This window comes from Exiguobacterium aestuarii, assembly GCF_020171655.1.
In the GTDB taxonomy this organism is placed as follows: Bacteria; Bacillota; Bacilli; order Exiguobacteriales; family Exiguobacteriaceae; genus Exiguobacterium; species Exiguobacterium aestuarii_A.
Genome location: NZ_JAIVAC010000001.1, coordinates 2,015,877 through 2,069,590 on the forward strand (window position 1 = coordinate 2,015,877; position 53,714 = coordinate 2,069,590).

The window sequence follows — 53,714 nt, forward strand, 5'->3', positions numbered from 1 at the left end:
CCGAGCTAGCTGTGGAAAGAACGGGTTTGTTATGTCTGGCATGATGAGTCCAATCAAGTTCGACGATTTTTTATAAAGCGAACGAGCGACTCGGTTCGGCGCGTAATTCAGTTCTGCAATCGCCTTTTCGACCGCTTCTTTCGCCTCTTCGCTCACATATCCGCTCTTATTCATGACGCGTGATACGGTCGCCACTGAGACGTTCGCATGTTTTGCCACTTGTTTGATGGTCGCCATTTGACATCCTCCGTTCTGGAAACGCTTACAAAACCATCTTAATGTGTAACCGGTTACATATCAAGGGGTTTTTATGATTTCATGAAAAAACACATTGAAACAGCGCTTCAATGTGTAGAGAATGTCGGATTGAGTTGGACATAGACGAGACATTCTACCGTCCGTCCATCGAGTCGGGTCAATTCTTGCGTCTTCGTGAACGCATAGGTGAACCCACATTTCTCAACGACGCGTCGGGATTGGTCATTGAAGCTGAAATAGCCGCACCAAATCCGCTCCAGCCCTAATGCTTCGAATCCAAATCGAATCATCGCCTGAACGGCTTCCGGCACATAGCCGTTCCCCCAATAATCGGGGCTGAGCACATAACCGATTTCACGTTGAGCCTCATGTTGAATCGTAGGGTCTGGTCTTCGGTCGTGTAATCCGATGCTGCCAATCACTTGCCCGGTTTCTTTCAACGCGATCGCCCACACGTCTTTTTCCTCAACAAACAGTCGAATGACATCTTTCGTCTCTTCAACGGATTCATGTGGCGCCCAACCTGCCATCGGTCCGACACGTTCGTCTTTGGCGTAACGATACATATCCTCTGCGTCTTCTAGCGTAAATGCTCTTAAGATCAATCGTTCTGTCTCCATCTTGATCATACAAACCCATCCTTTTCCTTCAAGTTGTTTCTTTCCCCGACCTAATGGGAAAACGTTAGGCGAGGAGGAATGAACATGCCATTTGACTATGATTTAAATTTTGATGAAATCGACTTCCGAAAACAACCCGAACTGTACCGAGTCGGGCGTGGTGAACAAGGGGTACTACTCGTCGAACCGTATAAAAGTGAGATTTTGCCCCATTGGCGATTTAAAACGCCAGAGATCGCCAAGCAATCCGCTGAAGAAATCATGGAATTGTTTGAAGCGTATCGCGCAAACGATGATTTCGTCGGAATGGACATGGCCCGAAAGTTCATCCAAATGGGCTACACGCGAGCCCGACGCTACGCCAATTATAAAGGTGGTCGTAAATATAAAGAAGACGGTGACATCCACGAGCGCGAAATCGACGAAGAAAAAGCAGAGTCTGCCCGCATCTTCAAAACGTATTGGGATCAACTCCGTGCCGATGAGGATTATTTGCGACGTAAAAAGGCACATCAGAAACAATATGGTTAATCGCGCACCATCACTTGAAACGGAACCTCATTCCGCTCAAACGATGTGATGGTATGAAATCCAAGCGTTTCATATAGGTGAATCGCACGCTCGTTGAAAGAGGCGACCGTTAGACGGAGCGGTTTCCCTCGTTCCGCCGCTCTCTTTATGACGTATTCCACAAACGATTGTCCGCGTCCTTTACCCGTCAAGTCAGGTCTCATCCCAAATCCAATGTCCGTGAAGTCTGACGAATACGGATATGTCGGATTGGGCACTTGAGCCGGTGAACCGATGCAATAAAATCCAATCAGCTCATGATCCTCTAACATCGCCTGATATGTCATCAACTCGTCAATCCCCTCTTCAGAAGGCGACTGATTATAAAAGTCATAAGGAGCTCCGTATGTCCATTCTTGAATTTGACTTGCCCATTCACGCGTCATCGGTCGGTGATGCATTCGTCTCCCCTCCGTACTCTTTTCACGATTACTATGTAAAAAAGATGAGGTCGCCCCCATCTTTATTTTCGAGTCCATTCTGCCGTCATCGCCACGTCTGCTGCATGCATCAGATTATGAATCGGACAGCGTGCTTCGACAGCCTTCCTTAATGCTTCGATTCGCTCATCCGATTCGGTCGTGTCCAATACAACTTTCATATGAGTCGACTCGAAATAAGTTCGGACACCTTCCATCCCTTGGAATCCTCGTGGATCGAGCGTTCCTTCTGTTACGAACTCGACCCCTTCGTAATCAAAGTTTAAGTCCTGTGCGGCATACGCAATCATGATGGTCGTACAGGACGACTGGGCACCGAGAAGATACTCAAGCGGGTTCGGTCCTTTGTTCGTTCCACCGAGTCGTTCCGGCTCATCTACGATAAATGGGGTGTGCTCACCTACACGTACAGTCGTCTTGACGCCTCCGGCTTCTCCCTCGGCGCGCATCGTCACTAACGGTCTTTCTGACATGTTCCATCCTCCTCTCCATAATCAAACACCTCTATGTTCCCTTTATTTCGGGCCATGTAACGCCTCGTCATAAATCGCATAATCATTTTTTCCGTCCTGCTTGATTTGGTACATCGCTTGGTCCGCTTTATGAATCAGCGTATCCAAGTCCGTCCCTTGGTCCGGCGCATGACTGACCCCAATACTTGCCCGGATTGGTATCGTCACATCCGACGTTCTGTATGGATTCCGATTCAACGTCATCTGAAGTTCGTGAATAAATGCGAGTACTTCAGATTCCGTCAGATTGACTAAGTAGATATAAAACTCATCGCCTCCGACACGAGAAGCCAAGCCGACGTCTCGCGTTGATGCTTCTAACAATCCACCTAAATGCGTTAAGAAATGATCGCCCTCTTGGTGACCATACGTATCGTTGACCGCTTTGAAACCGTCCAAATCAATAATCAATAAAGATAATCTTGAGGAACTTAGTAACGCATGGTCTGCCTGTTCATAAAACGCACGTCGATTGGTCAACTTCGTCAGTGGGTCATGATAGGCAAAGAAACGGATTGTTTGCTCGGCTTCTTTGAACGAATGAACGTCTCGAATGATAATCATCCCATGGATTGTTCGATCGATATCAACAAAGTCCCCATCAATGACGACATATCGCTCTTGCCCGGATTTCGTCATAATCTTCGTCTCGAACTCTAAAAACTTTTTGCGAGTCTGGAAATGTTGATGATAATGTTCCATCCACTCTGCCTTTTTCTTTTCCGGTAATAAATCGACAAAGCGTTCATTTACGACACGGACTGTATGAAATAGCGTTCGTGCGGCCGGATTCGCACTTTCCACTTTTCCATCGGGATCAATCAACAAGATGGCAGATGGATTCAAGTTATACAGTGTCCCGTATCGCTTCACGTAAGAGGTCAAGAAATCCAAACGATTCATTGCGATGACGAGCGCCACTGCCCATACGAGCCCTCCATACATATAAGAGTACGGCGGAATGAACCCACGGAATTGAAAATAACCGAAGACAACATCCCATAACAATACGACATTCGCCGTCCAAAAAAGCATGCGCAACACGCGTTGGTGTTCTCTTCGTTCCGCACGTTTGAGAGCATAAAAAATGAGACCGATGATCAATATGTGAAAGATGTTCCCGACGGTCAGCGTAATCAAATAAGAAGCGTTGAACTCGGGATAAATCCAAATCCCCACTTGCTCAAACTGTTGACTGTTGATGATGTTCTCTCGCCGGATATACGTCAACATGACGGGAATCAGCGGCAAATAGACGACCCAAGGATACAGCCACTTCGGTGCCTTTGCTCCGACGCCTGTGATACTTAATATGAAATGAACAGAAAAGATAAAGATGAAGATGCCGGCATTCCCAAACCAATACGCAATGAGTGCCGGACTGTATTCAATCGGAGAAAGATGGCGGACAAATTCAGCCAAGAAGAGCATCGAATAACCGAACACAAACAGGCTCAGCAAACGATGCTCTACTTTATTCGGATTTCGTTGAAAGACATCTAGTGCTAAAAAGCCGAGCAAAAATGACGGTAACAAATAGACCGCCAGATAAATAAACATCTCGGTCATGCGGGACCTCCTCACCTGTTCGTATTCTTCTATTTCGTTATTCTGCGTTCTTTTCCCTCTTTAACGCGACAAAAAACGGGATGGTTCACATCCCGTTCTTGATGTCACATACTTATAGCGTTTCTTCGATCGGGGTATCCCCTTTGATCAAATCGATTGCTTTGTTCTGTGCGTTTGAATGGTTATGAAGGACGTGCACCAAGAATGATGCCACGTCTTCGCGTGGAATCTCTCCACTTCCTTCGAATTGCGTGTTCACTTTGCCCGTTCCCGCATCATCTGTCAACGCGCCCGGACGAACAATCGTGTATGTGAGTCCACTCTGTTCGAGTAAGCGATCGGCATGATGCTTCGCTACGTAGTACGGCTTCATCGAATCTGGCCAAGCTGAGCGATCCTCTGCTTTCAAGGCGCTGACCATGACGAAGTGTTTGATGTTCCCGTTCGCTTGTGCTGCTTCGATACTCTTCGCTGCACCATCTAGGTCAATTAAAAGGGTCTTGTCTGCTCCAGTGCTTCCACCAGAACCGGCTGCGAACACGATGACATCCATCCCGTCGATTGCCTTTTCCAAGTCCGCCACTGAACCTTCGAGGTCACCGAGTACGGCGTTGTATCCTTTTGACTTGAAGTCATTGAGTTGCTCTTCTTTACGCACCATCGCTGTGACGTGATGCTTCCCTTCATTGTGTAACTTTTCCACCAATTGATGGCCAATCTGGCCGTTTGCACCGATTACAAATACGTTCATCTGTCTTCCTCCTCAAGAATTAAATTCAGAGACAAGCGAAACGCCGGGTAGCCGTTGCTACGTCCGGTGCAGAAGCAATGGCAGAGATGACGGCAACGCCGTCTGCCCCGTCATGAATGATGGAAGGAACATGCTCCGGAAGAATACCTCCGATCCCCACAATCGGAAGCTGTGGGTATTGTTCACGGACTTGTTGAATCAGTTCAGTGCCGCGCACATGTCCCGCATCCAATTTGCTTTTCGTCGCGTGAATCGGGCCAATCCCGACATAATCTGCAAACGGAAGAGCCGCACTTACTTCCTCCATCGTATGGACCGACACCCCTAACCATTTGTCAGGGCCTAACTTTGCACGGACCCATTCGGCAGGCAAGTCGTCTTGTCCGACATGCACACCGTCTGCATCAATCGAGATTGCCAAGTTCACATCGTCATTGATGATGAATGGAACATTCGCTTGTCGACATACCTGTTGGAGCGTCCTTGCCATTGCTTCTTTTTCATCTCCATACAATGCATCTTTACCTTTTTCGCGAAATTGAAAACATGTCACACCACATCGAAGTGCCGTTTCGAGTGTCCCCACCAAATCAGATGTATCCGTCGTCCCACACACAAAATAAAGACGAAGTTGCTTAGCGAGCGCTTGTTTCGTACATGACGTCAACGGTAACCACCTCTTCTTTCGCTAAACGATGTCCCCAATGATTTGTCGGTCCATGTCCCTGTCCAATCGATAATCCGTGCGTGATTGCCTGATGGATAAATTGCTTCGCGTCCGCGACAGCTTGACGAAGTGTCTTTCCGTATGCCAGCTCAGCCGTCAAAGCTGCAGAGAACGTACATCCCGTACCATGTGTGTCTTTCGTCCGAACGCGGGGTGCGCTCACTTGAAACACTTCAGATTCGGACACAATCAAATCGACGGCCTTCACACCTTCCATATGTCCACCTTTGATGATGACGACATCGACACCGAGTGCCCGAATCAATTGAGCGGCCTTCATCTGATCTGCCTCCGTTCGAATCTCGATTCCGGCCAATACCTCTGCCTCAGGGATATTTGGCGTCACGACCGTCGCATATGGCAACAGCTTCGTCCGAAGTGCCTCGATCGCACTAACTTGTAACAGAGAAGCGCCCCCTTTCGCCACCATGACAGGATCGACGACGACGTGTTGGAAACGATGACGTTCAAGTGCTGCGGCTACCGCTTCAATTCGCTCCGCATCTACCAACATACCTGTCTTACATGCTGTAATCTGAAAGTCATTGGCCACTGCATCGATTTGCCGAGTGATCATTTCCGGGGAAATCGCTTCAATCCCGTGCACACCAAGTGTGTTTTGAGCCGTAACCGCGGTCAACACACTCGTCCCGAACGCACCGAGCTCTTGAAATGTTTTTAAATCGGCCTGAATACCAGCTCCGCCCCCTGAATCAGATCCTGCAATCGTCAAGACTTGTGGTCTCATGAGGTCGACACCTCGATTCGATTCGTCGGGATTGTATATTGCGTCAATTGATGGAGGGCATTTAAAAAGTGAATCGGAAAATCTCCTGGTCCTTCTGCCCGTTCACTCGCCAACTCCCCGCAATAGGCATATCCTGATACAGCTGTCACCGTCGCCTTGAGGGCATTCTTTTCGACCGCTAGACATGCTCCGACGACCGCACTGAGTAAGCATCCCGTACCGGTCGTATCGGTCATCCGCTTTGTCCCCCCATGAACTTCTATGACGACACTTCCATCGCTGACCATATCCTCTTTTCCGGTCACGGCGACGACACATCCATATCGTTTCGCCGCTTCGAGTGCCAATTGACTTGGTTCATACGCCCCGTCACCCGCATCCACACCTCGTGCCGTCCAATCAACGCCAATCAATGTCGCGATTTCTCCTGCATTCCCACGAATGACCGATACACGGACGTGGCGAAGGATCCGCTCGACGACATCTCGACGAAACGACGTCGCCCCGACACCGACCGGATCGAGTACAATCGGACATCCCGCTTCATTCGCCGCCTGTCCCGCACGAATCATCGTCGCTTCAGTCATCGTGCCGAGTGTCCCGATGTTTAACACGAGCGCATCGCTCACAAACGTCATCTCTGCCACTTCTTCAATCGCATCTGCCATGACGGGAGAGGCACCGATGGCGAGCAGTCCATTCGCCGAAAAGTTGGCGACGACCGTGTTTGTGATGTTGTGGATCAACGGTTCCTGCTTTCGAATCTCACTCCAAATCTCATGTCTCATTGGTTGACCTCCTGTGACAACGTCCAAGATTCAAGCGTCCATGCCATTTCCCAGAAGGCGACTTCGTAATAGCAACTCTTCAAGAAGAGTTTTGTGTAACGAAGCCGTTCTTCTTCTGTCGCTTGTCCAGCCAATTCATCCAACCGATCAATCTGTTCTTCCACCAACTCACGGAACCACTCCGAACCGTACGTCGCAATCCAAGCTGAATAAATCGGATGTTCGGGTCGTTTGTCTTTTAAGCGTTCACCGATTTCGTAATACACCCAATAACACGGAAGGATTGACGCCAATACGTCACCGAGTGTCGGTCCTGCCTGTTGCATATGAAGCGCATACGCGTAAGCGGTCGGTGCCGGCTCGAATGTCGCCAGTTCAACATCCGTCACATTGAGCATCGTAAAGAACTCACGATGAAGTGAGAGTTCCGCCTCGATTGTGTGTAAGGCATGTGTTAAAAAGCGACTCGATAGTTCCATTGTCGGTGCGAGCGTCGCCCCTTTGGCCTGCACTTTTGAGAATTGATTCAAGTAATACGAATCTTGCATGACGTAATGTCTAAACTTTTTCTCATCGAGTGTTCCTTCTCCGAGTGAACGAACGAACGGATGATGAAAGCTTGCTTCAAACAATCCATCCGCTTCCTGACGTAAGTGATCTGTAAATTTCATAATAACTCCCCCTTATAACAGATAAAAAGACGCCGCCTCCCATAACGGAAGCGGCGTCTCGAACAGTCATATCTAGGTGAAGCCATATGAGTCGTCTCGCCCACTTCCCTACGCTAGCGTGAACTAGATCAGGTTCGAAGGGTCTGGACCTTGTCCATCTCAGCCGCGTGACGCGACTCCCCTAGTGGCAAACATTATGAAATTCAGTCGTCTTCGACCACATTCTATCAATCTTTTGATCAATTGCAAACCTTTTCCTACTCGGTCGGTCAAGACACGAAGATTTTCCTAGCGTCCCGTGATCAGTAAGAACATATTAAATGCGACGAGACCGAGTGGTAGCATCGCGACCAAAATAATCGGCCATTTTTTTAAGCGAATGCCGACAAAGAGGACAAGACTTCCGACTAAAAGGGCAATAAATGTCGTATATGGATTCATGAAAAAACGCTCCTTTCTCTATAAGGAGCGTTTCCCGGCTCACGGCCTCATTAATCGTTCGAATGTCGAAGTGTTGCACATGCGGCACGGACGCGTCTGGCTTCTTCTTCCCGGAACACGAACTCACCTTGTTCCGCGACACGTTGTGCACAAAAGAAGAAGAGTGATTGCAGGCGATCATGCGTGTCTTCGATCGCGCTCAGCTCAGCTGAGGCATATGTCGCCCCGAGCATTTCCCACAGCTCTTCAGGCAAGTGGTCGCGCATCCCGTCACCCGATTTCCCAAGATTCACAGAAAAGTTCGTCGCATAGCCAATATTCCATTCCATCATCTGACGGAGCATATTTCGCATGATGTCGAGGTGATCGAGCGCGTATAACACCTGGTGTCGCTTGATTCCTTTGACGACATAGAGTGACACCCACCAAAACTCATTCCAACAAGCCGCATACTCATCAGCAGACGGGCGTGTCACACGGTATGTGTTATCTGAAGGTGTCACACTCGGATGATGATCTCGGTCGAACACAATCTGACTGAGCGAATCAGCTTCGAGCATCTCATCAAGTTGCTCTATGCTTCGAATTGTCAAATCAATACGGTGTCCGTCTACATATTGCACCAAAAACGTTACATGTCGTTCGGAATCAAACGTTTCAGGTGTCTGCATGATCAAGACTTCTCCAAACATGTCGATCCATGAGCGATCGGTCGCAATCGCTCTCACATTTTCTACGTAAAAAACAAGGTCAACATCCTGGTATGGGTCTGGGCGGATGTTCGGATTGACGAGCGAGCCGTTCAAGACAACCGTTCGGATGTGTTCACGTTCTTTCGCGAACGCAATCAACTGTTCAATAATTTGTTCCGGTTTCATTCTATAATCGCCCCCAATGAGCGCGCGACTTGGATTGCCTGCATCGCGTCTAGTTTTGTTTGTTGTAAGGTCACGTTCGAAAAATCAACCCCGTCGACAAATGCTCCTCTGAAGTCGGCACCACGGCACACCGCATGTTGAAGTGTCGCCCGTGACAAGTCCGCCTGATGCCAAACCGTCTCGGTCAAATCAGCACCGTATAGGTCCGCCTCAACCAAACGAACGTGGGACCAATCCATTTTCTTAAGAGACACGTGACGAAGGTTGACGAATGACCAGTCCCCTTCTGTGACATGGACGCCCTCGAACTGGCTCTCCTCAAAGGAAGACCCCGTCATTTTACATTGCTCAAACTCACTCGTGAACAAATTGGCACCATGGAACTGACAGTTCAAAAATGAGCTGCCGACATGATGGGACGCATTCCATTTCGAATCGGTAAAATCACAGTTGATGAACTGACAGCGTTCCGTTTGTAGTTCCGTCGCATCGACGTATGTGAAGCGACAGTTCTCGAACGTGACGTGTGACAGCTCTTCGTCACGGAGTGTCACGTCGCGGAAATCTTCGTCTCGATATTGCGTATGTGGTTGAAACATAATATCCCTCCTTCAGGTATACTAGAACATATGACAAAGATTGGAAGTGATATAGATGGACCTCGTATTCCCGACTGAACAAGGCGTCTTCAATTACCGCGTCGCCGGTATTTTCGTGAAAGACGGACACGTATTGATTCACCGAAATATCCGGGATGACTTTTGGGCACTGCCTGGTGGTCGCGTGACGCTCGGTGAAGAAGCCGCAACCGCCCTCGCACGCGAGCTACATGAAGAATTGGATATGCGCGTGACCGATACCACGTTCGCCTTCGTCCACGAGAACTTGTTTACCTACAACGACCAACCGTTTCATGAGATTGGGCTGTACTTTTATGTAGATGGTGACCTCCCGCTCCAAGAAGGAGACTTTTATGGACCTGAAGGAGACCACCTCATCTATCGTTGGCAAAAACTTGACCGTCTTCGAGAGGTCACGCTCTATCCAGAAGTACTCGCACAACTACCGAATCGTTTGCCGTCTCATTCACTAAATCCGACTTGAACTTAGAGAAGCGATTTCAACTCGTTTAAATGTCGAATCTCGTACGTCGACTCCATCGTCGCAGCCACTTCATTCGGATTGAACCAACATGTATCTAGGCCGTACATCCGCCCACCGGCGATGTCTGCCGTGACTGAGTCGCCAATGATTAAGCCCTTCTCTGGCTTTACGTTCGGGATTCGATCAAAGACGTAGTCAAAGAACGGCTTCATCGGTTTTTGCGAGCCGGTCGCATCCGATACGAAGACGTCTTGGAAGTACGGCAATAGTCCCGATGACTCTAACCGTTTGAATTGCGTCTCCGTCACACCGTTTGTGACGATATAGAGCGGATAGTCCGCGCTCAGCGTTTGGACAATCTCTAACGCGCCGTCGACCATGTGTACGCCTGCATGTAAGTAGTCCCGATACTGCTGTTCGACCTGCGGACCGTCGACCGTGAGTCCGAGCGAATCGAACAATTTCGTGTGACGACCGACGAGCACTTCTTCCCGGTCTACTTCGCCGCGCTCAAATGCGCGCCATAGGCCGCTGTTAATGTCGACATACCGCGCCTTCACTTCATCCGTCATCCGGACATTGTAGGAGGCGAGTAATTGTTCTAAGGCAACGTGCTCACTTTGTTTAAAATCTAATAGCGTGTCATCAATATCAAACAAAATCACTTCATATCGTTTCATGTTTCTTTCTAACCCCTCTCTTCGTCTAACTGTACAGGAAGTAGAAACGAACATCAAAAAAGGGAGATGAACGCAATCTCCCTTCATCTCTTCTTAACGATGAACCGAATGGACAACATATCAAACTTAATCTTCTTTATTCTTCTTGGCCCAGACAAGAAAGAAAATCGCCATTCCAATGAATAAAATCAACATCGAAAAAATCGATTGTTGCTCAAATGGTAAACTTGTGCGGGAAAATGCATATTGAGGTACGTACAAAAGAATCGGGATGATTAAATTAATCCATGTCTTTGTCCATACAGAGGTTATAAGTAATATGATCACAGCAACTATGAATAATACAAGTTGACCGTTCGAACCGAATGTAACCGTTGGCGTTTCAATGAAAATATCAAGCACCATCAAGCCGAGAAAAGATAACATTGGTAATGTAGCAAGTAAGCTATAAGTCAGTATATTTCTAAATTTGCTTTCTTTTGTGCGAATCGACATCGCTCGGAATGCTTGTGAGGCAGCCAACAAGAAGAGTAAGGCCACTAGTGGAAACCCAACCATTTGAATCGTCGAGAACGTCATCTCACCTTGAATGAAGTTCCCAATGATGATATAAGCAAATAAGTTGAGAATGATCATTGCGATGATTTTCATAAACCCCTTCTTATCGAATGCCATCTCGCGACCAATATATTGCATATAGGATTTCGGACTTTGTCCAATGACATCGTCCACATCCTTCCCTGCTTGCTCCGCTTCTAGCAAATGATCCTCTAATTCAAAGACAATATCTTTCACCTCAGTCTCAGATTTCCCGCTTGATATCAGATATACCGACAAATCATCTAAAAAATCACGACTTTTCTTTGAAAGTTCCATGCTTATTCATCCTCCTCGAGTACACGGTTCACACCATTCGATACTTCAGCCCATCGCTGTTTAAAGGCGAGTAATTCCTGTTGTCCGGATTCTGTCAGAATATAGTACTTCCGCTTTGGACCTCCTGACGGTAAAGTCTTTTGAATCGTTTCGACCCACCCATCTTTTTTCATACGCAATAATACCGGGTATATACTTCCTTCGCTCACCATTGTGAAACCATAATTCTGTAGTTTCTCAGACATTTCATATCCATATGTCTCACCTTTACTAATAATGGCTAACAAACATCCTTCAAGCAGACCTTTTAACATTTGACTCATTGCCATGGTGTGACCCCACTTTCAACCAACTATCTTGTTATACACAATAGTAATGGAAACCAATCCCATTTACAACTACTTTGTAAAACAAGCTAGTTACATTTTCAGATGTTTATTTTTATAAAATAAGTGAATACTTCCTATGGTGAAGAAAAACAAAGGAGTGTTCTACATGCATACAGATTTTACGAAAATGTACATCAATGGTGAGTGGGTAAACGGATCAAGTGAGAAGTCGATCGACAACGTCAATCCGTTTTCGAACGAGACACTGTTCTCGATTCAATCAGCGGATGAAGATGATTTGAATCGTGCCTATGAAGCTGCGAAAGCGTCTCAGACGGACTGGGCTGACATGGTTCCGCAAGCACGACGCGAATTGATTGAAAAGTTTGCCCAGGTAACGATGGACAACAAGGAACTCATCGTCGATTGGCTCGTGAAAGAGTCTGGCAGTACACGCATCAAGGCAGAAGGCGAATTTGCCGCATCGATGGCCATCATCAAGGAAGCCGCGACATTCCCATTCCGTATGGACGGACTCATCAAACCTTCGATCGTGCCGAACAAAGAGAACCGGGTTTATCGTAAACCACTCGGGATCATCGGAATCATCAGTCCTTGGAATTTCCCGTTCCATTTGGCTGTTCGTTCAATCGTGACAGCTCTCGCGACCGGGAATGCGGTCGTCGTCAAACCGGCTACCGCGACACCGGTCACAGGTGGCCTTCTGTTCGCATCGCTCTTTGAAGAAGCAGGACTTCCAAAAGGCGTACTCAATGTCGTCGTCGGACGAGGGTCTGAAATCGGCGATGCGATTGTCGAACATCCGATTCCGCGTCTCATCTCGTTCACAGGTTCAACCGAGGTCGGTCAAGGAATCGCAGAGAAAGCGGGTCGCCTCTTGAAAAAGACGGCTCTTGAACTCGGTGGGAACAACGTGTTTGTCGTACTCGACGATGCCGACCTCGACCGTGCCGTCGAATCAGCGGTATACAGCAAGTTCTACCATCAAGGGCAAATTTGTATGTCGACGAACCGGATTCTCGTCGCCGAATCGATTCATGATGAATTCGTGGAACGTTACGTCGATCGCGTTAAACAATTGAAAGCGGGTGACCCGAACGAAAAAGACACGCAAGTCGGTCCGCTCATCGACCACGATCAAATCGATCGTATCTTAGAGCAAATCGAGAAAACCGTCGATGCAGGTGCGACCGTTCATACTGGCGGAACAGCTGACGGTAACGTTCTCGAACCGACCGTCCTCAGTGGTGTCACGAATGACATGCCACTCGCAAAAAACGAAATCTTTGGACCGGTTGCGGTCATCCTTTCGTTTAAAGATGACGAAGAGGCACTCCGTCTCTCGAATGAATTGCCGTATGGATTGAGCGGCGCCGTCCACGGTTCGGTTTACCGTGCGACCAATTTCGCACGAAAAGTCGAAACCGGCATGATTCACGTCAACGACCAATCGGTCAATGACGAACCACATATGCCGTTCGGAGGCGAGAAAAACTCCGGTCTCGGACGTTTCAACGGCGAATGGGTACTCGAAGAGTTCACGACGCTCCAATGGGTATCGGTCATGCATGAACGTCGCGAGTATAAACCATTCTTCTCATAAGACGGTCCATACAAAAAACCAGGCTGATCAGCCTGGTTTTTTGTATGGATTCTATATTCCACGATTTCACGAAGTCGATTTTGGCTTCTCAATGACGACTTTTCCATGTTCATCTAGAAGAGGCGTCATTCCACTCAATCCTAAGCCGCTAGTCATCAAGTAGTGAACGCCTGTATAGCTATCCACCACAATTTTAATGATTCCACCACTCATATGCTGTTTTGACTTCAATACAAATCGTTGTCCCACGAAATGTCTTCCTCCTCTTTTTTGATTTAGAATGCCTTCATCATCATCTCATATCTACATAAGGCACATACTATTTTTTACCATTTGAATCATTCTAAGAGTTCATTTACATCCTTGATGTGTTCTTCATCAACTTTAAAATATTCGCGACTTTCTATTCCTTTTGAAAAAATGAACTCGTTGTTGTCATTTTTCCAAAAGTTCACCATCAATTCCATCGTAGATTCAGCTGGGTTATTGATGGTCACTACATATTGAGGAAGCCCTTTTGGACGTTCGTTCGTGATTGAACTTGCTTCAATCATCGTTTTGAAGTCATCAATCTTTTCTTTATCTGTCACCGTATTTTCAGAGTACACAATTGTTTGTTCATCAGTATAATTGCCAACAACGAGCTCTCGTTCTTGTTGACCACATCCCATTAATATAGATAACGAAATCACACTGAGGAAGGTAATCATTTTCTTCAATAACATGTTCTCCCTCCTTTACATTTTGAATACGCTTACATATTATCATAAACCATAATTTACAAAAAAGACGAACCAAGGCGCATTTCACGCCCCAATTCGTCGACAGTCTGACGTTATGTTAGATTTTCTTCACAAACTCCGACTTCAGTTTCATCGCACCTAGACCATCGATTTTGCAATCGATGTCATGGTCACCGTCCACAAGTCGAATCCCTTTTACTTTCGTCCCTTGTTTGACGACAAGCGATGTGCCTTTCACTTTCAAATCCTTGATGACAGTGACAGTATCTCCATCTTGAAGCGGATTTCCGTTCACGTCTTTGATTTGAGACGCTGCTTCCGCTTCGGCTGCCTCGCTCGGTGACCACTCATAGGCGCACTCCGGGCAGACGAGAAGTGGACCGTCCTCATATACATAAGACGATTGACATTTTGGACAATTCGGGTACTCGTTCATACGTTTTCCTCCATTCGATTCACTCGTTTCAGTATATCTCATGGAGAGGCATCCTTTCTAGACGGTTCACCCTTCCGTAGGTGACGCAGGACCTTCTAAATCGAGTTGATAAAACGATAAATCGAGCCATTTCCCGAATTTATACCCGGCATTTCGAATCGTTCCTGAATGTACGAATCCAACTTTTTCGTGGGCACGGATGCTCGTCACGTTCGACGTATCAATCCCACCAATCACAGTCTTCATCCCTCTTGCTCCTGCGATACGGATGATTTCCTTTAGTAGTTTGTTGCCAATTCCTTTCCCGCGATAGCCAGGGTGTACGTACACGGAATGCTCGACCGTGTAGTGGTATGCCGGCCACGAGCGGAATGGCCCAAACGTCGCAAATCCCATGACGACATCATCTTCGACCCACACGATGATCGGACAGTCTTGTTCTTTCTTCTCTTCATACCAGGCGACCCTGTTCTCGAGCGTCACCGGTTCATAATGATAGACGGCGGTGCTATTCACGATTGCGTCATTATAAATATGTAAAATCATTTGAAGATCGTCTCGCCGACAGTTGCGAATCATACCAACACCTACTTCTCGTTTTTTTCATTATACGAATCCCCTCTTCAAAAGACACGAAAAAAGTGACCGGTCCCATCGACCAGTCACTCAGACTATGCTGCTAGGCGGTCACACATCGAAGCACATTCTGTACAGACGCGCGCACATTCCTGACAATGCGCGTGTTTATGTTTCCCACACTCTTGTGCACAGGCTTTACAGATGATCGCACACGCTCGAGCAAGTTCTGGGACAAATGCCGAATCACGCGTCATCGCCTCAGCGAGAAACGCACAGGCCGCGGCACACTCACGGTCGAGTCGGATACAATCGACCATCATTTTTACGTCTTTTTCCTCTAGACAGGATTCCAAGCAATCATTACACGTCTCCACGCATTCGTGGAGTGCTTCGAGTTCATTCGCATAGATTCGATGAGCCATTCGTCATTCCCCTTTCGCTTTTCCTTTGGATTTGAACACGTTACCCTTGTTCCCTAATCGACAAAAGAAAAACGACCTAGATTAAGAATCCGGATCGTTCACGAATTTACGGTACAAATAAGCGATTCGATTAAGTAAGGCCTCATTATACTGTTTCGGCATGAAACGATAACGATAGAGACGATACATTCGCTTCAAGTCTTCCCACTGATGGTCGATTTGTTGTCCTTGTCTAAAGCGTGCCAAATCAATCAAGAAAATCTGTCCGTTCGGTGTCAAAATGATATTACGCAAGTGGACATCCGATGGCGTTAGTCCTAATAACCGTGCTTGTCGAAGCGCTTCATCCACTACCTCGATGTAAGAAGGGTCAATCCAGACACCTTCCGTCAGACACTCAAACAGCGTCTTCCCTTCGATGTAATCCATGACTAAATAAGAGTCACCCGCTTCATAACAAGTCGGAAAATAAGGAAGCCCTTTTAGCTTGTCATAGATGGCTGCCTCTTCAATCGCGATCCGTTCGTATCCCGGAAAGAACACTTTAATGACGCGGTCCCTATCTTTTAAACGAAACACGGCTGCACTACGTCCAATCCCGTGTAACTGAAGCTCGGGGTGCATCTCCATTACCTGAAACGAGTCGCCCACCCGCTCGAAGGTGACGTCCGCATATGGTTTATAGTCACTCATCTGTCACGCCTCTTTCCTGTTTCTCTTCTTTATCATCATAGCGCATACAAGCTCATTTGACGCTAAAACTGCTCGAGGGGGTGACAAGTGACGCGCTTTCTTTGAAGACGTATAATGAAAAGCGACTGACAACCAAGGAGGAGTTATTATGCAACGCATTGCTTTAACAGAAGAATTATCATTCTCACGCGTCATCCACGGAATGTGGCGACTCGCTGATTGGGACATGACCCCACAGGAACGTCTCACGTTCATCGAACAATGTCTCGAACTCGGCATCACGACGTTCGACCATGCAGATATTTATGGTGGTTATACATGTGAAGGATTATTTGGGGAAGCGTTAAAACTAAAACCTGAGCTCCGTGACCAAATGGAGATCGTCACAAAAACGGGTATCAAATTGACAGGATCATTCAATCCGGGTCAAACGCTCAACTATTATGACACGACAAAAGAACATATCATCGCGCAAGCGGAGCGTTCACTAAAAGAACTCGCCATCGATTATATTGATACATTATTGATTCACCGCCCAGACCCGCTCATGAACCCGGATGAAGTGGCCGAGGCCTTCATTACGTTGCGTGATAGCGGGAAAGTACGTGAATTCGGTGTATCCAACCACGTACCGTCTACACAGAACTTGCTTCAATCACGTCTCCCGTTCCAACTCGTGACGAACCAACTTGAACTCTCTCCAATGCAATTGAAGCATTTCGAAGATGGATCGGTTGACCTTTGTCACGAAAAACGGATGCCACTCATGGCTTGGAGCCCACTCGCAGGAGGGCAGCTTTTCAAAGACGAACAGTACGCACCTCTTCGTGAAAAACTCGAGGAGATTCGCGCGCGTCACAATGCGAGCGGAATCGATTCGATTGTGTATGCATGGCTCATCAAACACCCTGCGAACATCATGCCAATTATCGGATCAGGAAAAATCGAGCGCGTGCAAACAGGTGTCGACGCACTTCAAATCGATCTCACGCGTGAAGAATGGTTCGAAATTTTGAAGGCAGCACGCGGTCGAGATGTTGATTGAAGGGAACTTCATCAAATAAATTCCATCGGATTCTAATCTGATCATTTAGACGAAAAATTGTTATTTTTCGAATCTGCTTTAAATCAACGTTTTTTCGTCAAAAATCGACACGGCAAAAAAGGTTAAAAGTAAAAATAAAACATAAATGGTTTTATCCCCCGTTCAGTTCAAGTTGGACGGGTTTTTTCATTTTTTTTTAAAATAACACATTAATTTTCCTAAGACTAAAGTCACAAAAAAATGGTGCTAGAATGGTGAAAGTGATTCATCGAAGGAGAGTACCGATGTGAAAAAGTACCTGATTTTCAGTACCCTCGTCATCCTATTTTTCTTATTCGGGTGCGAGGAAGAACGCGCACTCCGACTCCAACCTGCCCCAGAATATTATCAAGGACGTGCCTTGTTACCGAATGGACAACAAATCGAAATGCCAGAATCCGATCGCGCATTGATCATCGAATTGTGTCAACCAGACAATGCAGTTTCGACAATTCCGAGCGGCGAGAGACATTGGCTTGGAACGGTCACGCTGACACAGCCCTTAACAGATGTCGCCACGTCATCCGCGTTCCCGACGGCCACATTGTTTACAGTCAATAATGAATCGTACGTACAATGTCAGCTAGACTCGATTACGTATGTCACCAAAACAAACAATCTTCCTGAAAGCTTACATGATGTCCAATATACAGCAGACTCTTATCCAGATATCGCAAAGATTCGCTCTGCCGAACCACATGAATATGATCACTTTGCTGAAGAGATGAAAAAGCCGATAGGTAATGAGCCCTATCCAGAACGAACCGGAATCGAACATACCCTCTTCCATATCACGATGCCGTTTAACGGAGAATTTGAACTGACATTGACATCGTCAGAAGGAGAAGAGCGTCTGATGATTCCGATTGATGCATCGCGTCATCCTTATCTGTCAGTAGGTCTCGGGACAGAGCAATCGGATGATACGTTACAATATGCGATTTACACCAGTTCAGATCAAAACGATTATCAAACGGTCTTACGACCGAAAGATGGTCATATGTCACAGGTATTCGGTGCGAAGGCAGCATCTCAATTGCCATCTGTTCTTATACCCGGACACAGCTATCCACTGTATAGTTTTACGTACATGAAAGACGGAACGGCGCACCGTCAGCTCGTCTCCATCACGTATCATCAACCAGAATTAATGTATGGAGAGAAATTGAACGAACAAATTCACGAAACGTTAAGCAGTGAGCGACATGCCCTGTTTCATGAGTTAGCGCTTCTTGGTACAGAGTCAAAAGACGCCTCGTTTTTACAGCATGTCGGAACAGAAGAAGTAGACTTTCTCTTCCGTGCGATTGAACAGGCGAATGCGACATCTCACGCAGGAACACCTGCACCTGTTCCTTACTTAACACTGTTTCAAGGTGTATGTGCCCAAACGTTTGACGTGAGTTATGACGGGAACGATGTCTACGTAACGAATGCGGAGACGGGGGCCCACTTTAAACTGTTACGTGAGGACGCCATCAAGTGGCATAACCTATTTAAAGACAATAGTTGATTCGGCAGATGCCAAGTGCATCTGCCTTTTTTGCATATCCATGAGGCAAATTAGACCCTAACGAAAACGTTTTTTGGGAAGATAAAAAGAGAAAGGAGTGAAGTGTTGTGACCAATTCATTTGTTAGAGATGTCGACAAGCATTGGCGCGTCAGTTATCGCCAAAACGGATATCCGCACGTTCAACAAGGTTGGGTATTACCACCTGAACAAAAAGAGACGTTTGACCCCTTCATTTTGATGGCCGAAGACTGGTTCAAACGAGGAACGTTTTCCGATCATCCACATCGTGGGTTCCAGACGATCACATACGTCATCGACGGGCGTCTCGAACACATTGACAATCATGGAGGACATTCGATTTTAGATGCTGGTGATGTCCAATATATGAATGCCGGATGGGCGGCTCGCCACGCTGAGGAAGCCGTCGATGATGACCTTATCCATACCCTTCAATTGTGGTTGAATTTGCCGAAGTCACTAAAAACAACGACGACCTCTTATCAAAATGTGTATGTCGAAGACGCGCCGGTTGTTCTGATTGACGGTGGGCAGCTTCGTGTCTACTCTGGCGAAATCGCTGGTGTAAAAGGACCGATGGAGAGTCTCGTTCCAATCACGATGACCGAGGTCTTGCTGAAAGAAGGGAGTGCGTACGAACATGTCCTTCCCGCGAACCATAACAGCTTCCTGTATGTTCTAGCAGGATCTGTTGAAGTCGGGACGTCCAGTATCCCGCTCGATAAGACGGATGTGGCGACACTGACGTTTGATGAAACATCCGATGCGATGAGTACCCTTCACCTCCAAGCGACAAGCCGCACACGCGTCCTCATCTATTCGGGAAAACCGATTCGGGAAGAGTATATCGCGCACGGTCCTTTCGTGATGAATACGGAAGAAGAGATTCGCCAAGCCTTCCGCGACTATCATAGCGGCGACTTCGGCCCTCCAGCCGTCAAATAAACAAAGGGAGCATCTCATTCGCGAGAGCTTCCTTTCGTTCATTTTTCCGGTTGTAATACGGTTTGTTGTGTCGGAACGTGACCGATTGGTACAGTACGCTCCACGAGGACGTAACGTTTGCCTTCGACTTCGAACTTGCGGTCCCCAAGGTAGTGGGCAGCCTTGCCGTCTTCATATAGCTTCGCCAAAATGGCAGGCACGTATTCTTCTAACTTCGTGTAATGCTCATCGAGGGTCATCACGATATTCCCCCCTTTATATCCGAGCCAATAACAATAAAAGAACCAACCCAATGAAAGTACCCCGAGAATTCCTAATCCAATTGTGAACCATTCCATTTGCTCATTCCCCCAATGTTTTCATGACAATCTGACGTTTCGGAGCGAATCCGACCTCGTCGTAAAAAGAGGCCGCTTCGCTGTTGATCATCCAATAGTCCAACTCAATCGACTTGAATTGGTGATCAAGTGCCCATTGCTCAATCCACTCCATCATGCGTCGTCCGTATCCTTTGCGCTGATAGATTGTATCGATGCTGATGTGATGTACATATACCGTTCGAACGGCTTGGCGAAACGCGGTCGCCTCACTCACTTTCTCCTCGAACCATATGTAGCCGACAGGGGTTGCTTCTACTTCCATCACCATGAAATGATGATTCAGTCTCCCCATCAGCGTCAAAAAGGCTTCATACATCTTCTCTTCCTCATACTCCGCAAAAAAGGTCGGATTCATACGGACGTGATGCTCATGGATCGACCGATTCAGCCGTGCGATGAGCCGGGCATCCGTTGTCGAGACGAACACGCTGTCCATCAACCGCTAAATCCTGTGTGATTCCGATCTTCTACTACACCATGTGGTTTTTCAGTCCCATGCAACGTATGCTCTTTCGAAGTAGAAGTCCCTTTCCCTGCTAGGCGACGTTGAAGCGGACGGGCCAAGAAGTAACCCATAAGAAGCGAAATCGGCAACACAAGAAAAAATGAACCGAGTACCGTTAACATATACCCTTTATCTGTATCTCCGGCGATCATTCGGAGGACGAAGAACAACCCGACGAATACGAGTGCAGCCAAGGAGTATTCCACGCATTTTCCAAGAAACCATTTCATATGAGATCTCCCCCTTCAAGGTTTGATGTATTATACGACGATTCCCACAAAGAGGTTTCACACGTCATGATTTTCTTTATACCACTTCGTTGCCAGTCGTTCCGTTTCGATGATCCACTCATGTTTTCCTTGGATGTAGCCTTCCATATCTTCCGGATGTTGCACTGCGAGTTGCAATTTCAACTCTCCATACGCATCGCGCACCTCAGGGAATGTACGCAAGTAATCCCGGAAGGCGAGGTGTCTCAAGACATCTGGATTCCCTTCTTCAAACACATGTACGTGAACCGTCCGCTCCTCTTCACCCTTTCGGAAATAGCGACGCTTTGGAATCCCGTATTCACCGAGCCCTCGATACCCGAGTGCTTCCATCCGTTCCGTATACGCATCAACTCGTTCGATGTCCCGTACGACAGGCATCATATCGATGATTGGCTTCGCCGCGAGTCCTTCGACCGAGGTGCTCCCGATATGATGAATCGCGACGAGTTCTCCTTCAAATAATCGGCTCAACTTCCCTGCCTCTTCTTCAAATCGGTGCTTCCATTCCGGATGATATGCGACCACTTCGACTTTTCGCATGATTCTTTCCTCCTCACTAAAATCCATATGCTCTATTGTCATCATACCCTTTTCCCCTCTCGACATGATGGATTCCACTTCAAAAGGTTTGTGCGCATATAAAATGGGAAACCTTATATTAATGACTTGAGAACTGGAGAGTGAATCAATATGTTGACTGCAGAACAAATCGAAACGTTTAAAAAACGTCTGTTGAAAGAAAAAGCAAAAACAGAAGGTTACATGGATAGCCGAGAAGAGACGTATGATGAAGGCGAGCTCTCTCATTACGATAATCACCCGGCCGATTCCGGTGAAGAACTCTTTTTACGGGAACGCGATCAAGCGCTCAACGAGCTCGACGAAGAGTTTTTAAGCGATGTCGATAAAGCACTACTCGCCATCCAGAATGGTACGTATGGCAAATGTGAAGTGTGCGGGAAAGACATTGAACTGGACCGGCTTGAAGTCATCCCGGAAGCCACGTTATGTATCGAGCACGCTCGTGCCCAGGAAGTGGAAGAGCACGAACATGAACTCGATCGACCGGTCGAAGAAGACGTGTTGAACCCGAATGAGACGGCCCGTCGCAAAGAACTGGACGGAACGGATGAACCCGGTCAAAAGACGGATGCCTTTTCACAAGTTGAAGATTACGGCAGTTCGGATACGATTGCCGATAGTGAAGGCAACCACGACCCGACACGCGAACAATGAAAAATGCCCTGACCTCGTTTACGAGGCTCAGGGCATCTGTCTGATTAAAACGTTGCTTTCACTGGAGAAGCACCACCAAGGCGCTCTGCCACTTTCATCGGGTTGACGGCATTTCCAGCTGAACTAGCTGAGAAATTGTAGTTCCCTTTATGAATTTCAAAGTGTAAGTGTGGACCTGACGAGTTGCCCGTGTTTCCGATTTGACCAATCGGTTCACCTTGACGCACCGTCTGACCTTTTTTCACATCGACCTTATGCATATGGGCATAGACCGTCGTCCATTTCTGGCCATCTACGTTATGCTCAATTTGAATATGATTTCCATAAGGTCCACTTGAGCTAACTTTTGTGACTTTTCCAGCTTCTGCGGCGTAAATCGGTGTACCTGTTTTAGCGGCAATATCCAAACCGTTGTGGAACGTGTATCCAAACTGTCCGCTTGCTGCACCGAACCCTTGTGAGAGACGTCCTTCTGCAGGCATCAAGAACCGATCAGGCGCCATCGCTTCGTACTGTTTCTTCAAATCACTTAACTGGTTCGTTTGTTTCTTATATTGTTTCGATTTCTCGTCATATGCCGTCTTCACGTCTTGACGTGTCGCTTCAATCTGTTGTTGCTCTTCTTTTAGTTGCTTCAGTGTCTCGTTCGCTTGTTCTTTCTTCTCAACGAGTGCTTGATGCGTTTCCTCGGCCTCAGCAGCCTCCGCTTTCGCACTCGGTAGAACAGAAGATACGACTTTCGCAAAGAGTGACTGTTCAGTCGGAACGAGTTCCGCTTCGAGCGATTCTAGTTCTTCAGAAGTGCCTTCAATCTTGTCACGCAATACTTCCGCGTTGCGATTGACTTCATCCAACTTTGACTGGATTTTTTGAATGGCTTGTTTCGTTTCTTTAACTTGTTTCGTAGTTTGTTGGACAGATTTTTCTGTTTGAACGAGGTCTTGCGGGGTCATTTCGTTAGCGGATGCGGTTTGTCCTTGGAACAAGAGTACGCCGACACCTGCTGTCATGATCAGTTGTTTCCACATATATATAATAAACCCTCCAAATTGATACATTCATGAACTTCAAAAAAGCTACATATGCGAATATACCACTGGGGGTTAAACATTTCAATAAATGAAGTTTTTCATTTTCATGTCATACATGACATGACGATGTGATATGTTCAAGCCTTACTTCACAAGGATTTCACTTGCGTTTTCTCGTATAATATCCGGCAAGGACGATGCCGATGACTGACAGGATGGTCAGTCCAACCCCACCTGTTAGCAACAGATTCACCGTTCCTGGCGAGAGATTCGTCGTCAACGCGATGATCGTCGCTGTATTTCCTAACATCAATCCGATGATACAGACAAGTAACAATCGCTTCATCGCTCTTCCTTCACCATTTCAAACTGCGAAATGTCATCTTGTACAAATCCTAATCGTCGTGCTGCGTCAATCCATTCAGGACGGTCCGACGTCAAAGTGAGGTGAAGCGGAGATCGACTCGCAGCCGCGCGCAATAGCCATTCTGCATCTTCAGCGTGACCAAAAACATCGAGCAGTACATGATCGCGGTATAACAAAAATCCTTCTTGTTTATTTTCTACCACTTTCACAAATTCTGCCTCCTGTTGGGTCACGCGTACATCGCGTTGCCAAATCGGAACATGCTGAGCTGTCGGATACAGTTGATCGAACAGCGTTTGAATCGGTTCCGAAGTCATGTGAGCAGTCGTTTCAAGTGGTACCGCCTGAAAGTAATAGATTTCACGTGTCGTCTTATATCCAAGTTGATGATAAAGCGACAACGCTGCATCGTTCCCTTGAATCACTTCGAGCAAACGAGTTCCTTTGGCGTCCTCTTCAAATCGTTGCATCAACTCGGTCGCAACGCCTAATTTTCGAGCGTGCGGGGCGACAGCAAGTCCGCCGCAACGTGTCTGCCATCCCGAATCGAGATATGCAATCCCACTCAATACGACGCCGACCGGCTCTTCCCCGTCATAAGCGACGATTGAACGAGACGGCTGATTTTGGTCTCGTACGAGAAAGACGTCTTCAAACGTCTGCTCATCGAATTGGAACGGAATGATATAATCAGAAAAACCAGTCATAAACGCCCGATATAGATCTCGCACAGGCGGGTTTTGACGATATGTAAGTTGTGTAGCCATCTAATTCCCCTTTTCTGAATGAAATCAATAAAGCCAGAAGGAGACGCCTTATGAACATCTCATTAGAATATCGAAATGATACGCATCGACCGATTCTCGATACGTTCACCTTGCCGACGGACCAAGAAAAGTATACAACCCTTCCAAAAGACATGGACGACCCACTTCCTGAAGGCGTTCATCCGATTATTGTCGTCGAGCAGAAGCCAGTCGGCATGTTTTTACTACATGACAACGAACGAGTCGCTTCTTATACGGATGAACCACATGCGCTGCTCTTCTCGGCTTTTGCCATCAATGAGGCAGATCAAGGCAAGGGGTACGCAAAAGCGGCACTCCAAGAACTTCCGAAGTTCGTGCGTCAACATTTCCCTCATATCCGTGAAATCGTATTATCCGTCAACCTGAAAAATGATGTGGCGTTTACACTTTATACGACAAACGGATGGGTCGATACCGGACGTCGAATCGGTGGACCGATCGGCGAGCAGAGAATTCTCGCTTTATCGATTTGACGCATCGATTCGTGCCAACCCCTCACATATATGTTGCCAATACGTCAGACGATGCGGAACTAAATCGGCTTGTGTGATTTGAACGAGATGATTCGTCATGATGGAGTTTCCTTCAATCGTACGCAATCGTCCTTCCGTGAGCGCCAGCAACTTGTCCCTGTGAACCGCCACCACGTCCATCACTTCCTGGTCGTCAAAGCGGAGCGGTTCGTCTTGATAAGCGTAGCTATACGTATGTGCAAACTCGCGATCGAGGAAACCGTCCAGTTCAATCACGTCTTCAAATATTCCAAGAGCTGTGAGCTGTTCGAACGTCAATGACAGTCCGAGCTCTTCTTCAATTTCACGAATACCATCAATGAACGTCTCGTTTGAAGCGAGATGTCCCGCTGCGGTGATGTCATATTTCCCGGGAAAATCCTGTTTCTCCATACTTCTGCGCTGTAGATAGATAAATTGGTCTTTCCAGAACCAGCAGTGGAACGTCTCATGCCAATCTCCGTCTACATGAACCTGTCTTCGCTCTTTCCCTCCTATTTTTTGATGATTTTCGTCAAATATCGTGAGGTGTTCTTTCATGCTGACACCCCATCTTCTAAAAATCGGATGGTTCCATTCGTCGCATCCAATTCGACCTGAATACCGATTGGGAAGACGTGTGACGGGAACGTATGACCAATATCGACATTCGTCAAAATAGGGATGTCCGTGTCCCCGATGACTTCAAGCAACAAGTCGTTGAACGAGAACGGAGCTGATTGATCTTGGAAATGTTCGTGCTTGCCGATGACCAGACCCGAAATCTCATCAAATACACCAGACAATTTCAACATACTGAGCAAGCGCTCTTCTTCAGCCATCGTTTTGAACGAGTCTTCTAAGAAAAGAATCGCCCCCTTCAAATCGGGATAATAGTCCGACTTGAAGAATCCTGACATCGTGTTCAAATTCCCGCCAATCAACGTTCCTTGCGCCTTTCCATCTCTTAATGAGATCCACCCTTCATTCGGTTGGAAGGTTTTGACGCGTTGCTGCGTCGACCAATCGAGCATCTCTTCGGTCCACTCTTTCGGCACGTCCAAATCGAACGGGGCAGTCTTCTCCAAACTGAGGATATCTCGTACGTACTGGGCCCCTTTCTCGAACATCCCTCCATACTCGCCGAATGACGGCACGACAGCCGGTCCGTAAAACGTGACGATCCCCGTTTTGGCGTAACACGCCATCAAGATTGCCGTCACATCACTATAGCCCATGATGATTTTGGGATGGTGTCGCAATTGCTCATAATCGATATATGGGAGTAACGAGTTCGAATTCGTTCCTCCAATCGTACTGATGATTGCTTTCACTTCGGGGTCATGCAAAAACGCATTCAGTTCGTCCACTCGATTCTGAATGGAGGATGACCGATACCCTTCTGATTCATATGTACATATGCCCTCTTTCACCTTGAACCCCATACGTTTAAGCTGATCAATCCCTCGTTGATAGCGCTCCTCAAACTGCACGGGTGCTGGAAAAGAAGGCGTGATGATACCAATTGTATCTCCGTTCTTCAACTGTGGTGGTGCAATCATACGTTTCACTCCATTTCCTACGATGTCTTTATGAGGCATTATACCGTAGGATTAGTGAATCAACCTTTAAAATAAATCAGGGTCTTCTGATAACGTTCTTACTTTTCGAACTTTCGTCGGTCGTCCCGTCCAGCCGAGCGCCACGAAGAAAAAGGCACCCGCTAGTAAACCAAATAAGACGGTCAGTCCTATTTGAACCCCGATAAATCCGTATTGTTCTCCTAGCTTCACAAGGAAGAGTGGCGCAAACAGACAGGTCATACTTAGCGAAAAGAGTCCTCCACGTACTCGTCGCCCCGCATTGCCGATTGTAAACCATCCAAACGCGATCCATACACAAGCAACAAATCCTAGCGCCGCAATCATCATCCACATTCGCCCGCACCTCACCTTTTCGTTTTTCTTTCTATTCCCCATTTTTCTTGAGATTCCTACTATTTTTTCAAGGATTGAGAGAATTTCCGGGTAAAGGTAAATTAGACAAGATGCGATGCCGGACAATGAAGGAGTGGGTTGCGCATGAGTGCAAGGTTAACCTTTGCCCTAGTCTTTCTCGGTCTTTTTTTAATCGTCATGTATTGGATGAGTACATGGAATGACAATGTGGTCGAGGGCCAAATTGAACGAGTCGACATTCCTCAGCTATTGATTGAATCCACTGAATCCTCAGAAGAGGTCACGTTGCGCGTCATCTTAATTAACGACCAAACCGAAGTGACGGGCATCATCAATAGCGTACAAGGATTACAAAGCGGTCAGCTCGTCACCATCGAGGTCATCCCCACGGAGTCCAACTTGAACATCGCACGGACGATTGAAGTCACATCACCATGATTTTCTGAAATGAAGCGTAACTTTTCCAGAACTGTGGAATATGAGAAAGAGTCATGATAAAGGAGTGATCGGATTGATTTCAAATAAATTACTATCTGGAAAAGTAGCGTTCGTCACCGGAGCGGCATCTGGTATCGGACGTGCCGCAGTTATCCGTTTCATCCAAGCGGGTGCGAAAGTCGCCATTCTCGACTTGAATGAAGAGGATGCGATGCGTCTCGCCAGTCTCGTCGGAGAGGAACGGGCCATCGGAATCAGCGCGGATGTTGCAGATGAAGCCGCGATGAAAGAAGCGTATGCACGGACGATTGAACGATTCGGACAAATCGATATCGTCTTCGCCAACGCCGGACGAAACGGGACCATCACACCGATTGAACACTTGTCCATTGAAGACTGGAATGGTGTCGTGGAGACGAATCTGACGGGAACGTTTTTGACCGTCAAACATGCCATTCCTCATTTGAAAGAGAATGGTGGCAGCATCATCATCACTTCGTCAATCAATGGCAATCGCTACTTTAAAAACTTTGGTTTCAGTGGCTATGCGACGACGAAAGCAGGTCAGACCGGATTTGCGAAAATGGCAGCTGCGGAGCTCGCGCAATTCGGAATACGCGTGAATTCCATTTGCCCAGGGGCCATCGATACGAATATCGACGATTCAACCAATAGAGACGATGCATTACTCGAAGAAATCGTCATCCCTATCGAGTATCCGCTCGGCAACCAACCGCTTGCCGGAAAGTCCGGTGCCGCGAAACAAGTTGCTGACGTCGTCTTATTCTTTGCGAGCAACATGTCGAGCCATGTCACCGGTTCTGAAGTGTATGTCGACGGTGCTGAATCCCTCTTGTAATCAAAAAGCAGACCATTTCATACAAAATGGTCTGCTTTTATTTGAGAATCGGACTTTTCATGACCGCTTTTTGGTAAAACGGTTGAAACCCGAGGCGTTCCATATTTCGCCCTGAAGCCGAATCGACCTTCGTCGTTACAGTGAGAACGTCACAGCCAAGCGCTTTCGCTTCGGCTATTCGCTCTAAGATGAGTTGGGTTTGGTAGCCTTTTTGCCGGTAAGACGGCACGGTACTCGTCAGAAACAGTTCCCCGATTCCGTCTTGCGTGGCGAGGATCCCACCTGCTACGACAGTGTCCGATTCTCGTACGAGATAAGCGTGATTACTCGGCAGCGCATAAAATCCTTTCGCCGTATCGACCGTCTCTTGAAGAATCGTTCCAGATTCGGCAAATCCAGCCGCAATCGCGTGAGCCCATTCATGGAGCGTCTCATCTTTTACCTTTTCCACTTGATTCGAAGCAGGCGGTCCGTCATATTGCGTCACATCTAACGTCCATACGTCTAAAAAGTGATCGAGCGTATAGTTACGTTCTTGCAGTAAGCGTAGTAAGGAATCGTCCGCTAACGGACAAACTTCGATATGTAGTCGGGACACATTTTTTCCACGCACCCACTTTTCCATCTGGTGCAGGTCGTAAAAACTTGTCGGTCGATTGAGTCCAAACCCGACTGCAAAGCTCATATTCCCCATTTTGAACACGTGCCCCTTACCTTCTACGTGTAATTCCGCACCTTCATAGGGAGGGGTTTGTTTGCGGTGTCGAATATACGCAGACGTTCCCTCTGCTTTAATGCTTTCGATGCGTCGTGCCAATTCTAAACGTTTCACTTTGTTCCCTCCCTTGCTTTTCATGTTGAGTGTAGCATATCACGTTCGAATCAAGTGACCGTACTGGATTAACCGTTCTTTGACAGTAGGCACGAGTTCAACAGAATCGAGCACCGTGTCCCACTCCTCTAATCTCACATCGACCACTTCATCGATTTGTAAGGAAAGTTGATTTACATCAATCGGCTGCTCGCTCGTGTAGACATACACATCTAAGAAGTACGTCCCGCGCTTGATTGTCGTCACGAAACGCAACTGTTCGGGGTCGACGGTTAGTCCTAATTCTTCTTGGAGTTCACGGACCGCACCTTGCCGACTCGTTTCGCCCGTTAAAATCGAGCCGCCTGTCCCTTCCCAAAGAAGAGGATACTTCTTATCAGGATGACGCTTCGAGAGTAACAATTTGCCATCCGGATCAAATGTGAATACTTCGATGACTGTGTGAAACGTATTCGGATCCAGTTCATCCCCACGAAAATGCGTTCGACCGAGCGGTTGCCGATTTTCGTCTAGTAAATCCCACACTTCCCGGCTCATGGACGAATCTCATCAATCGTGAAAGAAGATGAACCTTGAATCTCTTCGATGAAATGTGATCCAAACAACATGGCCGGTGTGAAACTGCCTGCAAGCATCCGACCGGAACCGAGCAATCGATTGACGACGGCGAGTGCACCGTATACGGTGAAAGCATACGTGCTCGCCGTTTGGATGCGAACGACGATTTTGCGCCCCTCCTCATTTGTCGCCTCTCCCCATACATACGTCGATGATTGTTTACGTTCTGCTTCATTCGGTCCCGATACGTTCTCATCAACATAACGCAGCAATCGCTGCTGCACAGCAACTTTCCCAAGAATGGGACTGAACCAAGACAAGACGCGTGCCACATAGGCTGCAGTTGTCGGCACTGGCACCCACGTCGTAATATTCGGGATGTCCGTCGTATAGTAGGCGGTCGAAACGTCTCCCCACGGAATCGCAATCGCGGTGCGGCTTCCTCGTCCAAAATCAATCGTTCTGCGCTTTGCCCCGATTGGGAACGGTGCTAACTTTCCGTTCACACGCTCCACACTACTCGACCCAAGTCCACGAACAGCTGTCTTCATCGTTCCTGGTGAGATGCCTCCTGCCGCCGAAAATCCGAGAGCGAGTGATGTCGCATCGGGTAAGAGTTCCTTTAATTTTCGTGCGACACAGTCGGTCGGGATGACGTCAAATCCAACGCCAGAACATAGAATGACACCACGTGCCTTCGCCTGAGCCGCCCGTTGTTTAGAATGAACATATTCGAACACATCGATTTCCCCGGTAATATCCAAGTAATGCGTACCCGTTTCCAGACATGCCTCGATCATCACTTGACTCGTATCCGTGAACGGACCCGCACAGTGAAGAACTAAATCCACATCGCGAAGCGCCTTGATTGCCGCCTCACGACTTAAGGCGAAAATCGATGTCTCGCAGTCGAGCTCGTCTCCGAGTCGATGAATCTCCCGACCAGTTCGCCCCGCAAGAATCGGACGCAATCCGTCACTGACGGCCTGACGGGCAATCAGTTCCCCTGTATATCCATTCGCACCGTATATCATCCATCTCATTGTTACCCCTCCTTATGTAAGTTTGTCCTTGTTCGTTTCCCTAAATCGAGTTGAATCGAACGAAAAAGTCTTGAACAATCCCAATCAGATACACACTCCCCATCATGACAAGCAAACACCCAATCGGGACGAAAAGCTTTTTGATGGCAGCTCGTTTTGTCACGTCCCCTCGATTCATCAATCGACGATCAATCAGGAAGAACAAGATGGCTGCGAGAAGACTCAACCATGATAAGACGAGCCCAAATAAAATATGTAAAACGAGCGAAGTGAACAACTGTATGTGCTCCGAACTGAATCGCTTTGCGACCCAATCGCTAAACCACGATGTCACGACACCATATGTCAAAATGATAGGGAAACTATACGCCATGTAAATCGTACACAATAAAAGAAATCCAGATACGCTCTCTAAAAATAAAGTTTCCACAAGGGTTTGTTGTGAAAATTCAACAATGCTTAAAAGAAGCGCATAGAGTGGTACGGTCCAGGAAGCCGTGATGATTTTTCGTGTCATCATCGAATCCATCCTTTCTTTTCATTCTTCTCCACTTTAGCGCAATCAACTTGAAAACGCACAAAAACCAGCCTGAATTCAGGCTGGCTTCGCGATTTGTTAATTGTTTGCAACTTCTCCGGCTTTCGTACGGACTGACTGCATCGCTTCCGTCCACGGAAGGAGTTGGTCGAGCATGTCGTTGACCGATTGTGCTTGCACATCTTTCGGTGCGAAATGTGTTCCGTTCTCGAAGTCCGTGAAGAGTGAGAGTGCAGGATGGACACGTACGTGAGCGATTGACAATTCACTCAAGATGCCACGTAAATGTTCCGTTGCACGTGCTCCACCGACAGAACCGTATGACACGATTCCGGCTGCTTTATTGTTCCATTCGACGCGTAAGTAGTCGAGTGCGTTTTTAAGAGATGCTGAGATGGAATGATTGTATTCTTGGACGATGAAGATGAATCCGTCCATTTGCGCAATTTTCTCCGACCAAGCTGCTGCGCCTGATGCGTCTTGGCCAGCTTCACCGAGAAGCGGCAAGTTGTAGTCTGCGATGTCGATGACTTCATAGTTGGCATCGCCACGTTTGTCGGCGAGTTCTTTCACCCATTCCCCGACTTGTGGACTGACGCGACCTTCACGAGTTGATCCGAGTACGATTCCGATGTTTAACATAGTAGTTCCTCCTTGGTTATGTTGTGATTCATCTGATTTTCCAAACAAACGATTTAAGAAACTCATTTCATGCCCTCATATTCTTTCTCAAATGTTTTCGTGCTTCTGACTGTATCGATTGGTCGCACCATCGCCTCGATTTGCGAACGTTTCGCTTCGAGGAACGGCGGGAGTGACAACTTTTCACCGACCGTCTCATACGGCTCGTCTCCCATGAATCCAGGTCCGTCCGTCGCCCACTCAAACAAGATTTGCGGCGCGACACGCGCATAAGATGATTCAAAGAAGAAGCGATCGACATAGCCAGAAGTCGGCAAACCGAACTGTTGGAGACGTGCTGTCCATTCATCGAGGACGCTCCGGTCTTCGACACGGAATGCGACGTGATGCACGGTACCGAACCCTTGACGCGCTTGTGGAGATGTCTCGTCATGAATGACGATCACTTGCGCTCCGTTTCCACCTTCACCTCCTTCAAAGAGATAAACATCACCTTCTCGCCCGATCTCTTTAAATAGCATCACTTGCTCCATCACTTGTTTGAAATACGTGATGTCGGCAATTCGAATAAAGATGGGACCGAGCCCTGTGATGGCGTACTCAAGCGGGATTGGCCCATTCTTCCACGGTTCGCCCGATGCAATCCCTTCGTTGAACTCATCTGAGATGAGTTGATACGCCTGTTCGTCAAAATCGATGAACGAGAGCGTCTTCTTCCCGAACTGTTCTTGAATCCCTTCATGTTCGACACCGAGACGGTCGAAGCGACGGACCCAATACGTCAACGCTTCATCTGTCGGCACGCGGAACGACGTCTTCGCGATTTCATTTGTTCCGTGCTTACCTTTCGGGATACCCGGGAAGTCGAAGAACGTCATGTCTGTACCGGCATTCCCTTTATCGTCTGCAAAAAATAAGTGATACGTTTGAATGTCGTCCTGGTTGACCGTTTTCTTCACCAAGCGCATTCCTAAAACATGGGTGAAGAAGTCATAGTTTTTTTCGGCGCTACTCGTGATTGCCGTGACGTGGTGAATTCCTTTTACGTGGTTCATCATTCTCTCTCCTTTTATATCTTGATTTCAAGATACATGATTAAATTTTTTTGCGGCTTCTGCCCGCTTCCCAATTTGTTTCAACTGTTCAATCGTTTCTGTCAGAGATAATCCTTCAAATAATGCATTCATATGCTCCGTATGCTTCGGAAAAATATCTTGCATCAAGTGCTCTCCGTCAGTCGTTAACGCAGCATATGTGATGCGGCGATCGCTCGGACAAGCTTTTCGGACGAGATACCCTTTCTCTTCTAACCGGTCTACGACGTACGTCATGCTCCCGCTCGAGAGGAGGATTTTCTTTCCGATGACTTGAATCGGTTGATCTCCTTTATGATATAAAAACTCGAGTACGGCAAACTCGGTCGCGTTTAATCCGTAAGACGCCACTTCCTGTTTCACCAGGTCTTGTAATGACTGAGAGGCACGCAAGAGCACGGTGATTGTTTTTAATGCATCAGATGGTTCCATCTGTCTCCCTCCTTTGTCCAAGAGAGCCATTAATTTAAATTCAAATATCTTTAATTCGAGATAAATATATCACCGTTATCGTTTCGAGTCAACTCATAATTACTAGACCCGTCAAAGACTATAGATTTATTTAACGGGTCTAGTTAGCTTCTATTATATAAATGTAGCCACTATAGGGTTTGATAATTTAACAAAGTAATTATGCAAGTCTACTCAATCTATCTTTTATGTAACTTATTTCTGAATCAATCAAAAAATTAGAGATTAAAGTCGGGATATGACTATGTGAAAATTTATTTTTCATTCTCCACATACATTTCGCATTATTCCCAATTGAACAAAAATTACACGTGATTCCCTCTGTTACCCCACACTGTTCTTGAATCTGAGGAATTTTATTAATTAGATACCTAGCAAAGACATTTAATATCCATTTCCCTTTTGCTATATACTTTAAATCTTTAAATTCGATATTTTTACTTTTTGCGAATTCGTCCAAATCTGTCTTTTTCAAATTTATTTGCTGGAGTAATCTAGGTTTATTGTTTTCCGCAAATAATTTATCGGCAGAATCACTGTACTTAATTACACTTTCATAACCAGTCTCGCATGCATTTTTTAAAGCCTCTAACGAAAAATAATATAAATCGTTAAAGTCATTTTCTGTCAACTCTTTCACAATTTCGGTTTCTATTTTTTCATTTAAACACTTACTACTTACCGATGTAAGTTTTAAAATTAAATCAATAGCATTTTCTCTGGTAATATAGTGAGATTCTTGAGAATAATATTTTAAAATTAGTAATCCTACGTATTTAGGATCAGGAAGCTCTTCTCTATAATCTCTAACATCTTTATCAATAATACCGAGAATATATCTTATATTATCAGATCTTTCTTCAAATTTCGGTTGCAAATTTTCTATAAATTTGATCACATTATCTGATCCTTCTCCATACCCTTCGATATTTTCAACGGCCTCGACGTTGATTTCTTTCCCCAAGTCTAATATTATTTTCTCGTAAAATTGAATATCATCGTATCCTTCTACAACAACAACGGGAGTATTAGACATTATCGCCTCTGTAATCCATTCTTCTAAATCATGCTTCATCGATGTTTACTTCCTGTGGATTTAATTGAACGAGATAGTTGGTATTTCTTTTAGCAATAGATGGACTATGTGAAGCTACAATAATTTGTGAATTAGGAGTTAATTTGTGTAATAATGGTAAGATTTCTCTTTGCCACTTAATATTTAGTGATAGTTCAGGTTCATCAATAATAAGAATATCTCTATTTGCTCCTTCTATCAGGAAAATAGTTAGAAATGTCAACAAATGTCTCTCTCCACTTGAGAGTTCGTTTAAATAATGCTTATCACTATTTACTTCAATGTAAATTTCATCGTTATTAATTTTAATTTTCTTGTTATTAGAAAGATGACTATTAAATATTTCTTCAAGTGTACTTATAGATTCGAGAACATATTCTTCCTTTCTTAATTCGATAATCATACGGTATAACAAGTCTGACAATAATTCACTATCAGCACAAAATGCCATTATTTTTTCAGGGTCATCAATCTGCAAAATATTTAGTATTTCATTTCTAAGACGATTTTCTGTAGCATTAGATAAGGCCTCGAATAATTTTTCCCTGTTTTTTGAAAGTTCGTCTATAAAATTACTATCCTCACGATAATCAACACCTCTCTGTTCTCTTTCAGGTCTTATCGCATAAGATAAAGTATCGAACAAAGCCTTTTGTACTCTTTCAGAAGATACCCTTTTAGCTGTATTGTATCGCTTCAGAATAATTTCTTGAATAGTATCAACATTTATATCATCAATATGAGCATTTTTTTTCGAAGCATTATTTAATAAATTTCTATTTGTTTGATTTCTTATGACTCTACGTTGTTGAGAATTGACTAAATATTGAGCCAACTCTTGCGAAAAGTCTCTTGCTCTTCGTAAATTTTTAAATAATTCTCTGTAATTGGGATCGTTTGCAATGAAATGGACTATATCATCTTCGTCAATTTGAAATTTTTTGGGCGTTCCTCTGTTTACTCCAAAAAGAATGGATGACGCTTCCTGCAAAGATGACTGATCGAACTCATGCCAATCATAAGTTGTACTTTCAGTACGACTATCTAGATCATAATTCATAATTTCTTGTCGACTATTTCTATGTAAATTTCTTTTTCTTTTTCGTTTCGCTAAATCAAGAGTTAAATAGTTTTCATCTTCCTTAATTAAAGTTACCTTCACTTTATGATCATTTAAGCCATCTTTGTACCAGATGGTCACCGCCTGAACTTTTTCGTTATAAAGGATTTTTTCATCTTTTGATAAAAGAGCATGTATTATTTTTAAAAAGGTTGTTTTTCCATTCCCATTTTCCCCGTAAATAACTGAAATCATTTCCTCAGAAAAACTTAACTCTAAATTTCTATTAAAGCTTTTAAAGCCGTTTATAGAAATTTTCTTCAATTTAATCATTTATATTTACTCCTTATCTTCATACTTGATATAAAAAAACGACTAGGATTATTGACTTTTACTATGTGTCATAAAACCAGTCTGTACTTTCTTATACTACAAGTATATTTTTTCACTTTTAAAGTTTATTTTAAATTAATTTGGTATATTTTGATCCAAAAGTACTCTTTTTCCTTATTTTTCGCTCCGACGAATCACGGCCATCTCACGACCGAATCGATGTCCTTCATCAACGAATCCTAAGCTTTCGTATAAGTGATGGGCCGCCTCGTTCTCAGGATGGTAGCCGACGACGATTGATTTGCCATCTCCGATTTCTTCAAGCAACAGTTCTGTCGCTTGTCGACCGATTCCTTTACCTTGATGAGCGTGGTCGATCATGATTCGGTAAATCCACCATGCATCCAACTCTTCCGGCTCCGTGTTGTACATGAGGAAGCCGACCATCGTCTCTTCCTCATAAATCGCGCGTGGGCGTAACGTCGGTTCGTACATCGCTTGAAGTAACGAAATCGCATTCGGCTCCATGTATGTTTGCTGTTGTTCACTCAGTACCAAGTGACAGCATGTATACCAATTTTGTGCATCGATCGGACGTAATGAAATCATATTCTTCTCCTTTACTCATACGTTTCGTTTAAATTCCGTGCGTAGAACGCGATGGCACGACGGTACCTTGCGATGCTTTCGTCCGGTTTTGGACTGGCAAGCAGCTCGAGTAACGCGCCCGTCGCTTCTTCATGACGGCCGACGTTATAGTGAGCCATCGCCTGAAACACTTTGAGCGCCCCATGATTCGGGAAATGTTCGATCGCCTCTGCAAATAACTGTTCCGCTTCCGCGTATCGACCGAGTGCCCGATATGTGCTACCGAGTCCGAGATACGATTCCGCCAACTCTTCCCCGGTTAACCCAAGTCGGATGGCCCGCTCATAATGCGGTACCGCTTGACGTTCTTCCCCGAGCGAGTCATAACACCACGCACAGTATGCATGAAGTCTCGGATTCTTCTCATCCTTCCGTAAGAGCGATAAGAACAGTTGCTTCGCCTGTTCGAGTTGTCCCTCTTCACGGAGGCGTACTGCTCGGTTAAACTCATTTTCTTCTGTCACGTCGGTCACCTCCTGAGCGAAATCTTGATCTAACCATGATTGGAGCGCTTCATAATACTTGCCGATATGCACGCCATCAACGAGTGCGTGATGGGCTTGAACGGATAACGGCATCCTTAGACGCTCTCCTTGACGCTCAAACTTGCCCCAGGCGATGCGCGGGACGCTGTCATGTTGTTGCTGATGCGTCGGGTGCATGATGCTTGTGAACGTGACCCACGGCACACTCGTGATATACAGTAAGTCGTCGGGCTCGTCATCCCCAACCACGACTTCATCGGCAGCTCGCTCCATCCGCATCGTCACTTCTTGTAAGAACGTTGGTAAATCCTCATGGAACGTAGCCGCACAAAAGTTGAAGACATCCTCGTCTAACATGACGGTGAACGATGGGTGGACCACCTCATGTTCGACGACCGCTTCTCCACGGATCCGATACCGCAATTCCGGAATCGTGTTCGCCGCTTTCACTGCACCGTATAAAAAGAGTTTGAAGAACGATTGATTGCTCGCTTTCGAATATGTATAGAGATTTGTCACATCCACGTTCGCCGTCACGTTAAAATGCGGTGCGTCAAACGATTTGAAAAACTCAAAATGCTTACGTCGCGCCCACGTCTCGATTTCAATTTGTTTCATAAAAACTCCCCCTTCTACGCTCTTACTGTAGCAGAGAGAGTGAATCGGCTCATAGCTTTTGTTTTAACTGTTCGTAATGTCCTTTTGCCAAATCAAAGTAGACAAAGTCTCCACGTTCGATTCGTTCGAGCGTCGCTTCGAACTCACGCCATCCCCGCTCGACTTGTTCAGGCGTCAGCTCCCCACTCTCGGTCGCCTCTTCAAACTCATCCTCATCCTTTTTGACGATATCCCCATTCGGAAACACAAGAATATCGAGCAATAAGTCGTCCATATACGGAATGCCATCCTCTTCGCCGATCCGGTCGACGAGGTCGATATACCACTGCACGATTTCACCTTCCGGATTGATCATCGCCGTCACACCGAATGGTTCATTGTCCGGGAAATATTGGAGCCAACTAAAACCGGCATCCGCCACAATAAATTCTTCCCCTCTGTGTTTTTTATATAGTGGCGCTCGAACCTCATCGATTTGGAATAAGGCAACCACCCCGGAAAACTGTTCCGTCTGAACGTGTGCTTGCGCATAACGGTTCTTTAAAATTCGCTCCCAGTCTCGTCGATTCGCATACTTCCGTTTTGCCATATGGATCTCTCCCTTTCGGTCATCTCTGTATGATACAGTTCGCCAGAAGAAGGAAAGTTCCTTGTTAGTCGTACAGGTTATGCTGATTGAACCAGACGAGATGGCTTTGCTTCAGCCGTTTCCGCTCGACCATGCGGACGAATGCGTCTGTCGAGATGAAGCGGTTCCCGGGATGGAGGTCGGCCAGCATCATGAGGATGAGGCGTGAACCTCGTTCTCCCTCTTGAAGAGAGATATGCTCCATCTTCCCTTCCCCGTTGAAGCGGTTGATGAACAGCTCGACTTTACACTCTTCTTTTAAGAGTCGGGTCGTCACATACGCGACTTGGCTGATAATCGACTCGAAGTCATGATGGAGCGTGTAGCCAGACGGACCACTCAAATCGACTGCGAACGTGAACGTATCGAGTGATGTCTTTTGAAAGACTTTCGACTGAACACGCCCGAGCTTCGCCGTCGCGACCCAGTCAATCTCCTTGACAGGTTCTCCTTCATAAGGCTTCGATCCTAGAATCTGAAGTGGATTCCGTAGAGGCGATGCGGTCAAAGGACGGTCACCGAGTGCCAATCGTTTCGTGCCGACCGGAGGATGTAACGTGAGGGACGGCAGCACCGTCCACCGTTTCTCGATGGGACACTCAAGAAGATACGTCCCGAGATGAAGCGGGAGCGTCACAGCGAGTACACACTCTTCGATATAAGCCGGTCCCCGAAATTCGGCCTGGACACGAAGCACATGGCGGGCCTGATCCGTCCGTAACGTCATATCTAAACTATTTGGGGAGCGATCGTGGTCTGGAAAGCTAAGCGTTGTACTAGATTTCATGCGAACGCGAACGGGAAGCCCGAGTCGCTCGAGGGTTTCACTTCCGTCTAGCATCACCTGCACTTCCGTCTCATCCCCGACGAACAGAAGAGACTCGTGCGTATGTATATGAAGACGAAGGGCTTGTTCCAACTGTTTCCGCGTCCGTTCGAAGAACCAGACGATGCCCGCAAGTAAACAAAGTGCATACCCGACAATCTCCATGTACGGGACAAATACGAGAATCACTCCGGCGAATCCGTAGACCGGGATCCATTGTTTCTGTAGGGCGTTATGTGTCGAGAACGTCATCGTCAACCCTCGACCGGAACAGAAACGGTGTCTAAGATGTAACGGATGATGTCCTGTTTCGTCGATTTGATGCCTCCTTCAAGCGTCAACGTCAGGCGATGTGCCAATACATAAGGTGCCACGGCTTTCACATCTTCCGGAATGACATACAATCGATCGTTCAGATAGGCATAACTTTGAGACGCTCGCATGAGCGCGATGGCTCCTCGTGGACTGACACCAACCTCGACAGATTGGTGTTCTCGTGTCGCATGGACGAGCCCGAGTAAATAATCGAGGACGTCATCTTGAATCGATACTTGCTTCACTTCTTCTTGTGCACGGCGTAACTCGTCTAACGTCGCGACCGCCTCCACGATTTTCCGTGTTTGACGCATGACTTGTAAGAGGAGCTCCCGCTCTTCCGCGACATCAGGGTAACCGACCGGAATCGAAATGAGGAAGCGGTCGAGCTGTGCATCCGGTAACGAAAACGTCCCGGCCGATTCGATCGGGTTTTGCGTCGCAATGACGAAGAATGGTTTTGGCATCGGATACGTCTCTCCCCCGATGGAGACTTGCCGTTCTTCCATCGCCTCGAGCAAGGCGGACTGCGTTCGTGGAACCGCTCGGTTGATTTCATCGATCAAGACGATATTCGCAAAGATTGGTCCTTGTCGATGCTCGAACGTCTGGGTCTGCATGTTGAAATAATCTGCGCCAATCACGTCAGACGGTAACAAATCGGCCGTGAACTGAATCCGGGAAAACGCGCCGTCGAAGCTAGTTGCAATCGTCTTGGCCAGTAACGTTTTCCCCGTTCCTGGCACATCTTCTAACAAAATGTGTCCTTCCGCGAGTAACGCCGTACAACAGAGACGTACGACATCCTCTTTGCCTAAATACACCTCGTTCAACTGTTTGATGACCTGTTCCATGCCCATAAAATGACCTCCATTTTTTTGTCTTACTCAAACTTTACCTTTTTATGGTAAGATAAACAACAAATAGTCTGAACATTCAAAAAGGAGGTATCTTCTTGCGCTGGACGAACAAGTTTTTTCTCATGATTGCCGCTACACTCCTCGTCACCTTTACGATGATGATGGTTGCGACGAGTGTATTCGAATGGCTCTATAATCCGGAAACGATACCGGTCGAGGAAAATAATAGTCCCCCGACTGATCTCCTATCGGATGAGGATGATGGAATTTTAATCGGTGAATCCAAAGCAGATTACCCGTTTGAATTGGATCCTCAAAAAGGAAAAAAAAAACCTCTTGAGAGATTTACGGGCTCTGGAGAGTCCACACGACGAAATCTCGGTTTATTGGTCGCTTTGATTGCGCTCGGTTGTCTGTCCTTTTATATTTATCGAAAACGGAAACGACGTTTGGCGCGCGCACGAGATCATGCTGATTCAAGCACAGACCCGCTTGTCGAATCGCTACAACACGAAAACGCTTCGTCCGTTTCGACGCTCACAGCGTTCACGAACGTCCCGATTCGCGATGCACTGATCACATTCAACCAATCTCTCGTACCATCCAAGCGATTGCGTGCTCATGAGACACTGCAAGAGTGGTTCCAACGCATCGATTTACCGATGAACCCGTCCGTTTATCATGCGGTTCGCTACGGCACCTCATCAGGTGTGACGATTTCTGCAGAAGACACACTCCACTTTAAGCACACACTCGATCATTATACGACACGTCCTCACCCCGAGTGAGAATGTGCACAGGTTCTACTTTTCATTCATGAATGATAAAATGGTGGAAAATGTCAGTTAAGGGGATGAAATCATGAGACGATGGGCAATATTCGGATTAAGTGCACTTTTACTGACGGGTTGTACGGATACAGTGGCAGACAATCCGATTCCAATCGAATCACCGGATGAACCCATCACCGAATGGACACGTGAAGACTTTAAAGACGTTTATGACCAATATGAACAAACACAACCACTCCTCGCTGCGCTCGAGCAACAAGGCATCAAACCGTTCCGCGAGACGTTCGAACGCGTCATCATTGCCGGAAACGGGCTTGAGCACACATATGCAGATATTTATCCGTTCAAACTCGATGACGGGACGTATGCCACGGTATTCGACAGTCAGGACGGGACGGTGATCAATGGGTCTGAGTCGGTCGCTCCGCTGTTTTGGCAAGAGGAGTCTTTCCTTCAATACGTCGAAGAGATTGAGAATCGGAAATTCGGCACGAGTGCCCCGCCTACTGATGTTGTCCTTACGCAGGATGAATTTCAATCCGTCTATGACCGCCATGCGTATACGTCAGCCCTCCTCGTCGAACTCGATGAAGCGGGTGTCGAACTTTCAAGAGAACCAATTGACGATGTGATTATCGCCGGCAATGGCGTGACCGAAGTGACTGCCGACTTGTTCGTGTTCGATGTCGAAGGCGGGTATGCCATCGTATACGATCAAGATGGAGAAATTTTAAAAGGTCCCGAATCCATCTCACCGCTCTTTTGGAACGAGAAGGACTATGAGGACCTGTTAGCCAAGAATGAGGGGTAATTCCGTCCCCCTTCCGATTTTAGTTATGCTATACTCAAGTCAATAATCGACCACTAGGGGAGCCTTCGGGCTGAGACGGCATGTTGCCGGACCCTTTGAACCTGATCTGGCTCATACCAGCGTAGGGAAGTGGCTTGGGATACGCCTCTGTATATCCACGCCATTTTTCCGTCTGGAAACGTGGCGTTTTTATTTTGAAAGGAGACTATTCATGCGTATTCAACAACTCACTTGGATGGCGATGCTCGTCGCCATCGCCGTCGTTGGCTCAATGTTCATCTCGATTCCCACAGGTGTCGCCCGCGCTTATCCGATTCAGCATATGGTGAACGTGATTGCCGCAGTCACCGTCGGCCCAATCGGAGCCGTTCTCGTCGCATTCGTGACCGGACTCATTCGCGTCATGACCGGCACAGGGTCACTTCTCGCGTTCCCCGGTGGCATGATTGGTGCATTTCTTGCTGGTATGTTCTTCGTTCGCACGAATCGCGTCTATGCTGCCGCTCTCGGAGAAATCATCGGAACTGGTGTCATCGCCTCGTTGATTGCCGTCCCGTATGCGAAACTGTTGATGGGTTCGACGTTCGGTGCCTTCTTCTTCGTTCCAGCGTTCCTTGCTTCTAGTTTGACAGGCGCGCTTCTCGGTTGGCTCGTCTTATCACGTGTCAAACAGTTGCGACCGAGCACACTCAAATAACGTATTTTGATTTAGGAATCCGACCGACTCATGACGGTCGGTTTTTTGTGTGAAAGACCCAGATTGCTTCGCCATTCGATTCATCGATTAAGCCGCTGTCGACAAACCCGTTCTTCGCATAAAATTGTTTCGCGGCTTCATTCTCTTGATGGAGGCTCAGAATGATATCATCCACATCGTACTCTGTCTGGATAAATTCCACTGCGATGCGTAGACACTTCGTCCCGACGCCTTTCCCCTGTTCGTTTTGATCCATCATGAAACGATCGAGCCACACATAACGTTCTGTCTGATTTTCTGCTCCGACCATCATGAAGCCAACCGGTCGCTCACCGTCATAAAATGCATAGCTCTGCCAATTATATTTCGTATCCTCGACCATCTCTTGAAGCGACTCGGCATTCGTCTCGATGAATCGGGACTGTTTCTCGTCCACTGATAGAGTAATGATTGCCTCTCGATTGAATGCATCAATCGGCTGAATCGTGATTTCATTTCCTTTCATGCTTTCACCTCATTGATTTTCTCTCTCTTTCATACGCTTTCTCCCGTAAAAAGTTTCTTCCCCCGTATCTTCGAGATCATGCATTCGCTACACTAATAAGAGAAAAGGAGGTTATCACATGTTCCGAATCGGAAGTATTTTCATTCCCGTATCAGATGTAGAACAGTCCCTACACTGGTATACAACTTATTTTGATGCCAAAGAAATTGGTCGCTGGGAAGGAGGCATCGGTTTGTGTCTACCAGACGGTTCGACTCAACTCGGATTGATCCAAACCTCGTCACCGCAACCCGCAACGTTCAAAGATGCGTCAGGACAAGCCCATGTCTATTTCAACGTCATTTGTGAAGACATTCATTTCGCGTATCAATCGTTCGAACAAGCAGGGTTGATTGCGACACCGCTTCACGATTTCGGAGGCATGTCCTGTTTTGACGTAGTGGACCCGGATGGACATACGATCAGTCTTATCTCGGAAGATGTGACTTCCCCGTTCCATCGCGATCGCGTGAACAACCTACAAACGAAAGGAAAGTCTTAATGAAACAAATTCACCATATCTGTATTCAAACACCAGATTATGCCGCATCGAAGTCATTTTACGAAGCACTCGGTTTTGAACTCGTCCAAGAATCGCCAAACTTCCATACGCGTGACTTCAATAGTTGGCTCAAGCTCGGGGATTTTTATATCGAGCTCCAGACTGCTAAAACGGATGAAACGTTACAAGACTACTCGAAACATGCGGCCGGTCCCGTTCATTTCGCCCTCTATGTGGATGATCTCGAAGCGGAAGTCACACGACTCGAACAGCTAGGCGTCACGTTCTTGCCAAAGCACGGTGGCAACATCTATTTCGTCGTCGACGGTCATTTAAGTAAATTGAAAGCACCGGAAGGAACCATCATCGAACTGCGTGATACGTTTCTGATTAACTGAGGCCCTGTGCCTCTTTTTTGTTGGACACATCTTCACGTTTCCCTCACTCGTCTCATCGGGAATGGGTATGAAAAGGATGTGTTGTTCATGATCAAATATCTCGATTATTGGAGCTACTTGTCACTCTCCCTGGCAAAGCTCTTCTTTTTTAGCTGGTTGACCGCGACGGCGTTCGACTTCTCGTTTTTCCTCATCAATTTGGCGACGATTCTGCTCCTGACGAGCTGGGCACTTGCCGTGTCTTACCCGATTCGCCGATGGATTTTATACGTTTCTCTGTTCCTGCATAGTACCCTACTCGTCTCGGACATCTGGTACTATCGCTATTTTGAAGACTTATTATCTGTCGCCTTACTGTCTGATATCGGACAGATGGGAGATGTCGGGGGTGGCTTCTTGACGCTCATCCGCCCGATTGATGCGTTCTTCTTCATCGACCTCATTATTTACGGTTTAATTTTACGTTACATCAAACGGCATCCTGTCCGTGAAGCGAAGCGGAACGGAAGACGATTGGCGCTCGCCGGCTTCACTCTCGGATTTCTTCTCTTCACGATTCCGCTCACCCTCAGTTATCAGCGCGGGGAAAAATGGATTGCAGACGACCCGATCTCGAATATGCGTGAATATTATCATCTCGGTTTTTGGGGCTATCACGCGATGGATGTCGCCAGAGGTGTCGAACGTGCCATGGGATGGAACGAAGTCCTGACAGACGAGGAGCGTTCTCAAATTCAAGCACTCTCTTATCAGGAATTAAGTGCCCCGAGTCCGGATACGAACGTCATCGTGCTACAACTCGAATCGTTCCAAACTTCCGTCATCGATCAACGCATCAATGGACAGGAATTGACACCGAATTTGAACCGACTGCGACGTGACATGCTCTATTTCCCGAACGTGTATCATCAGACGCATGAGGGGCGGACATCCGATGCGGAGTTCATCGTCAACACGTCACTATATCCTGTCAAATCCGGTTCGGTGTACACACGTTTCCCGGGAAATCAATTCAGTGCGCTCTCTCAATCCTTGAACGAGGCGGGCTATGATACGGCAGCCATGCACTCCTTCCGTAAAGACTTTTGGAATCGGGATGATTTTTATGACAATATCGGATTCAATCATTTCTTTAGCGACAAAGACTACCCCGACCAAGGCATCATCGGGATGGCACTCAACGATCAAGATTTCTTGAATACGTCAGTCGGATTCATGGGAGAGTTGGATGAACCGTTCTATGCGTTTTTAGTCGCATTGACGAGTCATACACCTTACGACATTCCGGAGGACGAGAAGCGATTGGACCTGTCAGAAATTGACGACCCGCTTCTCGAAAACTATTACCATACCGTTCATTTCGTCGATACCGCGGTCGGTCAGTTCATCGAACGATTGAAACAAGATGGGCTGTGGGATGAGACGCTTCTCGTCATGTATGGTGACCATGATAGCGGTCTTACGTCACCAGGAGAAGAAATGGCTACCATCGAAGAAGTGGACTCAACAGTTGACGCATTTCAACTCGACCGTGCTGTCCCTCTCTTCATCAAACCACCTGGATTGACGACAGGGGAAGTCATGGAGGCGAGCGGTGGACAAATCGATATCGCACCGACGATTCTTGACTTACTTGGGATTTCTCCGGCATATATGCTTGGCGACTCCCTCTTGAATGATACGCCGAATCTGACCGTCTTTCGGACGGGTGCTTTCCGATATGAAGACAATTACTATAAACCAGACTTGAGCGAACGAGCAGAAAACGGCACATGCTATTCCGTTGAGACGGAAAAACCGGTCGCCTTCGATCGATGCGCCCCATATATCGACCGTGCGGCCAGCCAGCTCCGTCTCTCGGATACTATCATCGAGAAAGATGCCCTCTCACAAATGAGTCCATGAAAAACCTCCCGAGCTATTAGTCTCGGGAGGTTTGTTTAGTAAGCTTTACGCAACGTCGCGATATCGAGTTTTTTCATGGGCAGACACGCCTGTACGACTTGTTCAATCTGCTCTTGCGAACCGACCGTCATCATCTCTTCCATTTCCCACGGAATGATTTGCCACGAAACGCCATAGCGATCTTTCAGCCATCCACACTCCTCTGCTTCCGGTACAGCCGATAACTGTTCCCAGTACGTATCGACTTCGTCTTGTGTCTCACAAAAAGCGATGAGCGACTGTGTTTCATTAAATGAAAACATATGATTTTCATTACTGTCCATCACGACAAATTCTCGACCGGATAAGACGAAGCGAGCATAGTTGATTTTCCCGTCGAGCTCGTCGCCATCTTCTTCCGTGTATCGTACCGTATGACCGTCCAGTACATACGAATCTTTGAAAATGGAAATCCAATCTTTCATCGCCGCCTCGGCGCGACCGAATGCTTCCTGGACAAACAAGAGGCATGGCGTCACGAGCTGAATGTCCATCCCCCCATCATGCATAATTTGCCAAGAAACCCCGTAGCGGTCTTTCAACCACCCGTAACGCTGACTGAAGTCGTACGTATCTAATGGAATTAAAATCTCCGCTCCGTCAGATAATCGTTCCCACAGCGCATTGATTTCTTCTGTTGTCGGGAGGGATACCATATAGGAAATGGACGGATTTCGTTCTTTCGTCGTGCCTCCCCCGAGTAACTGAAAGAACTGTCCAGCGAGCGATAACGTCACAATCGTCGTCTCGCCTGCTGGCGAGCTTGAAAATGTCGTCGTATAATCGACAAACGAATCTGGAAAGATGGAGACATACCACTCGGCGATTTCCTCGACATTCTCCTCAAACCAAATACATGGGATCACAGGTTGCGTAATCATGAGAAAGTCTCCTTTCAGACTTCATGCAAACGATAGACGTCACGTACGGCGAGAAGTTCCCCGGCTTCATCACGATACGTCTGATAATGCGATGAATGAATGTGGTGATCGAGCGCTTCTTCGTCTTGATATTTTTCATAGAAGACAAACGTTCCTGGCGCATCGATTGCTTCGTGAAGAACGTACGCGAGACACCCTTCTTCCGCTCGTGACGGTGGAATCACACGATGCAACGCCTCACGTAACGCTTCTTCTTTACCAGGATGGGCTTTCAAGATTGCAGTAATGACAATTTCCATACAGTCTTCCTCCTTCGATAATGGACCTGACTTTCTGTTCCCGAATCCACCGCAATTTATCCCCAAAAAAACGGATATCTCATCATACGAGACATCCGTTTCTACTTATGACTTTTTCTTTTGTCGGAATGGCCACCAAACACCATCACCAAATGAAATCGTAATGGCTGGAATCAAGAGTGGCAATACAATCAATCCGTATAGCAACAGACCAGTAATCACGATGGTCGCAATCTGAACGAGACTAAGTACACCTGACGGGATCATGGCGCCGAACGTCCCGGCGAGGATGACTGCAGCGGTCATAATGACGGTACCCATCTTCGTCATCGAATAGATGAGCGCATCACGGACCGTCTTCCCACTGATTGTCTCTTCTCGGAATCGATCCAGTAGGAAGATGGAATAGTCAATTCCGAGTGCAATCAACATGACGAATCCAAAGAACGGAACGGCCCAGCTGATTCCGTCATAGCCAAGACCTTCCACAAAGATTAGCTCTGTGATTGCTGCTGACGTATAATACGTCAAGAGAAGCGAAGCAATCATATAGAGCGGCATGATCATCGAGCGGAACAATGCCGTCAAGACGATGAATAACGTCACGAGCATGATGGCTACCGTCCGATTGAAGTCGTTCGTTGACGTTTCATTCAAATCGCTGTTGATGCTTGAGATACCTGCGTATCCGATGGTCGCATCTGCATATGGTGTCCCCGTCACAGAGCGATCCATCGTCTCTTTAATCGTCTCGACGACATCAATCGCTTCTGGTGAGTATGGATCCATCTCTAGTACCACCTCGAGCTGAGTCGCCGTTTCTTCGTCAAAGACGTAGCGTTCGACAGCAGGTGAAAACTCATCTGATGTGAGTGTCCCTTCCGGAAGATAGACGCCTGTCTCACGGAGCGAATCTGCTTCACTCAACTGTTGCAAGAACGAAACCGCTTCGCCGAGGCCTGACTCGATTTGTCCTAATCCTTCGTTCGCTTCGCCGACACCTGTCGCGAGTTGCGATAGTCCGGTACTAAGTTCACCAACCTGAGATCCTTGCGCATTTAATGCGGAGGCAGCTTCACTGATGCCCGATTCGATTTGTGTGAGCCCTGCCGACACTTGACCGAGTTGTCCGACTGCAGCAGGAATATTTTGAGTCGCTGTCAATCCTTGCCCAATGAGGCCAAGTTGACTATTTAACTGATTCAGCCCAGCTGCTGCTTCTGCAAGCGGTGCCCCGGCATTGGTTGAACCGCTTGGCAATTGTCCGACGACCGCGTTTAGACCCTGCTCAATTTCATCTAATCCAGCCTGGACATCACCGAGACCCGTCTGTGCGTCAGACAAACCTTCACTGAGTTCACCGAGTTGCGTGTCGACATAGAAATCGTCGATGACTTCACCAGTCGGGCGTGTGAGCGCACGCACACCGTTCACTCCATCGACTTTTTCGAGCTCACTTGCGAACATTTCAATGTATGGAACTTCCGATTCCGTGATGGCTTGATCTTGTTTCAAAATGATTTGTACCGGAAGGGATTCCCCTTGACCGAACCCTTCTGAAATCAAATTCAATCCACGAACCGAATCGTACCCGTCTCCAATCTCATCGACCGTATTGAACGAACGGGCATCGTCATACGTGAACAGGACTGGCACCGTGATCAATCCAACGACCAAAATCGATACGAACGGGCGATTGACCGACAATCGACTCAATCCAGCCCAGAGCTTGCTATCATGATGCTCGCCTGCTTTCTTCGATGGCCAGAACAGTCGTTGCTTGAGCGTCGCCATAAAGAATGGGACGACCGTGAAGAGAATCAACAGCAACACCGCAATCCCGACGGCGACGGCGACGGCTGATTTAAAGATTGGAAAATCTGCAAATCCGATGGCCGCGAAACCGACGAAGACCGCGAGCCCACTGATCAAGACCGTCCGCCCTGCCGTCTTGTATGTGTTGACGATTGCTTCTTCAATCGCATGTCCCGCACTCAGCTCCTCTTTGTAACGGCTAAGAAGTAGGATACAATAGTCTGTCCCAATCCCGAACAAGATGGCCACGAGGAATATTTGTGTGTAGTTCGATACCGGGAATCCGAACCAATCCACAAAGAACGCGACAAACGATTGGCTCAATAAATACGTGAAGCCGACCGCGATGAGTGGAATGAACGGTGTCACGATAGAACGGAACACGAGGAGCAACAATCCAAAAATCAATACGACCGTGATGATTTCCGTCTTTTTCAATCCTTCTTGGGCACTCAAGTTCACATCATTGTTAATGATTTCTTCCCCAGTGATATATACTGTTTCCTCTTGAGGAAGCACGTTTTCACGGACATCATCAGCAAACGCATTGATTTCTTCTGTCGTACCTTCGACCGTGATTGGGACGAGGACGATGCGTCCGTCTTCTGAGACGAGCTGTGCCTCTGTCTCCTCACTTTCAAACGGATCGAGAACATCCGTCACGACCGTTTCATTCTGTCTAAGCTCTTCGATGACACGAGCGACATCCGTTCGCTCGGTTTCGCCAATCGACTCGAACTCGTAGACGAGCGAGATGGTTTTATCACTCTTCCCGGCTTCATCTAAAATCGCTTGTGCACGCTGAGAGTCCATATCGTCCGCTAGCTGAAAACTACCAGCTTCTTCTGCTTGCTTTGTTAAGTTCGGCGCTACGACAAATAGTGCCGCCGTCAATACGATGAGGGAAATGAGAATTCCCCAACGCCATTGAATGATTTTATGCACGCGTTATTCCTCCCCGATTCGGAGCAATTGTTTTATTTTCCGGAACGTCCGGACAAATTGCTCAATTTCAATTTCGTCTACTTCTCCATCGATGAGGGATTCTACATATCGATAGACGGCACCGTCCACTTCCTCGACGAGCCGCTTTCCTTCTGAGGTCAATTCAATCAAACGTTCGCGCTGATCCTTGCCACGTCGACTCGTGACAAGTTCTTTTTCGACCAGTTTTTTGAGTCGATTCGAGACCGCACTTTTATGGACACCTTGCTTTTGTGCCAATTGCCCAGCAGGGGTCGGTCCAAATTGATCGAGCAACTTTAAGAGCTGGAGTTGTTCACGCGAATACTCACGCCAGACATCCCCTTCCATCGCTTCGATGACATGTTCCGTCCCATGGAACATCACTTCTTCAAATAACTGCACGGCTTCGCGCATCAATGCTTTCATTTTTAGTTTACCCCCTAAACTAGATGGTTATAGTTTATGCCCTAAACTAAATAACGTCAAATAAAAAAACCGATAAGGAGAATCCTATCGGCGCAGCACATCAGTCGTATTTTATCCGATCCATGTAATCAACCCTTTGTGCTTTTGTGACGCGGATAAAAAAATCGCTTTCAATTCCTCGAACTGTTCGAGCAAGTATTGCTTTTCCTCACTTCCCCACCCTCTCTCGAATGGGTAAAGTTCATGCGCATTCATCCTCGTCGCGTCATAACGTGATTCAAGGGCATCTCGTTCGATATAGTGAAGTCGGGTCGCTAAGTCTTTCACTTCTGATGACGTCAAATAGGCCGTTCCTGTTTCCTCTTCGATTACCATTCCGCCGAAAATCGTTCTCCCGAGGGAGTGACGGTCAATGTCGTCCAAGTCCGCTTCTCCGGTTAGCAAAAAGTACAGTCCGTGCCACGCTTTATCGATATCCGACTGCCTTTCCTCGTACGTGTACAATTCCTCGAAATAATCAGGTTCATCAAGTAGCCGCGCCAACTCATCATCTGTTACTCGCAAGTAAGTTCCAATCATCCCCATATGAGTGCCCCTCTCCAGTTCGTTTGTCTGTCTATTCGTCATCAAAACGAAAAAACCTTCCGTAGAAGGTTTAAACGATTGCCTCGGCGACACGTAGACCAGATAGATAGGCACTCTCAAATCGAGTTCGTCCGGATGGATCATCCGCTTCAAGAAAGATATCGCCAGCTAAATAGATGGGATGATGGCTTACCCGATAAAACGGTTCATGCCACACGTCTTTCGCTTGCGCATAGCGCCACCGTTTCAACTGCCGTGACACGATGTCGATATCGCCAACTTCCTCTCGGAATAACCGCTCGACCTCTGTAAGTGTCTCCTCTTCCGGTCGCTCATACCACTCCTCACTCCACGCTTCTTCCATATAGACGCTGATGAGCGAGGTCGCAGTGATTCCTTTTTGCTGATTATTGATCACCTTCAACAATCCAGGTGTCAGGTCATGATCGAGAATCCCATCTTCCCCAATCTGTACATCACCCGTACATTCGAAGAGACCGACGAACGTCGGCGCATACACGAGACGTCGCAAGGAAGGTTTGACCTGATTAACCAAACTCCCGAGTAATTCGAACGATTGCGGAAGCGGTGCCGTCATCACGATTTGGTCGTATGAACGTCTCGTCACATCTGTCTTCACGCTGATGGTACTATCCTCTTCTATGTGAACGTGCTCCACATGTTCATTCAAGTGTACCGTCAATTCCTCAGCAAGATGCTTGGCGAGTCCATTCATACCATCCGTCCCCACGTATCGCGGATAAGGATCCGCATACCAGACACGCACCCAGTTCGCACTCATCCACGACTGTACCTCGCGTTTGAGCTCTTCCCCACGTACGGTGAAATAGACGGCCCCGTGATCCGCTTGTCCGTCACCGATTCGACGAGTCGCCAAACGTCCCCCGACGCTTTGACTCTTTTCAATCAATTCAACCGTATGACCTCGACGTGCGAGTTCACGCGCTGCGATGATTCCGCTCAGACCAGCCCCAATGATTCCAATCTTCATTCAGCATTTCCCCTTTCCTTCATGAAGATTGTAGCATGCTCATTCCTTTCAACCTCTATTTAACTAAATCAGGCGAGAATTCTCTCTCCTCTAAGCGTCTCGGGGCGTAGCCCAGCGTAGGCGGGAGATGAATCGCCCGGTCCAATAGTCTTCTCTCCCTGTGACAGATATGACGAACAAAAGTTCGTCATTCCGTCAGATTCTCCATCCCCCTCCACGGGTATCGGATGAGGAGGACACATCACAATCTTCTGGAGGGAGGAGGGACGGACATGCTGAAAGGCTACACATACAGGCTCCACCCGACGCCGGCACAGGCCGAGTTCCTCATCAAGACGATCGGCTGCGCCCGGTTCATCTACAACAAGCTGCTCGAGGACCGCATCGCCATCCGCGAGGAGGCGAAAACGGGGAGCGGAACGAGACGGAAACCGGCGACACCCGCCTCCTACAAGCCCCTGTTCCCGTTCCTCGCCGAGGCGGACAGCCTCGCGCTCGCGAACGCAAAGCTGAACCTCGACACCGCGTTCGCGAAGTTCTTCGCCGGGACGGCCGGCTTCCCGGTGTTCAAGTCGAGACGAAAGGCGCGCGCCTCCTACACGACGAACAACCAGCACGGCACGATCCGAATCGAGGCGGGCAAGGTCCGTCTGCCGAAGGTCGGGTTCGTGCGGTTCACACAACATCGCCCGTTCGAGGGCGTCATCCGGTCGGCGACGGTCTCGATGACGAGGACGGGCAAGTTCTTTGTCTCCATCCTCGTCAAACAGGACGATGAACCATGGATCCCAGCCGAGAACAAGGTCGGGATCGATCTCGGTCTGGGACACTTCGCCGTCATGACGAACGACGCGATGGTATCGGAGAAAATCGAAAACCCACGTTTCCTTCGACAATCCGAAGCGAAGGTCAAGAAGGCGCAACGGGCGCTGTCGCGAAAGAAGATCGGGAGTAAAAATCGTGAAAAGGCCAAATTACTTTTGGCCAAGAAACACGAAAAGATTGCCAACCAACGCAAGGATTTCCTTCACAAACTGTCAAGACGGGTCGTTGACGAGAACCAAGTCATCGTCGTGGAGACATTGAAGTCGAAGGACATGATGAAGGATCACAAGGTGGCGAAGTCCATCGGAGATGTCAGTTGGTACGAGTTCGTCCGTCAACTCGAATACAAATCAAACTTCTGCGGACGGACGCTCATCAAGGCGGATCAATGGTTCGCATCCACTCAAATCTGTTCCACTTGCGGCGTAAAAGGCGAGAAGAAGGCGATGGATGTCCGTGAATGGACGTGTGCCTGCGGCGCGCATCATGACCGTGACATCAACGCGAGCATCAACCTGTTGATGTTGGCAAACTAAAACGAATTCCTTCAGGGTGGGAACCACCCGACGAGCTTGGTAAACAATCGTGGCTGGTAAGAGCACGGTCTTCCCAAGAAGCTCCCCCTTCAATTTGCGAAGCAAATAAGTGGCGAGTAGTTCACTATGCTTCAGGCTGGTTTGTTCCATTGTTCGTCGTACGCCCGACGCGAGTCTTCATACATGACAGCGAAACGCGCAACGACGAATGGACGAATGAGGATTGTCGCAATCGATAATGATAATGCGGCAAGTAAAACCGAATTGACGACCATAAATAACGTGAAGC

The 53,714-nt window shown here is 47.2% G+C and carries 71 protein-coding genes and 2 riboswitches (2 of these 73 cut by a window edge); of the genes, 17 read left to right on the plus strand and 54 right to left on the minus strand.

Annotation, left to right across the window (positions count from 1 at the left end; genetic code table 11):
* Positions 1-237: the 5' portion of a LacI family DNA-binding transcriptional regulator gene (locus LCM29_RS10465; protein WP_214875080.1), read on the minus strand. It extends 741 nt beyond the left edge of the window; 237 of the gene's 978 nt are visible here — the first part of the coding sequence; the start codon lies at positions 235-237; its stop codon lies beyond the left edge, outside the window.
* A 107-nt stretch (positions 238-344) separates the two neighbouring features.
* Complete coding sequence (locus LCM29_RS10470; protein WP_224862609.1) at positions 345-887, minus strand: GNAT family N-acetyltransferase; 543 nt, start codon at positions 885-887, stop codon at positions 345-347.
* A gap of 75 nt (positions 888-962) precedes the next feature.
* Between LCM29_RS10470 and LCM29_RS10475 the strand changes: the two genes are divergently transcribed.
* Positions 963-1,409: a DUF4385 domain-containing protein gene (locus tag LCM29_RS10475; RefSeq protein WP_012727567.1), complete on the plus strand. Its 447-nt coding sequence runs from the start codon at positions 963-965 to the stop codon at positions 1,407-1,409.
* On the opposite strand, the gene LCM29_RS10480 is transcribed toward LCM29_RS10475, so the two are convergent.
* The 11 genes from LCM29_RS10480 to LCM29_RS10530 all read right to left on the minus strand — a co-directional run bounded on the left by LCM29_RS10480 (position 1,406) and on the right by LCM29_RS10530 (position 9,572).
* Positions 1,406-1,849 carry a GNAT family N-acetyltransferase gene (locus tag LCM29_RS10480; protein WP_224862611.1) on the minus strand — a complete coding sequence of 148 codons (444 nt, stop codon included), beginning with the start codon at positions 1,847-1,849 and terminating at the stop codon, positions 1,406-1,408. The genes LCM29_RS10475 and LCM29_RS10480 overlap by 4 nt on opposite strands.
* Positions 1,850-1,911: 62 nt before the next feature.
* The gene (locus LCM29_RS10485; RefSeq protein ID WP_214694945.1) at positions 1,912-2,361 is read right to left on the minus strand and encodes an OsmC family protein; all 450 of its coding nucleotides are present in this window, start codon (positions 2,359-2,361) and stop codon (positions 1,912-1,914) included.
* A gap of 42 nt (positions 2,362-2,403) precedes the next feature.
* Positions 2,404-3,969 (minus strand): GGDEF domain-containing protein, encoded by a 1,566-nt coding sequence (locus tag LCM29_RS10490; RefSeq protein WP_224862613.1) that lies wholly within the window; start codon positions 3,967-3,969, stop codon positions 2,404-2,406.
* Between the two features lie 112 nt (positions 3,970-4,081).
* Complete coding sequence (locus LCM29_RS10495) at positions 4,082-4,720, minus strand: SDR family oxidoreductase (protein WP_214694957.1); 639 nt, start codon at positions 4,718-4,720, stop codon at positions 4,082-4,084.
* A gap of 25 nt (positions 4,721-4,745) precedes the next feature.
* The gene (gene thiE / locus LCM29_RS10500) at positions 4,746-5,387 is read right to left on the minus strand and encodes a thiamine phosphate synthase (protein WP_224862615.1); all 642 of its coding nucleotides are present in this window, start codon (positions 5,385-5,387) and stop codon (positions 4,746-4,748) included.
* Entirely contained in the window at positions 5,356-6,195 is an 840-nt protein-coding gene (thiD, locus tag LCM29_RS10505; protein ID WP_224862617.1) for a bifunctional hydroxymethylpyrimidine kinase/phosphomethylpyrimidine kinase, read from the minus strand. The genes thiE and thiD overlap by 32 nt, the downstream gene beginning before the upstream one ends.
* Positions 6,192-6,983: a hydroxyethylthiazole kinase gene (gene thiM, locus LCM29_RS10510; protein ID WP_224862619.1), complete on the minus strand. Its 792-nt coding sequence runs from the start codon at positions 6,981-6,983 to the stop codon at positions 6,192-6,194. The genes thiD and thiM overlap by 4 nt, the downstream gene beginning before the upstream one ends.
* Entirely contained in the window at positions 6,980-7,654 is a 675-nt protein-coding gene (tenA, locus tag LCM29_RS10515; RefSeq protein ID WP_224862621.1) for a thiaminase II, read from the minus strand. Before tenA ends, thiM begins: the two co-directional genes overlap by 4 nt.
* An 88-nt stretch (positions 7,655-7,742) precedes the next feature.
* Positions 7,743-7,847: riboswitch (TPP riboswitch) on the minus strand.
* A gap of 95 nt (positions 7,848-7,942) precedes the next feature.
* On the minus strand, positions 7,943-8,095 hold the full coding sequence (locus tag LCM29_RS10520; RefSeq protein WP_012727577.1) for a hypothetical protein: 153 nt from the start codon (positions 8,093-8,095) through the stop codon (positions 7,943-7,945).
* Positions 8,096-8,145: 50 nt separating this feature from the next.
* Positions 8,146-8,973 (minus strand): aminoglycoside 6-adenylyltransferase, encoded by an 828-nt coding sequence (locus tag LCM29_RS10525; protein ID WP_224862624.1) that lies wholly within the window; start codon positions 8,971-8,973, stop codon positions 8,146-8,148.
* Positions 8,970-9,572: a pentapeptide repeat-containing protein gene (locus LCM29_RS10530; protein ID WP_214744918.1), complete on the minus strand. Its 603-nt coding sequence runs from the start codon at positions 9,570-9,572 to the stop codon at positions 8,970-8,972. Before LCM29_RS10530 ends, LCM29_RS10525 begins: the two co-directional genes overlap by 4 nt.
* 55 nt (positions 9,573-9,627) lie before the next feature.
* On the opposite strand from LCM29_RS10530, the gene LCM29_RS10535 reads away from it, so the two are divergent.
* On the plus strand, positions 9,628-10,077 hold the full coding sequence (locus LCM29_RS10535) for an NUDIX hydrolase (protein WP_224862626.1): 450 nt from the start codon (positions 9,628-9,630) through the stop codon (positions 10,075-10,077).
* 2 nt (positions 10,078-10,079) lie between these two features.
* Here LCM29_RS10535 and LCM29_RS10540 read toward each other — a convergent pair whose 3' ends face one another.
* The 3 genes from LCM29_RS10540 to LCM29_RS10550 all read right to left on the minus strand — a co-directional run bounded on the left by LCM29_RS10540 (position 10,080) and on the right by LCM29_RS10550 (position 11,962).
* On the minus strand, positions 10,080-10,757 hold the full coding sequence (locus LCM29_RS10540; RefSeq protein ID WP_224862628.1) for a YjjG family noncanonical pyrimidine nucleotidase: 678 nt from the start codon (positions 10,755-10,757) through the stop codon (positions 10,080-10,082).
* A gap of 126 nt (positions 10,758-10,883) precedes the next feature.
* On the minus strand, positions 10,884-11,633 hold the full coding sequence (locus tag LCM29_RS10545) for an HAAS domain-containing protein (RefSeq protein ID WP_224862630.1): 750 nt from the start codon (positions 11,631-11,633) through the stop codon (positions 10,884-10,886).
* A gap of 2 nt (positions 11,634-11,635) precedes the next feature.
* A complete protein-coding gene (locus tag LCM29_RS10550) occupies positions 11,636-11,962 on the minus strand; it encodes a PadR family transcriptional regulator (RefSeq protein ID WP_224862632.1) in 327 nt (108 codons plus the stop codon).
* A gap of 166 nt (positions 11,963-12,128) precedes the next feature.
* Here LCM29_RS10550 and LCM29_RS10555 point away from each other — a divergent pair, with 166 nt between their 5' ends.
* The gene (locus LCM29_RS10555; protein ID WP_224862634.1) at positions 12,129-13,586 is read left to right on the plus strand and encodes an aldehyde dehydrogenase family protein; all 1,458 of its coding nucleotides are present in this window, start codon (positions 12,129-12,131) and stop codon (positions 13,584-13,586) included.
* Positions 13,587-13,652: 66 nt separating this feature from the next.
* On the opposite strand, the gene LCM29_RS10560 is transcribed toward LCM29_RS10555, so the two are convergent.
* From LCM29_RS10560 to LCM29_RS10585, 6 genes are all read right to left on the minus strand, one after another.
* A complete protein-coding gene (locus tag LCM29_RS10560) occupies positions 13,653-13,835 on the minus strand; it encodes a DUF6440 family protein (RefSeq protein ID WP_074035494.1) in 183 nt (60 codons plus the stop codon).
* Positions 13,836-13,924: 89 nt separating this feature from the next.
* Positions 13,925-14,311: a hypothetical protein gene (locus LCM29_RS10565; RefSeq protein WP_214744929.1), complete on the minus strand. Its 387-nt coding sequence runs from the start codon at positions 14,309-14,311 to the stop codon at positions 13,925-13,927.
* Between the two features lie 115 nt (positions 14,312-14,426).
* Positions 14,427-14,765, minus strand: a complete 339-nt coding sequence (locus LCM29_RS10570) for a zinc ribbon domain-containing protein YjdM (RefSeq protein WP_074035492.1) — start codon at positions 14,763-14,765, stop codon at positions 14,427-14,429.
* Positions 14,766-14,831: 66 nt separating this feature from the next.
* Complete coding sequence (locus LCM29_RS10575; protein ID WP_224862636.1) at positions 14,832-15,344, minus strand: GNAT family N-acetyltransferase; 513 nt, start codon at positions 15,342-15,344, stop codon at positions 14,832-14,834.
* Between the two features lie 92 nt (positions 15,345-15,436).
* A complete protein-coding gene (locus LCM29_RS10580; protein WP_224862638.1) occupies positions 15,437-15,766 on the minus strand; it encodes a four-helix bundle copper-binding protein in 330 nt (109 codons plus the stop codon).
* An 81-nt stretch (positions 15,767-15,847) separates the two neighbouring features.
* A complete protein-coding gene (locus tag LCM29_RS10585) occupies positions 15,848-16,459 on the minus strand; it encodes a protein kinase family protein (protein ID WP_224862640.1) in 612 nt (203 codons plus the stop codon).
* Positions 16,460-16,607: 148 nt separating this feature from the next.
* Here LCM29_RS10585 and LCM29_RS10590 point away from each other — a divergent pair, with 148 nt between their 5' ends.
* The 3 genes from LCM29_RS10590 (at position 16,608) to LCM29_RS10600 (ending at position 20,021) form a co-directional block, all read left to right on the plus strand.
* A complete protein-coding gene (locus LCM29_RS10590) occupies positions 16,608-17,504 on the plus strand; it encodes an aldo/keto reductase (protein ID WP_224862642.1) in 897 nt (298 codons plus the stop codon).
* A gap of 286 nt (positions 17,505-17,790) precedes the next feature.
* Complete coding sequence (locus tag LCM29_RS10595) at positions 17,791-19,056, plus strand: hypothetical protein (RefSeq protein WP_224862644.1); 1,266 nt, start codon at positions 17,791-17,793, stop codon at positions 19,054-19,056.
* A 107-nt stretch (positions 19,057-19,163) separates the two neighbouring features.
* The gene (locus LCM29_RS10600; RefSeq protein ID WP_224862646.1) at positions 19,164-20,021 is read left to right on the plus strand and encodes a pirin family protein; all 858 of its coding nucleotides are present in this window, start codon (positions 19,164-19,166) and stop codon (positions 20,019-20,021) included.
* A 38-nt stretch (positions 20,022-20,059) separates the two neighbouring features.
* Here the strand turns inward: LCM29_RS10600 and LCM29_RS10605 are convergent, their stop codons facing one another.
* Genes LCM29_RS10605 through LCM29_RS10620 form a run of 4 tightly spaced genes read right to left on the minus strand, consistent with a single transcriptional unit; the run spans position 20,060 to position 21,718 of the window.
* Positions 20,060-20,359, minus strand: coding sequence for a hypothetical protein (locus tag LCM29_RS10605; RefSeq protein WP_224862648.1), 300 nt, complete (start codon positions 20,357-20,359; stop codon positions 20,060-20,062).
* 4 nt (positions 20,360-20,363) lie between these two features.
* Positions 20,364-20,837 (minus strand): GNAT family N-acetyltransferase, encoded by a 474-nt coding sequence (locus LCM29_RS10610; protein WP_224862649.1) that lies wholly within the window; start codon positions 20,835-20,837, stop codon positions 20,364-20,366.
* Complete coding sequence (locus tag LCM29_RS10615; protein WP_224862650.1) at positions 20,837-21,136, minus strand: hypothetical protein; 300 nt, start codon at positions 21,134-21,136, stop codon at positions 20,837-20,839. The genes LCM29_RS10610 and LCM29_RS10615 overlap by 1 nt, the downstream gene beginning before the upstream one ends.
* Before the next feature lie 57 nt (positions 21,137-21,193).
* Complete coding sequence (locus LCM29_RS10620; RefSeq protein ID WP_224862651.1) at positions 21,194-21,718, minus strand: GrpB family protein; 525 nt, start codon at positions 21,716-21,718, stop codon at positions 21,194-21,196.
* A 150-nt stretch (positions 21,719-21,868) separates the two neighbouring features.
* Between LCM29_RS10620 and LCM29_RS10625 the strand changes: the two genes are divergently transcribed.
* Complete coding sequence (locus LCM29_RS10625; protein ID WP_224862652.1) at positions 21,869-22,414, plus strand: TraR/DksA C4-type zinc finger protein; 546 nt, start codon at positions 21,869-21,871, stop codon at positions 22,412-22,414.
* Positions 22,415-22,458: 44 nt separating this feature from the next.
* Here the strand turns inward: LCM29_RS10625 and LCM29_RS10630 are convergent, their stop codons facing one another.
* From LCM29_RS10630 to LCM29_RS10640, 3 genes are all read right to left on the minus strand, one after another.
* Complete coding sequence (locus LCM29_RS10630) at positions 22,459-23,442, minus strand: M23 family metallopeptidase (RefSeq protein WP_224862653.1); 984 nt, start codon at positions 23,440-23,442, stop codon at positions 22,459-22,461.
* A 163-nt stretch (positions 23,443-23,605) separates the two neighbouring features.
* Positions 23,606-23,791: a hypothetical protein gene (locus LCM29_RS10635; RefSeq protein ID WP_214759951.1), complete on the minus strand. Its 186-nt coding sequence runs from the start codon at positions 23,789-23,791 to the stop codon at positions 23,606-23,608.
* Positions 23,788-24,579 (minus strand): GNAT family N-acetyltransferase, encoded by a 792-nt coding sequence (locus LCM29_RS10640; protein ID WP_224862654.1) that lies wholly within the window; start codon positions 24,577-24,579, stop codon positions 23,788-23,790. Before LCM29_RS10640 ends, LCM29_RS10635 begins: the two co-directional genes overlap by 4 nt.
* Before the next feature lie 50 nt (positions 24,580-24,629).
* Between LCM29_RS10640 and LCM29_RS10645 the strand changes: the two genes are divergently transcribed.
* Entirely contained in the window at positions 24,630-25,094 is a 465-nt protein-coding gene (locus LCM29_RS10645) for a GNAT family N-acetyltransferase (RefSeq protein WP_224862655.1), read from the plus strand.
* Here the strand turns inward: LCM29_RS10645 and LCM29_RS10650 are convergent.
* The 3 genes from LCM29_RS10650 to LCM29_RS10660 form a co-directional block, all read right to left on the minus strand.
* Positions 25,083-25,673: an NUDIX hydrolase gene (locus LCM29_RS10650; protein ID WP_224862657.1), complete on the minus strand. Its 591-nt coding sequence runs from the start codon at positions 25,671-25,673 to the stop codon at positions 25,083-25,085. The genes LCM29_RS10645 and LCM29_RS10650 overlap by 12 nt on opposite strands.
* Complete coding sequence (locus LCM29_RS10655; RefSeq protein ID WP_214785134.1) at positions 25,670-26,674, minus strand: S66 peptidase family protein; 1,005 nt, start codon at positions 26,672-26,674, stop codon at positions 25,670-25,672. Before LCM29_RS10655 ends, LCM29_RS10650 begins: the two co-directional genes overlap by 4 nt.
* 66 nt (positions 26,675-26,740) lie before the next feature.
* Complete coding sequence (locus LCM29_RS10660; RefSeq protein ID WP_224862659.1) at positions 26,741-27,049, minus strand: hypothetical protein; 309 nt, start codon at positions 27,047-27,049, stop codon at positions 26,741-26,743.
* 144 nt (positions 27,050-27,193) lie between these two features.
* On the opposite strand from LCM29_RS10660, the gene LCM29_RS10665 reads away from it, so the two are divergent.
* A complete protein-coding gene (locus LCM29_RS10665) occupies positions 27,194-27,508 on the plus strand; it encodes a hypothetical protein (RefSeq protein WP_224862661.1) in 315 nt (104 codons plus the stop codon).
* A 73-nt stretch (positions 27,509-27,581) separates the two neighbouring features.
* Entirely contained in the window at positions 27,582-28,367 is a 786-nt protein-coding gene (locus LCM29_RS10670; protein WP_224862663.1) for an SDR family oxidoreductase, read from the plus strand.
* A gap of 37 nt (positions 28,368-28,404) precedes the next feature.
* Here LCM29_RS10670 and LCM29_RS10675 read toward each other — a convergent pair whose 3' ends face one another.
* The 14 genes from LCM29_RS10675 to LCM29_RS10740 form a co-directional block, all read right to left on the minus strand.
* A complete protein-coding gene (locus LCM29_RS10675) occupies positions 28,405-29,199 on the minus strand; it encodes a GNAT family N-acetyltransferase (RefSeq protein ID WP_224862665.1) in 795 nt (264 codons plus the stop codon).
* Positions 29,200-29,238: 39 nt separating this feature from the next.
* Positions 29,239-29,736: an NUDIX hydrolase gene (locus tag LCM29_RS10680; protein ID WP_224862667.1), complete on the minus strand. Its 498-nt coding sequence runs from the start codon at positions 29,734-29,736 to the stop codon at positions 29,239-29,241.
* Positions 29,733-30,800, minus strand: a complete 1,068-nt coding sequence (locus tag LCM29_RS10685) for a saccharopine dehydrogenase family protein (RefSeq protein ID WP_224862669.1) — start codon at positions 30,798-30,800, stop codon at positions 29,733-29,735. The genes LCM29_RS10680 and LCM29_RS10685 overlap by 4 nt, the downstream gene beginning before the upstream one ends.
* A gap of 40 nt (positions 30,801-30,840) precedes the next feature.
* A complete protein-coding gene (locus tag LCM29_RS10690; RefSeq protein ID WP_224862671.1) occupies positions 30,841-31,320 on the minus strand; it encodes a hypothetical protein in 480 nt (159 codons plus the stop codon).
* 96 nt (positions 31,321-31,416) lie between these two features.
* Positions 31,417-32,046, minus strand: a complete 630-nt coding sequence (locus tag LCM29_RS10695) for an NAD(P)H-dependent oxidoreductase (protein WP_074035419.1) — start codon at positions 32,044-32,046, stop codon at positions 31,417-31,419.
* Entirely contained in the window at positions 32,043-33,035 is a 993-nt protein-coding gene (locus LCM29_RS10700) for a ring-cleaving dioxygenase (RefSeq protein WP_041917956.1), read from the minus strand. Before LCM29_RS10700 ends, LCM29_RS10695 begins: the two co-directional genes overlap by 4 nt.
* Before the next feature lie 27 nt (positions 33,036-33,062).
* The gene (locus tag LCM29_RS10705) at positions 33,063-33,506 is read right to left on the minus strand and encodes a MarR family winged helix-turn-helix transcriptional regulator (protein WP_224862673.1); all 444 of its coding nucleotides are present in this window, start codon (positions 33,504-33,506) and stop codon (positions 33,063-33,065) included.
* Positions 33,507-33,705: 199 nt separating this feature from the next.
* Entirely contained in the window at positions 33,706-34,620 is a 915-nt protein-coding gene (locus tag LCM29_RS10710) for a hypothetical protein (protein ID WP_224862674.1), read from the minus strand.
* Positions 34,610-36,013: an AAA family ATPase gene (locus tag LCM29_RS10715; protein ID WP_224862676.1), complete on the minus strand. Its 1,404-nt coding sequence runs from the start codon at positions 36,011-36,013 to the stop codon at positions 34,610-34,612. Before LCM29_RS10715 ends, LCM29_RS10710 begins: the two co-directional genes overlap by 11 nt.
* 174 nt (positions 36,014-36,187) lie before the next feature.
* The gene (locus LCM29_RS10720) at positions 36,188-36,622 is read right to left on the minus strand and encodes a GNAT family N-acetyltransferase (RefSeq protein WP_224862678.1); all 435 of its coding nucleotides are present in this window, start codon (positions 36,620-36,622) and stop codon (positions 36,188-36,190) included.
* 11 nt (positions 36,623-36,633) lie between these two features.
* Positions 36,634-37,764, minus strand: a complete 1,131-nt coding sequence (locus LCM29_RS10725) for a tetratricopeptide repeat protein (protein WP_224862680.1) — start codon at positions 37,762-37,764, stop codon at positions 36,634-36,636.
* Positions 37,765-37,813: 49 nt separating this feature from the next.
* Positions 37,814-38,353, minus strand: a complete 540-nt coding sequence (locus LCM29_RS10730; RefSeq protein ID WP_224862682.1) for a DUF402 domain-containing protein — start codon at positions 38,351-38,353, stop codon at positions 37,814-37,816.
* Between the two features lie 64 nt (positions 38,354-38,417).
* Positions 38,418-39,470 carry a DUF58 domain-containing protein gene (locus LCM29_RS10735; RefSeq protein ID WP_224862684.1) on the minus strand — a complete coding sequence of 351 codons (1,053 nt, stop codon included), beginning with the start codon at positions 39,468-39,470 and terminating at the stop codon, positions 38,418-38,420.
* Between the two features lie 2 nt (positions 39,471-39,472).
* Entirely contained in the window at positions 39,473-40,393 is a 921-nt protein-coding gene (locus LCM29_RS10740; RefSeq protein WP_214785161.1) for an AAA family ATPase, read from the minus strand.
* Positions 40,394-40,488: 95 nt separating this feature from the next.
* On the opposite strand from LCM29_RS10740, the gene LCM29_RS10745 reads away from it, so the two are divergent.
* From LCM29_RS10745 to thiW, 3 genes are all read left to right on the plus strand, one after another.
* A complete protein-coding gene (locus LCM29_RS10745; RefSeq protein ID WP_224862686.1) occupies positions 40,489-41,181 on the plus strand; it encodes a hypothetical protein in 693 nt (230 codons plus the stop codon).
* 73 nt (positions 41,182-41,254) lie between these two features.
* The gene (locus LCM29_RS10750) at positions 41,255-41,995 is read left to right on the plus strand and encodes a hypothetical protein (protein ID WP_224862688.1); all 741 of its coding nucleotides are present in this window, start codon (positions 41,255-41,257) and stop codon (positions 41,993-41,995) included.
* Positions 41,996-42,040: 45 nt separating this feature from the next.
* A riboswitch (TPP riboswitch) is annotated at positions 42,041-42,140 on the plus strand.
* Positions 42,141-42,206: 66 nt separating this feature from the next.
* Positions 42,207-42,692, plus strand: coding sequence for an energy coupling factor transporter S component ThiW (thiW, locus tag LCM29_RS10755; protein ID WP_074035388.1), 486 nt, complete (start codon positions 42,207-42,209; stop codon positions 42,690-42,692).
* 28 nt (positions 42,693-42,720) lie between these two features.
* On the opposite strand, the gene LCM29_RS10760 is transcribed toward thiW, so the two are convergent.
* The gene (locus LCM29_RS10760; protein WP_224862690.1) at positions 42,721-43,197 is read right to left on the minus strand and encodes a GNAT family N-acetyltransferase; all 477 of its coding nucleotides are present in this window, start codon (positions 43,195-43,197) and stop codon (positions 42,721-42,723) included.
* 118 nt (positions 43,198-43,315) lie between these two features.
* On the opposite strand from LCM29_RS10760, the gene LCM29_RS10765 reads away from it, so the two are divergent.
* The 3 genes from LCM29_RS10765 (at position 43,316) to LCM29_RS10775 (ending at position 46,041) form a co-directional block, all read left to right on the plus strand.
* Entirely contained in the window at positions 43,316-43,738 is a 423-nt protein-coding gene (locus tag LCM29_RS10765) for a VOC family protein (RefSeq protein ID WP_224862692.1), read from the plus strand.
* A complete protein-coding gene (locus tag LCM29_RS10770; RefSeq protein WP_224862694.1) occupies positions 43,738-44,136 on the plus strand; it encodes a VOC family protein in 399 nt (132 codons plus the stop codon). Before LCM29_RS10765 ends, LCM29_RS10770 begins: the two co-directional genes overlap by 1 nt.
* 87 nt (positions 44,137-44,223) lie before the next feature.
* Positions 44,224-46,041, plus strand: a complete 1,818-nt coding sequence (locus tag LCM29_RS10775) for an LTA synthase family protein (protein WP_224862696.1) — start codon at positions 44,224-44,226, stop codon at positions 46,039-46,041.
* Between the two features lie 35 nt (positions 46,042-46,076).
* On the opposite strand, the gene LCM29_RS10780 is transcribed toward LCM29_RS10775, so the two are convergent.
* The 6 genes from LCM29_RS10780 to LCM29_RS10805 all read right to left on the minus strand — a co-directional run bounded on the left by LCM29_RS10780 (position 46,077) and on the right by LCM29_RS10805 (position 52,064).
* Positions 46,077-46,961, minus strand: a complete 885-nt coding sequence (locus LCM29_RS10780) for a VOC family protein (protein ID WP_224862698.1) — start codon at positions 46,959-46,961, stop codon at positions 46,077-46,079.
* Positions 46,962-46,975: 14 nt separating this feature from the next.
* Positions 46,976-47,260, minus strand: a complete 285-nt coding sequence (locus LCM29_RS10785; protein WP_224862701.1) for a putative quinol monooxygenase — start codon at positions 47,258-47,260, stop codon at positions 46,976-46,978.
* Between the two features lie 105 nt (positions 47,261-47,365).
* Entirely contained in the window at positions 47,366-50,020 is a 2,655-nt protein-coding gene (locus LCM29_RS10790; protein ID WP_224862703.1) for an MMPL family transporter, read from the minus strand.
* 3 nt (positions 50,021-50,023) lie between these two features.
* Positions 50,024-50,467, minus strand: coding sequence for a MarR family winged helix-turn-helix transcriptional regulator (locus tag LCM29_RS10795; RefSeq protein ID WP_214695082.1), 444 nt, complete (start codon positions 50,465-50,467; stop codon positions 50,024-50,026).
* A gap of 111 nt (positions 50,468-50,578) precedes the next feature.
* The gene (locus LCM29_RS10800; protein WP_214875134.1) at positions 50,579-51,052 is read right to left on the minus strand and encodes a YfbM family protein; all 474 of its coding nucleotides are present in this window, start codon (positions 51,050-51,052) and stop codon (positions 50,579-50,581) included.
* Positions 51,053-51,122: 70 nt separating this feature from the next.
* Positions 51,123-52,064 carry an NAD(P)/FAD-dependent oxidoreductase gene (locus LCM29_RS10805; RefSeq protein ID WP_224862705.1) on the minus strand — a complete coding sequence of 314 codons (942 nt, stop codon included), beginning with the start codon at positions 52,062-52,064 and terminating at the stop codon, positions 51,123-51,125.
* Between the two features lie 272 nt (positions 52,065-52,336).
* Here LCM29_RS10805 and tnpB point away from each other — a divergent pair, with 272 nt between their 5' ends.
* Positions 52,337-53,425: an IS200/IS605 family element RNA-guided endonuclease TnpB gene (tnpB, locus tag LCM29_RS10810; protein ID WP_224862707.1), complete on the plus strand. Its 1,089-nt coding sequence runs from the start codon at positions 52,337-52,339 to the stop codon at positions 53,423-53,425.
* A 131-nt stretch (positions 53,426-53,556) separates the two neighbouring features.
* Here the strand turns inward: tnpB and LCM29_RS10815 are convergent, their stop codons facing one another.
* On the minus strand, positions 53,557-53,714 hold the 3' portion of the coding sequence (locus LCM29_RS10815) for a DUF975 family protein (RefSeq protein ID WP_224862709.1). Its footprint extends 529 nt past the window's final position; only the last 158 of its 687 coding nucleotides appear in the window; its start codon lies beyond the right edge, outside the window; its stop codon occupies positions 53,557-53,559.

What these genes read in the sequence shown, in the direction of transcription:
- LCM29_RS10470 (WP_224862609.1), bottom strand. Translation starts at nt 887, where the DNA reads ATGATCAAGATGGAGACAGAACGATTGATCTTAAGAGCATTTACGCTA.
- LCM29_RS10475 (WP_012727567.1), top strand. Translation starts at nt 963, where the DNA reads ATGCCATTTGACTATGATTTAAATTTTGATGAAATCGACTTCCGAAAA.
- LCM29_RS10480 (WP_224862611.1), bottom strand. Translation starts at nt 1,849, where the DNA reads ATGCATCACCGACCGATGACGCGTGAATGGGCAAGTCAAATTCAAGAA.
- LCM29_RS10485 (WP_214694945.1), bottom strand. Translation starts at nt 2,361, where the DNA reads ATGTCAGAAAGACCGTTAGTGACGATGCGCGCCGAGGGAGAAGCCGGA.
- LCM29_RS10490 (WP_224862613.1), bottom strand. Translation starts at nt 3,969, where the DNA reads ATGACCGAGATGTTTATTTATCTGGCGGTCTATTTGTTACCGTCATTT.
- LCM29_RS10495 (WP_214694957.1), bottom strand. Translation starts at nt 4,720, where the DNA reads ATGAACGTATTTGTAATCGGTGCAAACGGCCAGATTGGCCATCAATTG.
- thiD (WP_224862617.1), bottom strand. Translation starts at nt 6,195, where the DNA reads ATGAGACCACAAGTCTTGACGATTGCAGGATCTGATTCAGGGGGCGGA.
- thiM (WP_224862619.1), bottom strand. Translation starts at nt 6,983, where the DNA reads ATGAGACATGAGATTTGGAGTGAGATTCGAAAGCAGGAACCGTTGATC.
- tenA (WP_224862621.1), bottom strand. Translation starts at nt 7,654, where the DNA reads ATGAAATTTACAGATCACTTACGTCAGGAAGCGGATGGATTGTTTGAA.
- LCM29_RS10520 (WP_012727577.1), bottom strand. Translation starts at nt 8,095, where the DNA reads ATGAATCCATATACGACATTTATTGCCCTTTTAGTCGGAAGTCTTGTC.
- LCM29_RS10525 (WP_224862624.1), bottom strand. Translation starts at nt 8,973, where the DNA reads ATGAAACCGGAACAAATTATTGAACAGTTGATTGCGTTCGCGAAAGAA.
- LCM29_RS10530 (WP_214744918.1), bottom strand. Translation starts at nt 9,572, where the DNA reads ATGTTTCAACCACATACGCAATATCGAGACGAAGATTTCCGCGACGTG.
- LCM29_RS10535 (WP_224862626.1), top strand. Translation starts at nt 9,628, where the DNA reads ATGGACCTCGTATTCCCGACTGAACAAGGCGTCTTCAATTACCGCGTC.
- LCM29_RS10540 (WP_224862628.1), bottom strand. Translation starts at nt 10,757, where the DNA reads ATGAAACGATATGAAGTGATTTTGTTTGATATTGATGACACGCTATTA.
- LCM29_RS10545 (WP_224862630.1), bottom strand. Translation starts at nt 11,633, where the DNA reads ATGGAACTTTCAAAGAAAAGTCGTGATTTTTTAGATGATTTGTCGGTA.
- LCM29_RS10550 (WP_224862632.1), bottom strand. Translation starts at nt 11,962, where the DNA reads ATGGCAATGAGTCAAATGTTAAAAGGTCTGCTTGAAGGATGTTTGTTA.
- LCM29_RS10555 (WP_224862634.1), top strand. Translation starts at nt 12,129, where the DNA reads ATGCATACAGATTTTACGAAAATGTACATCAATGGTGAGTGGGTAAAC.
- LCM29_RS10565 (WP_214744929.1), bottom strand. Translation starts at nt 14,311, where the DNA reads ATGTTATTGAAGAAAATGATTACCTTCCTCAGTGTGATTTCGTTATCT.
- LCM29_RS10570 (WP_074035492.1), bottom strand. Translation starts at nt 14,765, where the DNA reads ATGAACGAGTACCCGAATTGTCCAAAATGTCAATCGTCTTATGTATAT.
- LCM29_RS10575 (WP_224862636.1), bottom strand. Translation starts at nt 15,344, where the DNA reads ATGATTCGCAACTGTCGGCGAGACGATCTTCAAATGATTTTACATATT.
- LCM29_RS10580 (WP_224862638.1), bottom strand. Translation starts at nt 15,766, where the DNA reads ATGGCTCATCGAATCTATGCGAATGAACTCGAAGCACTCCACGAATGC.
- LCM29_RS10585 (WP_224862640.1), bottom strand. Translation starts at nt 16,459, where the DNA reads ATGAGTGACTATAAACCATATGCGGACGTCACCTTCGAGCGGGTGGGC.
- LCM29_RS10590 (WP_224862642.1), top strand. Translation starts at nt 16,608, where the DNA reads ATGCAACGCATTGCTTTAACAGAAGAATTATCATTCTCACGCGTCATC.
- LCM29_RS10605 (WP_224862648.1), bottom strand. Translation starts at nt 20,359, where the DNA reads ATGGAATGGTTCACAATTGGATTAGGAATTCTCGGGGTACTTTCATTG.
- LCM29_RS10610 (WP_224862649.1), bottom strand. Translation starts at nt 20,837, where the DNA reads ATGGACAGCGTGTTCGTCTCGACAACGGATGCCCGGCTCATCGCACGG.
- LCM29_RS10615 (WP_224862650.1), bottom strand. Translation starts at nt 21,136, where the DNA reads ATGAAATGGTTTCTTGGAAAATGCGTGGAATACTCCTTGGCTGCACTC.
- LCM29_RS10620 (WP_224862651.1), bottom strand. Translation starts at nt 21,718, where the DNA reads ATGCGAAAAGTCGAAGTGGTCGCATATCATCCGGAATGGAAGCACCGA.
- LCM29_RS10625 (WP_224862652.1), top strand. Translation starts at nt 21,869, where the DNA reads ATGTTGACTGCAGAACAAATCGAAACGTTTAAAAAACGTCTGTTGAAA.
- LCM29_RS10630 (WP_224862653.1), bottom strand. Translation starts at nt 23,442, where the DNA reads ATGTGGAAACAACTGATCATGACAGCAGGTGTCGGCGTACTCTTGTTC.
- LCM29_RS10635 (WP_214759951.1), bottom strand. Translation starts at nt 23,791, where the DNA reads ATGAAGCGATTGTTACTTGTCTGTATCATCGGATTGATGTTAGGAAAT.
- LCM29_RS10640 (WP_224862654.1), bottom strand. Translation starts at nt 24,579, where the DNA reads ATGGCTACACAACTTACATATCGTCAAAACCCGCCTGTGCGAGATCTA.
- LCM29_RS10645 (WP_224862655.1), top strand. Translation starts at nt 24,630, where the DNA reads ATGAACATCTCATTAGAATATCGAAATGATACGCATCGACCGATTCTC.
- LCM29_RS10650 (WP_224862657.1), bottom strand. Translation starts at nt 25,673, where the DNA reads ATGAAAGAACACCTCACGATATTTGACGAAAATCATCAAAAAATAGGA.
- LCM29_RS10655 (WP_214785134.1), bottom strand. Translation starts at nt 26,674, where the DNA reads ATGATTGCACCACCACAGTTGAAGAACGGAGATACAATTGGTATCATC.
- LCM29_RS10660 (WP_224862659.1), bottom strand. Translation starts at nt 27,049, where the DNA reads ATGTGGATGATGATTGCGGCGCTAGGATTTGTTGCTTGTGTATGGATC.
- LCM29_RS10665 (WP_224862661.1), top strand. Translation starts at nt 27,194, where the DNA reads ATGAGTGCAAGGTTAACCTTTGCCCTAGTCTTTCTCGGTCTTTTTTTA.
- LCM29_RS10680 (WP_224862667.1), bottom strand. Translation starts at nt 29,736, where the DNA reads ATGAGCCGGGAAGTGTGGGATTTACTAGACGAAAATCGGCAACCGCTC.
- LCM29_RS10685 (WP_224862669.1), bottom strand. Translation starts at nt 30,800, where the DNA reads ATGAGATGGATGATATACGGTGCGAATGGATATACAGGGGAACTGATT.
- LCM29_RS10690 (WP_224862671.1), bottom strand. Translation starts at nt 31,320, where the DNA reads ATGATGACACGAAAAATCATCACGGCTTCCTGGACCGTACCACTCTAT.
- LCM29_RS10695 (WP_074035419.1), bottom strand. Translation starts at nt 32,046, where the DNA reads ATGAGTTTCTTAAATCGTTTGTTTGGAAAATCAGATGAATCACAACAT.
- LCM29_RS10700 (WP_041917956.1), bottom strand. Translation starts at nt 33,035, where the DNA reads ATGAACCACGTAAAAGGAATTCACCACGTCACGGCAATCACGAGTAGC.
- LCM29_RS10705 (WP_224862673.1), bottom strand. Translation starts at nt 33,506, where the DNA reads ATGGAACCATCTGATGCATTAAAAACAATCACCGTGCTCTTGCGTGCC.
- LCM29_RS10710 (WP_224862674.1), bottom strand. Translation starts at nt 34,620, where the DNA reads ATGAAGCATGATTTAGAAGAATGGATTACAGAGGCGATAATGTCTAAT.
- LCM29_RS10715 (WP_224862676.1), bottom strand. Translation starts at nt 36,013, where the DNA reads ATGATTAAATTGAAGAAAATTTCTATAAACGGCTTTAAAAGCTTTAAT.
- LCM29_RS10720 (WP_224862678.1), bottom strand. Translation starts at nt 36,622, where the DNA reads ATGATTTCATTACGTCCGATCGATGCACAAAATTGGTATACATGCTGT.
- LCM29_RS10725 (WP_224862680.1), bottom strand. Translation starts at nt 37,764, where the DNA reads ATGAAACAAATTGAAATCGAGACGTGGGCGCGACGTAAGCATTTTGAG.
- LCM29_RS10730 (WP_224862682.1), bottom strand. Translation starts at nt 38,353, where the DNA reads ATGGCAAAACGGAAGTATGCGAATCGACGAGACTGGGAGCGAATTTTA.
- LCM29_RS10735 (WP_224862684.1), bottom strand. Translation starts at nt 39,470, where the DNA reads ATGACGTTCTCGACACATAACGCCCTACAGAAACAATGGATCCCGGTC.
- LCM29_RS10740 (WP_214785161.1), bottom strand. Translation starts at nt 40,393, where the DNA reads ATGGGCATGGAACAGGTCATCAAACAGTTGAACGAGGTGTATTTAGGC.
- LCM29_RS10750 (WP_224862688.1), top strand. Translation starts at nt 41,255, where the DNA reads ATGAGACGATGGGCAATATTCGGATTAAGTGCACTTTTACTGACGGGT.
- thiW (WP_074035388.1), top strand. Translation starts at nt 42,207, where the DNA reads ATGCGTATTCAACAACTCACTTGGATGGCGATGCTCGTCGCCATCGCC.
- LCM29_RS10760 (WP_224862690.1), bottom strand. Translation starts at nt 43,197, where the DNA reads ATGAAAGGAAATGAAATCACGATTCAGCCGATTGATGCATTCAATCGA.
- LCM29_RS10765 (WP_224862692.1), top strand. Translation starts at nt 43,316, where the DNA reads ATGTTCCGAATCGGAAGTATTTTCATTCCCGTATCAGATGTAGAACAG.
- LCM29_RS10770 (WP_224862694.1), top strand. Translation starts at nt 43,738, where the DNA reads ATGAAACAAATTCACCATATCTGTATTCAAACACCAGATTATGCCGCA.
- LCM29_RS10775 (WP_224862696.1), top strand. Translation starts at nt 44,224, where the DNA reads ATGATCAAATATCTCGATTATTGGAGCTACTTGTCACTCTCCCTGGCA.
- LCM29_RS10780 (WP_224862698.1), bottom strand. Translation starts at nt 46,961, where the DNA reads ATGATTACGCAACCTGTGATCCCATGTATTTGGTTTGAGGAGAATGTC.
- LCM29_RS10785 (WP_224862701.1), bottom strand. Translation starts at nt 47,260, where the DNA reads ATGGAAATTGTCATTACTGCAATCTTGAAAGCCCATCCTGGTAAAGAA.
- LCM29_RS10795 (WP_214695082.1), bottom strand. Translation starts at nt 50,467, where the DNA reads ATGAAAGCATTGATGCGCGAAGCCGTGCAGTTATTTGAAGAAGTGATG.
- LCM29_RS10800 (WP_214875134.1), bottom strand. Translation starts at nt 51,052, where the DNA reads ATGGGGATGATTGGAACTTACTTGCGAGTAACAGATGATGAGTTGGCG.
- LCM29_RS10805 (WP_224862705.1), bottom strand. Translation starts at nt 52,064, where the DNA reads ATGAAGATTGGAATCATTGGGGCTGGTCTGAGCGGAATCATCGCAGCG.
- tnpB (WP_224862707.1), top strand. Translation starts at nt 52,337, where the DNA reads ATGCTGAAAGGCTACACATACAGGCTCCACCCGACGCCGGCACAGGCC.